This is a genomic window from Actinokineospora bangkokensis (assembly GCF_001940455.1).
GTDB lineage: Bacteria > Actinomycetota > Actinomycetes > Mycobacteriales > Pseudonocardiaceae > Actinokineospora > Actinokineospora bangkokensis.
On sequence record NZ_MKQR01000020.1, the window covers coordinates 1 to 55,085 of the forward strand.

Genomic DNA, 55,085 nt, shown 5'->3' on the forward strand with positions numbered 1-55,085 from the left:
GCGGGGGGGGCGGCCCCGGGGTGGCCCGCCGCCACACATCGCGGATCAGGCGCCGACGAGGCTCTTGAGCGCGTCGGCGCGCTCGGTGCCCTCCCAGGGCAGCTCGACGTCGGTGCGGCCGAAGTGGCCGTAGGCCGCGGTCGGGGCGTAGATCGGGCGCAGCAGGTCCAGGTCGCGGATGATCGCGGCCGGGCGCAGGTCGAAGACCTCCTTGATGGCGGCCTCGATGCGGGCCGGGTCGACCTTCTCGGTGCCGAAGGTCTCCACGAACAGCCCGACCGGGGCGGCCTTGCCGATCGCGTAGGCGACCTGGACCTCGATGCGGTCGGCGAGCCCGGCGGCCACGGCGTTCTTGGCGACCCAGCGCATGGCGTAGGCGGCCGAGCGGTCGACCTTCGACGGGTCCTTGCCGGAGAAGGCGCCGCCGCCGTGGCGGGCCATGCCGCCGTAGGTGTCGACGATGATCTTGCGGCCGGTCAGGCCCGCGTCGCCCATCGGGCCGCCGATGACGAACCGGCCGGTGGGGTTGACCAGCAGCCGCACGCCCTCGGTGTCGAGGTCGAGGGAGGCCAGCTCGGGGAGCACGACCTGCTCGCGGATGTCCACGCCGAGCAGCTTGTCCAGGTCGACGCCGTCGGCGTGCTGGGTGGACAGCACCACGGTGTCGAGGGTGACCGGGCGGTCGCCGTCGTAGCCGATGGTGACCTGGGTCTTGCCGTCGGGGCGCAGGTAGGGCAGCACGCCGTCCTTGCGGACCTTGGTCAGCCGCCGGGACAGCCGGTGGGCCAGCGCGATCGGCAGCGGCATCAGCTCCGGGGTGTCGGAGCAGGCGTAGCCGAACATCAGGCCCTGGTCGCCCGCGCCCTGCTTGTCGATCTCGTCGGAGGCGTTCTCGACCCGGGTCTCGTGCGCGGTGTCGACGCCCTGGGCGATGTCGGGCGACTGCGCGCCGATGGCGACGTTGACCCCGCAGGAGTTGCCGTCGAAGCCCTTGGCCGAGGAGTCGTAGCCGATCTCGAGGATCTTCTCCCGCACGATGGCCGGGATGTCGGCGTAGGCGCTGGTGGTCACCTCGCCCGCGACGTGCACCTGCCCGGTCGTGACCAGGGTCTCGACCGCGACCCGGGAACGCGGGTCGTCCTTGAGCAGCGCGTCCAGCACCGAGTCGCTGATCGCGTCGCAGATCTTGTCCGGGTGACCCTCGGTCACCGACTCCGAGGTGAACAGCCGAAGGCCGTTGTTCTCACTCACGCCATAACCCCATTTAGGTCCGGTAGTTCCCGACAGAAGTTGTCCTCAGCGTGGCGCACCGGTCGACCCGGTGCGAAACCCGCTGACGGCATCCCAGACCTCGGACGCCAGCCGGGACTTCGACCCGTGCTGCAAGGGGGTCTCGCTGCCGTCGGCGCCCAGCAGCCACCCCCCGTTGTCCTCGGTCTCGAACGCCTTGCCCTCCCCGACCGCGTTGACCACGAGCAGGTCGCAGCCCTTGCGGGCGAGCTTCGCCCTGGCGAAGTCCAGCACGTCCGCGCCCCCGTCCCCGGTCTCCGCGGCGAAGCCCACGATGACCTGCCCGGTCCTGGGCAGCTCGCGGCGCGCGCGCACCAGCTCGGCGAGCACGTCGGGGTTGCGGGTCAGCTCGACCGGGTCGGGGTCGCGGTCCGATTTCTTGATCTTGTACTCGGCGCGCAGCGCGGGCCGGAAGTCGGCGACGGCCGCGGCCATCACCACCACGTCGGCGTCCGCGGCGGCCAGGTGCACCGCGTCGCGCAGCTGCTCGGTGGTGCCCACCTGGACCACGTCGACGCCTGCGGGTCGGGACAGCCCGGCGGTGTGCGCGGCGACCAGGGTCACCCGGGCACCGCGCTGGGCGGCGGTGCGCGCCAGGGCGAAGCCCTGCTTGCCCGAGGAGCGGTTGCCCAGCCAGCGCACGGGGTCCAGCGGCTCGCGGGTGCCGCCCGCGGAGACCACGACGTGCAGGCCCTCCAGGTCGCGCGGCAGCGCCTGCGGGCGATCCAGCAGCAACCGGGCCAGGTCGACGATCTCCGAGGGGTCCGGCAGGCGGCCCTTGCCGGTGTCCTTGCCGGTGAGCCTGCCGCTGGCGGGCTCGGCGACGACGACGCCGCGCCCGCGCAGGGTGGCCACGTTGGCCCGGGTGGCCGCGTGCTCCCACATCTCGGTGTGCATCGCGGGCACCATCAGCACCGGGCAGCGCGCGGTGAGCAGGGTGTTGGTCAGCAGGTCGTCGGCGAGGCCGTGGGCGGCCTTGGCCAGCAGGTCGGCGGTGGACGGCACGACCAGCACCAGGTCGGCCTGCTGCCCGAGGCGCACGTGCGGGACCTCGGGCACGTCGGCGAACACGCCGGTGTGCACCTTGTTGCCCGAGAGCGCCTCGAAGGTGGCCGCGCCGATGAAGTTCAGCGCCGCGGCCGTGGGCACGACCCGCACGTCGTGGCCGGTCTCGGTGAGACCGCGCAGGACCTCGCACGCCTTGTAGGCGGCGATCCCACCGCCCACGCCGAGGACGACGCGGGGCCGCTCGGTCACCCGGTCACTCGCCCTCGGTGTGCTCGAGCAGGCCCGAGTGGATCTCGCGCAGGGCGATGGACAGCGGCTTCTCCCGCGGTCCCGGCTCCACCAGCGGGCCGACGTACTCCAGCAGGCCCTCGCCCAGCTGGGCGTAGTAGTCGTTGATCTGGCGGGCGCGCTTGGCGGCGTAGATCACCAGCGCGTACTTCGAGCTGACCTTGTCGAGCAGGTCGTCGATGGGCGGGTTGGTGATGCCCTCAAGGGCCGTCGTCGACGGCTCGCCCAGGGCGCCCAGCTCGGTCGGGGTGATCACTCGCACAGCTCCAGTCACTGCTCGTTCGACTCGGTGAGCACCCAGGTTAGCAACTCGCGCGCGGCGGCCTGCACGTCGGAGTTCACGACCACCCGGTCGAACTCCGACTCGGCGGCCAGTTCCTCCTTGGCCACGGCCAGCCGCTTGGCGATCAGCTGCTCGTCCTCGGTGCCGCGGCCCACCAACCGGGTGACCAGGGTCTCCCAGGACGGGGGCACCAGCATGACCAGCTGCGCCTCGGGCATCGCCACGCGCACCTGGCGGGCCCCCTGCAGCTCGATCTCCAGCACCGCTGGCCGCCCGGCGGCCAGCGCGGCCTCCACCGGCCCGCGCGGGGTGCCGTAGTGGTTGCCCGCGTACTCGGCGTGCTCCAGCAGCTGCCCGGTCGCGGCCAGCCGGTCGAACTCGGCCTTGTCGACGAAGTGGTAGTGCTGCCCGTCGACCTCGCCGGGGCGGGGGCGGCGGGTGGTGACCGAGACGCTGAAGTACACCGCCGGGTGCAGCGCGCGCAGCGCGCCGACCACGCTGGACTTGCCCACCCCCGACGGCCCGGAGACAACAGTGAGCCGAGGCCGGGGGTTCCCCGGCCTCGGCTCATTGCCTGTTGAGAGGCTCACTCACTCGCCGCTGAACTCGGCCAGCAGGGCCTTGCGCTGGCGGTCGCCGAGGCCGCGCAGGCGGCGCGACGGCGCGATCTCCAGGCGCTCGATGATCTGCTGGGCACGCACCTTGCCGACGCCCGGCAGGGCCTCCAGCAGCGCGGTGACCTTCATCTTGCCCAGGACCTCGTCGTTGTCGGACTGAGCCAGCACTTCCTTGAGGGTGGTGCCGCCTCGCTTCAGGCGCTCCTTGAGTTCGGCTCGCGCACGACGGGCGGCAGCCGCCTTCTCCAGCGCTGCGGCCCGCTGCTCCTCGGTCAGCTGGGGAAGGGCCACGATTTCCTCCGTGGGGGTGGGATTTCTTCCGGATCGGTGCCGCGACGTTACCGACCCCTGGCCTGCGAGGACAACGCGGGTCCGGGATGTGCACACCGTGACCGGCGGCCAAAAGTTGATCAACGTGCAGTGACAGCCCGCCCGCTGACCTGCGGTGATCTCCCGCGGGCGCGGTGGGCCGACCCGGTCACCGAGTGCGACCAGTCGGTCTCCGCGGGACAAAGTGTCGCCGGTGACACTTTCCGCAGGTCAGCGAACACACCCGTTTGGCCCAACCCCCTCCGACCTGCGCAAACGCCGAGGGCGCCGGAAAAGTGGCCGGGGCGGTCCGACAATTGCGCAAACCCACCCATTCTCATAGGTGATATGCCTACCGCTCATGTCGAAAACTCGCCACCCCACCCGGGCGCGCGCCCGCCCCGCGCGCACCCGGGTCGACCCCGTCAGACCGCCGCCGACAGCTCCGCGTTGACCCGCTCCGCCGCCGCCGCCAGCGCGGCCACGTCCGGGCCGTGCCGCAGCACGTCGCGGGAGCTGGCGGGCAGCACGTGCGGGAGGTTCGCCCCGAACACCGCCCGCAGCTGAGCCGGGCCCGCCCCCTGCGCCCCGATCCCGGGGGCGAGGATCGGCCCGTTGAGCGCCGAGAGGTCCAGGCCGTGCTCGCCCACCGTCGCCCCGATCACCAGGCCCACCGAGCCCGGGCCCCCGGCGGTGGCGTTGCGCGCCGCGGCGGCGTCGACCACCGCCTGCGCCACGCTGCGCCCCCCGGCGGCGGCCCGCTGCACCGACGCGCCCTCCGGGTTGGACGTCAGCGCCAGCACGAACGCGCCGCGCCCGGTCCGCTCGGCCAGGTCCAGCGCCGGGTCCAGCGACCCGAAGCCCAGGTACGGCGACAGCGTCACCGCGTCGGCGGCCAGCGGCGCCCCGTCGGCCAGGTAGGCCTCGGCGTAGGCGGCCATGGTGGAGCCGATGTCGCCGCGCTTGACGTCGAGCAGCACCAGCGCCCCGGCCGCCCGCGACTCGGCCACCACCCGCTCCAGCACCGCCACGCCCCGCGAGCCGTGCGCCTCGAAGAACGCCGACTGCGGCTTGACCAGCGCCACCCGCCCCGCCAGCGCCTCGACGCAGGTGAGCGCGAAGCGCTCCAGCCCCGAGGCGTCGCGGGGCAGGCCCCAGGCGTCGAGCAGGCCGGGGTGCGGGTCGATCCCCGCGCACAGCGGGCCGCGCGCGGCGACCGCCGCGGCCAGCCGGGACCCGAAGCTCACGCCCCCGCCACCTCCGCGCGCAGCGCCGCCTGCAGGTCCTGCAGCGGTCGGACGCCCACGTCGTCGCGGATCAGCGCCTCGATCCCCTGCACCGCGGCCGCGGCGCCCTGGATCGTGGTCACGCACGGGATGTCGCGCGACACCGCGGCGGTGCGGATCTCGTAGCCGTCCACCCGGGGCCCGTGGTTGCCGTAGGGGGTGTTGACGACCATGTCCACCTCGCCCGCGCGGATGAGGTCGACGACGTTCTCCGCGCCCTCGGAGTGCTTGCGCACCTCGGTGCACGGGATCCCGTTGCGGCGCAGCACCTGCGCGGTGCCCGAGGTCGCCAGGATCTCGAAGCCCAGGTCGGCCAGTCGCTTGACCGGGAACACGATCGCCCGCTTGTCCCGGTTGGCCACCGAGACGAACACCCGCCCGGAGGTGGGCAGCGAGCCGTAGGAGGCGGTCTGGGACTTGGCGTAGGCCTTGCCGAACGAGGCGTCGATGCCCATGACCTCGCCGGTGGACTTCATCTCCGGGCTCAGCAGCGAGTCGACGCCGTGACCCTCCTTGGTGCGGAACCGGTGGAAGGGCAGCACCGCCTCCTTGACCGCCACCGGGGCGCCCTCGGGCAGCTCGGCGCCGTCGCCCACCGCGTTGAGCATGCCCTCGGCGCGCAGCTCGGCGATGGTGGCGCCGAGCATGATCCGGGCCGCGGCCTTGGCCAGCGGCGCGGCGGTCGCCTTGGACACGAACGGCACCGTGCGGCTGGCCCTGGGGTTGGCCTCCAGGACGTAGAGCACGTCGTCCTTGAGCGCGTACTGCACGTTGAGCAGCCCGCGCACCCCGACGCCGAAGGCGATCGCCTCCGTGTGGCGGCGCACCGCCTCCAGGTCGACCCGGCCCAGGGTGATCGGCGGCAGGGCGCAGGCGGAGTCGCCGGAGTGGATGCCCGCCTCCTCGATGTGCTCCATCACCCCGCCGAGGTAGACCTCGGTGCCGTCGCACAGCGCGTCGACGTCGATCTCGATGGCGTCGTCGAGGAACCGGTCGACCAGCACCGGGTGCTCCGGGGAGACCTCGGTGGCGCGGTCGATGTAGCCGGCCAGCGAGTCCTCGTCGTAGACGATCTCCATGCCGCGCCCGCCGAGCACATAGGACGGGCGCACCAGCACCGGGTAGCCGATCTCGTCGGCGATCCGCTTGGCCCCGGCGAAGGAGGTGGCGGTGCCGTACTTCGGCGCGGGCAGCCCCGCCCCGGTCAGCACGTCGCCGAAGGCGCCGCGGTCCTCGGCCAGGTGGATGGCCTCCGGGGGGGTGCCCACGATCGGCACGCCCGCGTCGGCCAGCCGCCGCGCCAGGCCCAGCGGGGTCTGCCCGCCCAGCTGCACGACCACGCCCACGACGGTGCCGGACTGGCGCTCGGCGTGCACCACCTCCAGCACGTCCTCGAAGGTGAGCGGCTCGAAGTAGAGCCGGTCGGAGGTGTCGTAGTCGGTGGAGACGGTCTCCGGGTTGCAGTTGACCATCACCGTCTCGTACCCGGCGGCGCGCAGCGCCATGGCCGCGTGCACGCAGGAGTAGTCGAACTCGATGCCCTGGCCGATGCGGTTGGGCCCGGAGCCCAGGATGAGCACCTTGGGCCGCTCGCGCTGCGGGGCCACCTCGGTCTCGGCCTCGGGGTCGAGCTCGTAGGCGGAGTAGTGGTAGGGCGTGGTGGCGGCGAACTCCGCCGCGCAGGTGTCGACGGTCTTGAACACCGGCCGCACGCCGAGCCGGTGGCGCAGGGTGCGCACCCCGTCCTCGCCCGCCAGCTCCGGGCGCAGCGCGGCGACCTGCCGGTCGGACAGGCCCGCCCGCTTGGCCCGGCGCAGCAGCGCGCCGTCGAGCACCGGGGCCGCGGTCAGCTCCTCGCGCAGCCGCACCAGCGCGAGCACCTGGTCGACGAACCACGGGTCGATCCCGGAGGCGTCGTGCACCTCCGCGACCGTGGCGCCCAGCCGCAGCGCCCGCTCCACGGTGTAGAGCCTGCCGTCGTGCGGGACGCGCAGCGCCTGCAGCTCGGAGTCCTTGGTGGCCACCTCGGGGTCGGCGGTGGTCCAGAAGCCGACCGCCTTGGTCTCCATCGACCGCAGCGCCTTGCCCAGCGCCTCGGGGAAGCTGCGGCCGATGGCCATCGCCTCGCCGACGCTCTTCATGGTGGTGGTCAGCTCGGGGTCGGCCCCGGGGAACTTCTCGAAGGCGAACCGGGGCACCTTGACCACGACGTAGTCCAGGGTCGGCTCGAACGAGGCCGGGGTCTCGCCGGTGATGTCGTTGGTGATCTCGTCGAGGGTGTAGCCGATGGCCAGCTTCGCGGCGATCTTGGCGATCGGGAAGCCGGTGGCCTTCGACGCCAGCGCCGAGGAGCGCGACACCCGCGGGTTCATCTCGATGACGACCATCCGGCCGGTGCCCGGGTGCACGGCGAACTGGATGTTGCAGCCGCCGGTGTCGACGCCGACCGCCCGCAGCACGTCGATGCCCACGTCGCGCATGTGCTGGTACTCGCGGTCGGTCAGGGTCATCGCGGGCGCGACGGTCACCGAGTCGCCGGTGTGCACGCCCATGGCGTCGATGTTCTCGATGGAGCAGATGACGACGACGTTGTCGTGCTTGTCGCGCATCAGCTCCAGCTCGTACTCCTTCCAGCCGAGCACCGACTCCTCGATGAGCACCTCGGTCACCGGGGACTCGGCCAGGCCGGTGGAGGCCAGCCGCTCCAGGTCGGCGGGGGTGTGCGCCATGCCCGAGCCCAGCCCGCCCATGGTGAACGAGGGCCGGATGACCACCGGCAGGCCCAGCTCGGCCACGGTCTCGCGGACCTCGTCCATCGAGTGGCAGACCCTGCTGCGCGGGGTCTGGCCGCCGACCTGGGCGACGATGTCCTTGAACTTCTGCCGGTCCTCGCCGCGCTGGATGGCGTCGATGTCGGCGCCGATGAGCTCCACGCCGTACTTCTCCAGCACCCCGCGCTCGTGCAGGGCCACCGCGGTGTTGAGCGCGGTCTGCCCGCCCAGGGTGGCCAGCACGGCGTCCGGGCGCTCGGCGGCGATGACCCGCTCGACGAACTCCGGGGTGATCGGCTCGATGTAGGTGGCGTCGGCGAACTCCGGGTCGGTCATGATCGTCGCCGGGTTGGAGTTGACCAGCGAGACCCGGATGCCCTCCTCGCGCAGCACCCGGCAGGCCTGGGTGCCGGAGTAGTCGAACTCGCAGGCCTGGCCGATGACGATCGGGCCGGACCCGATCACCAGAACGTGCTTGATGTCCTCGCGCTTGGCCATCAGCGGTTGCCCTCCATCAGCTCGGCGAAGCGGTCGAACAGGTCGGCGGCGTCGTGCGGGCCCGCCGCGGCCTCGGGGTGGTACTGCACGGAGAAGGCGGGCACGTCCAGCGCCCGCACGCCCTCGACGCAGCCGTCGTTGGGGCAGTAGTGGCTGACCTCGGCGGCGCCGAAGTCGGTGTCGAAGGGCTTGCCCGGCTCCCCGGCGATGGCGAAGCCGTGGTTCTGCGCGGTGATCGCGACCCGCCCGGTGCTGATGTCGATGACCGGGATGTTCACGCCGCGGTGGCCGTAGCGCAGCTTGTAGGTGCCCAGGCCCAGCGCGCGGCCGAGGATCTGGTTGCCGAAGCAGATGCCGAACAGCGGGATCCGCCGCTCCAGCACCGCCCTGGTCAGCGCGACGGGGTGGTCGGCGGTGGCGGGGTCGCCCGGCCCGTTGGACAGGAACACCCCGTCGGCCTCGACGGCCAGCAGCTCGTCCACCGAGGTGGTGGCGGGCAGCACGTGCGTCTCGATGCCCCGCTGGGCCAGCATCCGCGGGGTGTTGGACTTGATGCCCAGGTCCAGCGCGGCCACCCGGAACCGGCGCTCGCCCTCGGCGGGGACCACGTAGCCCTCGCCGGTGGTCACCTCGCCTGCCAGCTCGGCGCCCTCCATCCGCGGGCTCTGCCGCACCCGGTCGACCATCGCGTCCCGGTCGGCCAGCGCGGCACCGGAGAACACCCCGGCCCGCATGGCGCCGCGCTCGCGCAGGTGGCGGGTCAGCGAGCGGGTGTCGACCCCGCTGATGCCGACCACGCCACCACCCACCAGCGCCTCGTCGAGGGTCCTGGTGGAGCGCCAGTTGCTCGGCACGCGCGCGGGGTCGCGCACGACGTAGCCCGACACCCAGATCCGGCTCGACTCGTCGTCCTCGTCGTTCCAGCCGGTGTTGCCGATCTGCGGCGCGGTCTGCACCACGATCTGCCGGTGGTAGGAGGGGTCGGTCAGCGTCTCCTGGTAGCCGGTCATGGCGGTGCAGAACACCACCTCGCCGAAGGTCTCCCCGGTGGCGCCGAACGCCTCGCCGGGGAAGACCCTGCCGTCTTCGAGGACCAGCGCGGCCTGCGCGCGGGTGCTGGTCTCAGTCACCGTTGCTCACCTCCGGGTTGAGCGCGCCGAGCGCGGGAACCCACGTGTCGTAGTCGTCCTTGTCGTCGGCCCGGAAGCCGGTGTCGAACCCCTGGCCGTCGACGGCCCAGCGCACGACGAGCAGCCCGTCGCGGCCCATCACCTTCCCGGCGATGCCCGCCTCGGTGCGCGCGGCGAGCACCGACCCCGCGGGGATCCACACCGGTGCGGCGCCCTCGCGGTCGAACAGCACGCCCTCGGCGACCAGGTGCGCGGTCGCGTTGGCGCGGAACCCGACGTCGCCCACGGCGACCCGGTCCTGCCAGCCCGCGTCGGTGACCGTGCTGGCGTACACGCCGGTGCTCGGCGGCAGCAGCTCGGCCAGCTCGCCCGCGCGGGCCTTGGCCAGCAGCCCGTCGGGCACGGCGGGGAAGGCGGGCAGCACCGCGGCCTGCCGCCGGGCCCGGCCGCGGTAGCCCCACCACATCAGCGCGGCCAGCAGCGCGATCACCGCCAGGAACGCCAGGGTGAGCACGAGCCTGGTCATGACGCGGCCTTCCCGTCGCGGGCGGTGGGGGTGCCGCGCAGCAGCGTGGCGACCACGGTGCCGGGCAGCTCCATGCCCTCGTAGGGGGTGTTGGCCGCGATGCTGGCCAGGTCGGCGCCGCGCACGGTCCAGCGCCCGGCCGGGTCGACCAGGGCCAGGGTCGCGGGCTCGCCGACGGCGATCGGCCTGCCCTGGTCGGGCAGCCCGGCGATCTCGGCGGGCCGCTCGCTCATCACCCTGGCCACCCCGCGCCAGTCGAGCAGGCCGGGCTCGACCATCGTGCGCACCACGATCGGCAGCGCGGTCTGCAGGCCCAGCATGCCGGGCCGGGCCGCGGACCACTCGCAGTCCTTGTCCTGGGCGGCGTGCGGGGCGTGGTCGGTGGCCACGCAGTCGACGACGCCCTCGGCGAGCGCGGCGCGCAGCGCGGCGGCGTCCGACCCGGTCCGCAGCGGCGGGTTGACCTTGTTGACCGGGTCGTAGCCCGACAGCCGCGAGTCGTCGAGCAGCAGGTGGTGCGGGGTGACCTCGGCCGAGACCCTGGTGCCGCGGGCCTTGGCCCAGCGCAGCACGTCCGCGGTGCCCTCGGTGGAGACGTGGCAGACGTGCAGCCGCGCCCCGACGTGCCGGGCCAGCAGGCAGTCGCGGGCCACGATCGACTCCTCGGCCACCGCGGGCCAGCCCGCCAGGCCCAGCCGGGCCGCGGCCTCGCCCTCGTGCGCCTGCGCGCCCACGGTGAGCCTGGGCTCCTCGGCGTGCTGGGCGACCACCGCGTCGAGCGCCTTGGTGTACTCCAGCGCCCGGCGCATGACCAGCGGGTCGGCCACGCAGTGCCCGTCGTCGGAGAACACCCGCACGCCCGCCGCCGAGCGGGCCATGGTGCCCAGCTCGGCCAGCCGCTCGCCCCGGAGGCCGACGGTGACCGCGCCGACCGGGTGCACGTCGACCAGCCCGACCTCCCGGCCGCGGCGCCACACGTGCTCGACGACGACGGCGTTGTCGGCCACCGGGTCGGTGTTGGCCATGGCGAACACGGCGGTGTAGCCGCCCAGCGCCGCGGCCCGCGACCCGGTCTCGATGGTCTCGGTGTCCTCGCGGCCCGGCTCGCGCAGGTGGGTGTGCAGGTCGACGAACCCGGGCAGGGCCACCAGCCCGCCCGCGTCGAGCACCTCGGCGCCGTCGGCGTCGACCCGCCCGGCGACCTCGGCGATGACGCCGTCGCGCACCAGGATGTCCACCGGCCCGCCCTCGCCGTACGGGCGGGCGCCCCGGATGAGCAGGGTGCTCATGAACCGTCCTCTTCTCCGGCCAGCAGGTGGTAGAGCACCGCCATGCGCACGTGCACGCCGTTGGTGACCTGCTGGGTGATGGCCGCGCGCGGCGAGTCCGCGACCGCGGCCGAGATCTCCATGCCGCGCAGCATCGGCCCGGGGTGCAGCACCGGGGCGTGCGCGGGCAGCAGCGCGAGCCGGTTCTGGTTCATCCCGTAGGCGATCGCGTACTCGCGCGCCGAGGGGAAGAACCCGCCGTGCATGCGCTCGGCCTGCACCCGCAGCATCATCACCGCGTCCAGGGTGGGCAGCTCGGCGTCGAGCTCGTGGCTGACCTCCAGCGCCCCGCCCGAGCCCACCGACCACTCCGCCACCCGGGTGGGCAGCAGCGTCGGCGGCGCGATGAGCACGACCTGGGCGCCCAGGGTGGTGAGCAGGTGGGCGTTGGAGCGGGCCACCCGGCTGTGCAGGACGTCGCCGACCACCCCGATCCGCTTGCCCGCCAGGTCCCCGACGCGGTCGCGCAGGGTCGCCGCGTCCAGCAGCGCCTGGGTGGGGTGCTCGTGGGTGCCGTCCCCGGCGTTGACCACGCTGGTGCCCGCCTCCGCGAGCCAGCCCGCCAGCCGGTGCGCGGCCCCGGAGGCGGGGTGGCGCACGATCACGCAGTCGGCGCCCGCGGCGGCCAGGGTGAGCGCGGTGTCGCGCAGCGACTCGCCCTTGCCCACCGAGGACCCGCCCGCGGAGACGTTCACCACGTCGGCGCTCATCCACTTCCCGGCGATCTCGAACGAGACCCGGGTGCGGGTGGAGTTCTCGTAGAACATGGTGATCACGGTGCGGCCGCGCAGCGTGGGCAGCTTGCGCACCTCGCGGCCGAGCAGCGTCTGCTTGAGGCGGTCGGAGGTGTCGAGCACGGCCAGCGCGGTGTCGCGGTCGAGGCCGTCGGTGCCGAGCAGGTGCTTCACGCGCCCTCCCCGGCCGAGGGCCCCTCCTCGCCCGCGCCGGGGCGGGTGAGCAGCACGGCGTCGCGGCCGTCGGTCTCGGTGAGCAGCACGTGCACCTCCTCGGAGCGCGAGGTGGGCACGTTCTTGCCCACGTAGTCGGCGCGGATCGGCAGTTCGCGGTGGCCCCGGTCGACCAGGACGGCGAGCTGCACCGCGCGCGGGCGGCCCGCGTCGCGCAGCGCGTCGAGCGCGGCGCGGATGGTGCGCCCGGAGAACAGCACGTCGTCGACCAGCACGACCAGCGCGTCGTCGATGCCGCCGGGCGGCAGGGCGGTGTCGCCCAGCGGCCGGGTGGGCTTGCGGCGCAGGTCGTCGCGGTAGAGGGTCACGTCCAGGGTGCCGGTGGGCACGGCGGCGCCGGAGAACTCGGCCACCCGCTCGGCCAGCCTGGCCGCCAGCGGGGCACCCCGGGTCGGGATGCCGAGCAGGACGACCGGCGCGGCCCCGGACGCACCGAGCGATGTCTTCTCGATGACCTGATGGGCCATTCGAGCGATGGTGCGCGCCACGTCGCCGGCCGCCAGCAGCTCGCGCCGCCCGACCGGTTCCGGCGCGCCACGGTCCCGCGGCGGCACGGCGGACTCCTTCCCCGCCTCACCGGACGGGTCGTTAAAGGATGTCGGTCGATCCCCTGACCTGGGATCTCCCCGACCGTATCAGGCTCGGGCGCCGATTCCGGCACGTGGTCGGTGTGGGGTGGACGACGCCCGCACGCCGGATTGGCTTGACCTCCTGGCAACTCTGGGTAACCATTACTCTGCGTGTTGAGGTGAAGCTACCCGCGGCGAGCTCCAGCCGCCGACGGGGCGAAGGAAATGGAGAACCGCCGCATGGGCGACTACGCCAAGGCGCTGGGAGCCAAGCTCCGCGCCATCCGCCAGCAGCAGGGGCTGTCGCTGCACGGCGTCGAGCAGAAGTCCGGTGGCCGCTGGAAGGCGGTGGTCGTGGGCTCCTACGAGCGCGGCGACCGCGCGGTGACCGTGCAGAAGCTGGCCGAGCTGGCGGACTTCTACGGCGTGCCGGTGGTCGAGCTGCTGCCCGAGGGCCGGGTGCCCTCCGGCGCCGAGCCCGCCACCAAGATCGTGATCAACCTGGAGCGGTTGCAGCAGCTGCCCGCGGAGAAGGTCGGGCCGCTGGCCCGCTACGCGGCGACCATCCAGAGCCAGCGCGGGGACTACAACGGCAAGGTGCTCTCCATCCGCACCGAGGACCTGCGCTCGCTGGCGATCATCTACGACATGACCCCGGGCGAGCTGACCGAGCAGCTCATCGACTGGGGTGTGCTGCCGCCGGAGGCCCGGCCCTCCAAGGAGGACTGAGCCCCGCGGGCGACCGGCGCCCGCACGCGCGGACGGGGATGCCGCGCGGCGGGCGTTTCGTCGTCCCCGGGTGCGGTCCCGGTGCCGCGCCACCAGCACGCCGACGGGCGCTGGGCACCGGGCAGGGGCGCGCCGGACCGGCCGTCCCCGGGAGGCCCGCACGGGGCGGGTCCCGGGGTCGGGGAGCTGGAGCCCGCGGCGGCGCGCACCGCACGACCCCGGGCCAGGCGCCGAGCGCCCCGGGCAGGCCTGGACCGCAGGTGGCCACGCCACCGCGCTGTCGGTCGGCCTGCGGGGTCGCGTGGGCTACAGGGTGGCGCGGAGGCGGTCGGCGATGCCCGCGATGCGGCCGAGCACGCCGTTGACGAACCGCGGCGAGTCGTCGGTGGACAGCGATTTCGCCAGCTGCACCGCCTCGTCGATGGCCACCGCGTCCGGCACGTCCTCGGCCCACAGCAGCTCGTAGAGGCCCAGCCGCAGCACGGCGAGGTCGACCGCGGGCATCCTAGCCAGCGACCAGCCCTCGGCGTGCTCGGTGAGCAGTTCGTCGATCCGGGCCCGGTGCGCGGTGATGCCCTCCACCAGGGACACGGTGTAGTCGTTGACCGGGGGCACGTCGGGGTTGCCGACCCGGTCGGCCAGCAGGGTCACCGGGTCGGCACCGCGCACCGCCGCCTCGAACAGCAGGTCGACGGCGCGCTTGCGCGCTTTGCTGCGGGCGCCCACGTCAGCTGTTGACGCGACCGAGGTAGCGGCCGTCGCGGGTGTCGACCTTGACCTTCTCGCCGGTGGTGACGAACAGCGGGACCTGGATCTCGGCGCCGGTCTCCAGGCGGGCGGGCTTGGTGCCGCCGGTGGAGCGGTCGCCCTGCAGGCCGGGGTCGGTGTGCTCGATGACCAGCTCGACCGAGGTCGGCAGCTCGATGAACAGCGGCTCGCCCTCGTGCGAGGACACCGTGGCGGTGCCGTTCTCCAGCAGGAACTTCGCCGCGTCGCCCACGACGGCGCCGCTGATGCCGATCTGCTCGAACGTCCCCGGGTCCATGAAGAAGTACTCGGACCCGTCGTTGTACAGGTAGGTCATGTCGCGGCGGTCGACGGTGGCCGTGTCGACCTTGATGCCCGCGTTGAACGTCTTGTCGACGACCTTGCCGGTCATGACGTGCTTGAGCTTGGTCCGCACGAAGGCGGGACCCTTGCCCGGCTTGACGTGCTGGAACTCGGTGACGGTCCACAGCTGGCCCTCAAGGTTGAGCACCAGGCCGTTCTTCAGGTCGTTGGTCGAGGCCACTTGCTTCGATCTCCTGTTTCCGCGCGCGTCCTCCGGTCGCCGTCAGACGACCAGGAGCTGCTTGGTGGTCAGCGTGAGGGGCTCGGGACCGGTGTCCCGCACGACGAGCGTGTCCTCGATGCGGACCCCGCCCTTGCCTGCCAGGTACACACCCGGTTCGACGGTGACCGCAACACCGGCGGGAAGTGTACCGTCGGCGGTCGCCGCCAGGCTCGGGGCCTCGTGCACCTGCAGGCCGACCCCGTGCCCGAGGCCATGCACGAACTGCTCGCCGCGGCCCGCGGCCTCGATCACCGAGCGGGCGGCGCGGTCGACCTCGCGGCCCGCCACCCCCGGCGCCAGCGCCGCGCAGCCCGCCGCCTGCGCCTGGGCCACCAGGTCGTAGACCTCCCGCTGCCAGTCGGCCACCCGCCCCAGCGCCACCGTCCTGGTCATGTCCGAGTGGTAGCCGTCGACCTTGGCGCCGAAGTCCAGCTTGAGCAGGTCACCGGTGCGCAGCACGGCCTCGGTGGGCCGGTGGTGCGGGATGGAGGAGTTCGCGCCCGCGGCGACGATGGAGGCGAAGGCGGGCGCCTCGGCGCCCAGCGCCACCATCCGCCCCTCGAGGTCCCTGGCCACCTCCAGCTCGGTGCGCCCGACCAGGCCGCCCGCGGCCAGCAGGTCCGCGAACGCCTGGTCCCCGATCGCGCAGGCGGTGCGCAGCGCGGCCAGCTCCACCTCGTCCTTGACCGCCCGCAGCCGCTCCACCAGCCCGGCGGCCCGCACCAGCTCGGCCCTGGTCACCGAGCCGAGCGCGTCGAGGCCGTCGACGGTGACGTGCGCGCTGTCGAAGCCGACCCGGCCGATGGCCAGCTCGGCCAGCGCGGGCGCGGACTGCCGGGACGTCACCGCGCGCAAGTCCGGCACCTCGGTCGCGGCCTGCTCGGTGTAGCGCCCGTCGGTGCAGAACAGGGTGCTGTCCTCGGCGCCGGTGACCAGCAGCGCGGCGTTCGACCCGGTGAACCCGGTCAGGTAGCGGACGTTGAGCAGGTCTGTCACCAGCAGGGCGTCCAACTCGCGGTCGGCGAGCTCGGTGCGCAGCGCCGCGCGGCGCAGGGCGTGGGTGGCCATGCGCCCGAGCTTACGACCGCGGCGCGGGCCGGGGCGCGGGCCGGGGCGCGGTCGCGGGGTGGCAGCGGCGCCCCGGGCGGTCCTACGCTGCGGCAATGCATGTGTGGGTGGTGCGCGGCGCGGTCCTGGCGGTGGTGCACGCGGTGGTCTCGGTGGTGGTGGCCGCGCTGAAGGCGGCGAACCCGACCGGCCAGTCCGTGCTGGAGGCGATCTCGCTGGCCGTGCTGGTGGGCGTCGCCGCGGTGTGGGCGGCGGTCGACGGCTGGCGCGAGGTCCCCGACCGCGGCCGGGCGTGGGTGCTGGCCGCGCTGATCACCGGGGTCGGCTCGGCCGTGCTGTCGACGCTGGGCCGGGGCCTTTTCGTCGACCAGACCGGCGCGGGCCAGCTGGGCGAGGCGCTGACCGGTGGCGCCGCGTTCTCCGCCCTGCTGGTGCTGCTCCCGGCGGGCCTGGGCCTGCTCGTGGGGCCGCGCCTGGACCCCGATCGTCGTGCGGGGGACGACGAGGACGAGCCCGCGCCCCGGCGCAAGCCCTCACCCCGGCCCCGCTCCACCACGGGCGAGTAGCCGGGTCAGGTCGGGATGGGTTCCGTCAGCGACGGGCGACCAGGTCCGGGCCGCGCTGGTAACCGGCCCAGTCCCGGGGGGTGATGTCGGCCAGGGCGGAGGAGTTGGTGGCCGCCAAGGCCGGATCGGACAGCGCCCAGAGGCGCTTGTCGTCCAGCAGCAGCCCGGCCTGCTTGGGTCCGATGCGCACACCGGGGGCCGCGGACGTCAGGTGGGCCTCCACCGGCACCGAGTCGAGGGCGGGGACGCGGCGGTCGAGGACCTTGACCGCGAGGCGGTCGGCCACCGCGCGCCGCTCCACGCGCACGACCTTGCCGCCCAGGACGAGGTCGATGGTGCGCTCCGGGGAGGGCATGGCGAAGCCCTCCAGCGTCCGCAGGGCGCGGGTGGCGTCGAGGCAGGCGGCGGTGCCGGTGAGGTCGGCGCCGTACCAGCGCAGGTCGGTGGGGGCCGCGGCGTTGGTGGTGGCGCGCACCAGGTCGACCGGGACGCGCTGGCACGGGTCGTCCAGCGACGGCAGGGCGTGGCCCTCCGGGTCGCGGACCAGGCCCGGCCCCTCCTTCCAGGGGCCGCGCACCACCGCGGGCTGGTAGGGGTGGCGGCGGAACTCCCGGTCCCAGAACGTCAGGGTGGTGCCGTCGCTGGTCTCGTGGGCGATGGCGAAGGCGTCGAGCGCGTCCACCCACATCAGGTCGGCGCTGAAGGCGTCCACCACCGAGCGGTCGCGGTCGCCGGTGCCCATGGTGCGCTCGAACCCGTTCTCCCCGAGCAGCTCCACGTCGGTGCCGAAGGCGGGGTCCCGGGCGCGCAGGACGAACTGGCCCGCCCCGTTGCGCCCGGCGCCGCGGCCGGTCGTGTCGGTGAACATCAGGTAGAACCAGCCGTCGACGTGGGCGACGGCGGGCTGGCCCGCGCCGTACTCGTTGGCCCGGTGCACGTTGTGCGAGGCGGAGACGATGGGCGCGCCGCCGTTCGCCCGGCTCCACACCCGGCCGTCGCGGCTGGTGGCCAGCCCGATGGCGTTGCCGTTGGCGTGCGCGCCCGCCGCACCGGTGTAGTACAGGTAGTACGTGCCACCGACCTTGATCACCGACGGGTCGCAGGTGTGCACCGCGTCGAAGCCGGTGAAGCTGCCGGAGAAGACCGGCGTGCCGGGGGTGCCGTCGGGGCCGGTGTAGGGACCGCCGGGGCCCTTGGCCTCGGCCAGCAGGATGTCGTCCCCGGGCGGGTTGGCGATGCCGAGCTGGCTGCACCACCACATGCGGTACCGGCCGCCGTCGACCATCAGCGTCGGGCCGTAGTTGTAGACCGAGTCCCGGCCGCCTGCGGCGACCACGCCCCCGCCACCGCGCACCCGGTCAGTGCCCAGCGACAACGGGGCGGTGTCGGTCTCGGTCTGGGCGATCGGCGCCACCTCGGGCCCCTGCACCCCCGCGGGCGGGTCGACCGAGCACGCCGCGGCCGGGACCAGCGCGACGAGCGTCGCGAGGACCGCGGCGGCGCGGCGGACGCGCCAGAGCCGGGTGGGCATGCGGGTGGGGACCTCCGTGCCGGGGCGCCGTCGGGGTCGACGCGGGACCAGTGTAGGCATCGCCGCGGACGGCCCCGGCGCTTCACCCCGGAGGCGCCGGATCACCCAGGGGGAACGGGCACCGACTCTGCCCTGCCCGGTCTCGCGCCGTCAACGCCCTGATCACAGGCCATTTCAGCGTGGATCGGACGAACAGGGGCGCCCACCGTGTCAATGCCCCACGCGCCCGTCCGAGGTCCCGTCGGACCGAGCGCACCACTGAGTCAGGCGTCCCGCGCGGCGTTGTCCGCGATCCACCGCAGGGCCAGCGCGTAGCCCTGGACACCGAGGCCGACGATGACGCCGGTCGCGATGTCGGACAGGTAGCTGGTGTGCCGGAACGGCTCGCGCTTGTGCACGTTGGAGATGTGCACCTCCACCAGTGGCGCGGTCAGCTGAGCCGCCGCGTCCCGCACGGCGATGGAGTAGTGCGTCCACGCGGCGGCGTTGAGCACCACCGGGGCGCCGAGCCCGGCCGCCTCGTGCAGCCAGCCCAGCATCTCCCCCTCGTGGTCGGTCTGGCGGACGGTGACCTCCAGCCCCAACTCCCGGCCGGTGGCCTCGCACAGCTCCACCAGGTCGGCGTGGGTGGCGTAGCCGTAGACCTCCGGCTCGCGGGTGCCCAACCTGCCCAGGTTCGGCCCGTTGAGGACGAGGACCCTCACAGCAGCACCGTCCCGGGCGTGGGCTCGTCGGCGGCCACCGCCGAGTAGGCCGCGGCCAGCAGGGCCGGGTCCGGGCCCTCCAGCCGGGCGGGCTTGGCCAGCGCGTCGAGCACGACGAAGCGCAGCACCCCGGACTTGGTCTTCTTGTCCCCGAGCATGCCCTCCACCAGCTGCGGCAGGGCGTCGGCGGCGTAGGTGACCGGCAGCCCCAGCGCCGTGAGCACCGACCGGTGCCGGTCGGCGGTGGCGTCGTCGAGCCTGCCCGCCAGGCGGGCCAGCTCGGCGGCGAAGACCAAGCCCACGCTGACCGCGGCCCCGTGCCGCCAGCGGTAGCGCTCACGCCGCTCGATGGCGTGGCCCAGGGTGTGCCCGTAGTTGAGCACCTCCCGCAGGTCCGACTCGCGCAGGTCGGCCGAGACGACGTCGGCCTTGACCTGGATCTTGCGGCGGACCAGCTCCCCGAGCACGTCGCCGGTGGGGTCGAGGGCGGCGGCCGGGTCGGCCTCGATGAGGTCGAGGATCACCGGGTCGGCGATGAACCCGCCCTTGACCACCTCGGCCATGCCCGCCACCAGCTCGTTGCGCGGCAGCGTGGTGAGCGTGGCGAGGTCGACCACGACGGCGGAGGGCTCGTGGAACACCCCGACGAGGTTCTTGCCCGCGTCGGTGTTGATGCCGGTCTTGCCGCCGACCGCGGCGTCCACCATGCCCAGCAGGGTGGTGGGCACGTTGACGAGCTTGACCCCGCGCATCCAGGTGCCCGCGACGAAGCCCGCGAGGTCGGTGACGGCGCCGCCGCCGAGCGCGAGCACCGCGCCCTGGCGGTCCAGGCCCATCCGGCCGAAGACGTCCCAGCAGAAGGCGGCGACGGTGAGCGCCTTGCCGTCCTCGGCGTCGGGCACCTCGACCCGCTGCGCGTCGAGGCCCGCGGCCACCAGCTCGCCGCGCATCGCCTCGGCGGTCTCGGTCAGCGTCGGGGTGTGGATGATCGCCACCTTCGACGCCCCGGCCACCGCCTGCACGACCTCGTCCAGCAGGCCGGTGCCGACCACCACGTCGTAGGGCCGGTCGGTGGCGACCCGGATGCGCACGGGCTCGGCGCTCATCGCCGGTCCTCCTCGTTCGTCGTGCCCGCCCGGTCGAGGTCGGCCAGCACGCGGGCCACGACCTCCTCGGGGGCGAGGTCGTCGGTGGTCACCTCGACGGTGGCGACCTCCCGGTAGAGCGGCAGCCGCTGCTCCAGCAGCTCCCGGAAGCGCGCGCGGGGGTTGATGCCGACCAGCAGGGGCCGCGCCGCCGACAGCCCGGTGCGGCGCACCCCCTCGGCCAGGCCCACGTTGAGGAACACCACGGTGTGCCCGGCGAGCAGCGCCCGCGTGGCCGCGGAGAGCACCGAGCCGCCGCCCAGGGCCAGCACCCCGGCGTGCTCGGCAAGCCCGGCGGCCACCGCCCGCTCCTCCAGCGCGCGGAAGGCCTCCTCGCCGTCCTCGGTGAAGATGTCGGTGATCGGCTTGCCCGCCGCGGTGACGACGTCGGCGTCGACGTCGCGGAAGGGCACGCCCAGCGCCGCGGCCAGCGCGCGGCCGATGGTGGTCTTGCCCGCCCCCGGCGGGCCGACGACCACCGCGACCGGGCTCACCAGCGCTTCCGCAGGGCGTCGAGGTAGCCCTCGGCGTTGCGGCGGGTCTCGTCCAGCGAGTCACCGCCGAACTTCTCCAGGGCGGCCTCGGCCAGCACCAGGGCCACCACCGACTCCAGCACCACGCCCGCGCGGGGCACCGCGCAGACGTCGGAGCGCTGGTGGATGGCCACGGCGGGCTCGCCGGTGACGACGTCCACGGTCGACAGCGCGCGCGGCACGGTGGAGATCGGCTTCATCGCCACCCGCACCCGCAGCGGCTCGCCGTTGGTGATGCCGCCTTCGAGGCCGCCCGCGCGGTTGGAGCGCCTGCTGACCCCGGTGACCGAGCCGGGATCGCGGTCGATCTCGTCGTGGGCCTGGCTGCCCCAGCGGGTCGCGGTGGTGAAGCCGTCGCCCACCTCCACGCCCTTCATCGCCTGCACGCCCATCAGCGCGCCCGCGAGCCGGGAGTCCAGGCGCCGGTCCCAGTGCACGTGCGAGCCCAGGCCCGGCGGCAGGCCGTAGGCGATGACCTCGATCACGCCGCCGACGGTGTCGCCCGCCTTCTTGACCGCGTCGACCTCGGCGATCATCGCGTCGGTGCCCGCCTGCCCGAAGGCGCGGACGGGGCTCTCGTCGATGGCGTCGAGGTCCTGCGGGCCGGGCAGCGGGCCCTCGGGGGCGACCGCGCCGCCGATGGACACCACGTGGCTGATGACCTCGATGCCCAGCAGCTGCCGCAGGAACGCGCGGGCCACGGTGCCCAGGGCGGTGCGGCTGGCGGTCTCGCGGGCGCTGGCGCGCTCGAGCACCGGGCGGGCCTCGGGGAAGTCGTACTTCTGCATGCCGGGCAGGTCGGCGTGCCCGGGGCGCGGGCGGGTCAGCGGCTCGTTGCGGCCGAGTTCGGCCAGCTCGGCCGGGTCCACCGGGTCGGCGGACATGACCTTCTCCCACTTGGGCCACTCGGAGTTGTCGATCCGCACCGCGATCGGGCCGCCCTGGGTGCGGCCGTGCCGCACGCCGCCGAGCACCTCGACCGCGTCGGTCTCGAAGCCCATGCGCGGGCTGCGGCCGAAGCCCAGCCGCCTGCGGGCGAGCTGGCGCCCCAGGTCCGCGGTGGTGACCTCGACGCCTGCCACCATGCCTTCCAGCACGGCGACGAGCGCGGGTCCGTGCGACTCTCCAGCGGTCATCCAACGAAGCACGGCCCAATCCTGTCACGTCGGCGGCGGGCAGCCGAAGGCCCGTCTCGATCGGCGGGGCGGCGCGGGCCCCGGCCGGGGCGGGGGGATTCGCTGTGGAGTTGTCACGGTGCGGGCGGTTCCCCGTGGGGACCGCTGCCGTTCCGCCGCTCGGCCTCAGGCGAGCGGGGCGTGCAGGAGGGTCACGAGCGTGGTGGCGGCGAGCACCCCCGGGGCGTGCGGGATGCCGGAGCGCCAGTGCCCGGGTCTTCGCCGGGCGAGGTGGAGCAGGACGGTGATCACCGAGGCCAGCAGCGTGCCGAGCAGCAGCGCGTGCGGCCCGGACGCCGCCTGGACCGCGCCGGTGGGGGCGGCCAGCAGCACGTCCCCCCGGCCCAGCGACGCCGGTGACAGCCGGTGCGCCGCCGCGTGCAACGCCCAGGTGAACGCCCCGCCCAGGACGGCGTTCGCCAACAGGGGCCACCCCTCGACGAGCGCGGGGACGGACAGCAGCGGCAGCGCGAGGACCCCCAGGGCGACGGTCAACACCCTGGGGAGGCGGCGGTGGTGGAGGTCGGTCACCACCAACGGCACGGCCACCCACGTCAGCGGGAGCAACACGGCGAGCCACGGTGTCGCGACCACGCCCCACTGCCACAGCGAGGCGATCACCGTCCACAGCAGACCCGTCGGGAGTTCGCAGTGCAGCGGGCTCGCCCGCGGCCCGTGCCGGGTCCTGGTCAGGACGTGGCGTGCGACGGCTCCGGCGAGCGTTCCGGCCGCCGCTGCCAGGACTTGCACCGGCGACAGGCAGAACGCGAGGGGCACGGTCGCGCAAGCGGCGGTGAGCAGCAGCGGAAAGCCTGCCCTGGCAGGCGATGCGGTGGTCTCCATGCCTCCACGGTACGAACCCCGCGAGCCCCTGTCATTGACACGATCGCATGGGGACAGCCATTTGACAGATCCGCAAATCCATGCAGGGCAACGGTTTCCGCGACTCAGAGCGGCAGCGGTACCGGGTCCGGCACGGCGGCGGCCAGCGCGTCGCGCATCGCCACCCGCGGGGCGGACTGGCCGGTGAACTGCTCGACCTGCCCGAACGCCTGGTGCAGGAGCATGTCGAGCCCGGTGGCCAGCCGCGCGCCGGAGCGCCGGGTGGCCTCGGCCAGCGGCGTCGGCCACGGGTGGTAGACCACGTCGAGGACGTGGCGGGCCGTCGCCAGCTGCGCGGCGATGGGCTCGGCGGCCTGCGTGGGGGCGGTGTTGACCAGCACGGCGGTGGACCCGGCGAGGCCGGTGAAGTCGGCGTCGGCCCACTCGACCACCTCGACCGGCAGGCTGAGGCGGTCGGCGCAGTCCTCGGCCTCCTCGGCCCGGGTGCGGTCCCGCACGACCAGCACCGCCGAGGACACCCCCAGCGCGGCGAAGGCGGCCAGGGCGGCGCACGCGGTGCCGCCCGCGCCCAGCACGAGGGCCTGGTCGCCCGGCACCGGGTGGTACCCGGCCGCCACCAGCAGCGCGCCGGTGACGCCGTCGACGTCGGTGCAGTCGGCGTGCCACGTGCCGTCCGCGCGGTGGACCAGGGTGTTCGCCGCGCCCACGGCGACCGCGCGCTCGGTGGCGGTGTGCGCGGTGCGCAGCGCGGCGCGCTTGCCCGGCATGGTCACCGACAGGCCCGCCCACTCCGGGCCGAGCGAGTCGACCAGGGCGGGCAGCGCGGCGGCGTCGCACTCGACCCGGTCGTAGCTCCAGCCCAGGCCCAGCTCGCGGTAGGCGGCACCGTGCAGGACCGGGGACAGCGAGTGCGCGACCGGGGAGCCCAGGACGGCCGCGCGGCGGGTCGCGGGCACGTCAGTAGGCACCGTTGCGGTCGGCCAGCTCGATGTTCGCCTGGTGCTCCTGGAGGGTGTTCGCGAAGCAGGACGTGCCGTCCTTCTCGCAGCGCACGAAGTACAGCCAGGTGCCGTCGGCGGGCTTGGCGGCGGCTTGCAGGGCCTCGGGGCTGACCGCGGCGATCGGGGTCGGCGGCAGGCCGGGGTTGGCGTAGGTGTTGTACGGCCCGGTCTTGGCGCGGTCCTCGGGCTTGGTGAGGATGGCGGGCCGGTCGAGCACGTAGTTCACCGTGGAGTCGTACTGGAGCATCATGCTGATGGCGAGCCGGTTGTAGGTGACCCTGGCGACCCTGCCGAAGTCCTTGGCGATTGCCTCGCGCTGCACCAGGGAGGCCATCACCATCACCTGGTAGGGGGTGAACCCGGTGCCGTCGGCGAGGCCGGGCATGCCCGCGCCCTGCAGGCGGGCGCTGGAGTCGGCCAGCAGCTTCTTCCAGACCTCCAGCGCCGAGCTGCCCGGCTTGACCTCGTAGACGTCGGGCATGACCAGGCCTTCGAGCCTGCGCTTGGGCTCGGCGCGGGAGGCGTCCGGGATCGCCCAGTCGGGCACGCCCAGCTCGGCCAGGTCGGCGGTGCTCGCGACCTCGGCCAACTCCGCCACCGGCACGCAGGTGCTCTTGCCGTTGAGGGTGGCGCAGGTGGCCTTGGAGATCAGCGTGAGGACACCGGGGGTGGTGTTGTCGCCGGAGGTGATGTCGTCGAACTGGGTGCCCGCCTTGATCTGCAGGTTGCCCACGCGCGACTTGGGGTCGACGATCCTGGCCACCGCGTCCTGGCCGGAGATCTTGGTGCGCATGACGTAGTAGCCCGGCTGCACCGAGCGGATGCGCGCGTCGGACTCGGCGGCGGTCACGAACGCCTTCGTGCTCGCCACCACGCCCGCCTCCTTGAGCGTGCCCGCGATGGTGGAGGTCGAGTCGCCGCTGGCCACCTCGACGACCAGGTCGGTCTCGCCCGCCCCGGAGTAGTCGTCGTAGCCGCCCAGGCCGCTGATGAACCGGTAGCCGTACCAGGCGCCGCCGCCCAGGATGAGCAGGATGACCAGGCCGACGACGGTCAGCTTGAGCCGCCGGTTGTCCCTCTTGGGCTTGCTCCCGCGGGCCGCCTTGCGCGGGCGGTCCGGCTCGTCGGCGAACAGCCCGAGGTCGTCAGTCATGAGTCCGCCTCCGCAGATCGGGCCAGCGCGGCCGACCTGGCGTCCAGCCAGGCCTGCAGGATCTCCACGGCCGCGGCCTGGTCGACCACGGCGCGCTGCTTGGCACCGCGCACCCCACGCTGGCTGAGCATGCGCGAGGCGGTCACGGTGGTCAACCGCTCGTCGGCCAGGCGCACCGGGACCGGGGAGACCCGGGCAGCCAGCGCGCCCGCGTAGGCCGCGGCGGTCTCGGCGGCGGAGCCGTGCCGGGCCGCCAACGTCCTGGGCAGCCCCACCACGACCTCGACCACCTCGTGCTCGACGACCAACCGGGCCAGCTCGGCCAGGTCGGCGCCGCCCGCGGCGTCGCGGGCCAGGGTCACCAGCGGCGAGGCCAGGAACGGGCTGGGGTCGCTCAGGGCGACCCCGACCCGCACCGAGCCGACGTCGACGGCGAGCCTGCGGCCGCGGCCGGGGTCGTCGGTGCCCGGCCGGTCCGGTGCGCCGCTCACGCGCCGACCAGGGCCCGCCTCAGCAGGGTGACCGCCTCGCCGACCCCCTCGGCGTTGGCCCCGCCGCCCTGGGCGAGGTCGGGCTTGCCACCGCCGCGGGCGGCGATGGCCGGGGCGAAGGCGGGCACCAGCTTGCCCGCGGCCAGCCCGGCGTCGCGGGCGGCGGCGGTGGTGGCGACCACGAAGGCGACCTTGCCGCCGTCCCCGGGGGAGAACAGCGCGACCACGCCGGGCCGCGAGCCCAGCCGGTTGCGCACCTCCACGGCGAGGTTGCGCAGGTCGCCGCCGCCGATGCCGTCGGGCACCTTGAGCGCGACCAGCGCGGTGCCGCCGAGGTCCTCGGCCTGCTCGACCAGCGTCCCGGCCGAGGACAGCAGCTGGCCCGCGCGCAGCTTCTCCAGCTCCTTCTCCGCCGCGCGCAGCCGCTCGACCAGGGCCTCGACCCGGCCGGGCACCTCGGCGTCGGGGACCTTGAGCATGGCGGCGAGGCCCTGCACCAGCGCGCGCTCCTTGGCCAGGTAGCGCATCGCCTCCATGCCGACGTAGGCCTCGATGCGGCGGTTGCCCGAGCCGACCGAGGACTCACCGACCAGGGTCAGCGGGCCGATCTGCGACGAGTGCTCGACGTGGGTGCCACCGCAGAGCTCGCGCGACCACGGGCCGCCGATCTCGACCACGCGCACGGTGTCGTCGTAGGTCTCGCCGAACAGGGCCACCGCGCCCATCTCCTGCGCGCCGCCCATGTCGGTGTAGACCACGCGGACCGGCAGGTCCTCGCGGACGGCGAGGTTGGAGACCTCCTCGATCTCGCTGCGCGTCTCCGGGGAGAGCGCGCCGGACCAGGCGAAGTCCAGGCGCAGGTAGCCGGGCTTGTTGTACGAGCCGGACTGCAGGGCGGTGGGGCCGAGCACCTGGCGCAGGGCGGCGTGCACGACGTGGGTGCCGGAGTGGCCCTGCCGGGCGCCGATGCGCCACTCGGGGTCGACCCTGGCCTCGACCCTGGCGCCCTCGGTGATCTCGCCGGAGCGCACGCGCGCCTGGTGCACCCACAGCTTGCGGGCCACCTTCTGCACGTCGAGGACCTCCAGCTCCACGCCGTCGGCGGTGGTGATGGTGCCCGCGTCGGACTCCTGGCCGCCGGACTCGGCGTAGAGCGGGGTGCGGTCGAGCACGACCTCGACGATCTCGCCCTCGGCGGCGCCGGCCACCCGCGCGCCGTCGCGGACCAGGCCGATGACCCTGGCCTCGGAGGCCAGCTCGTCGTAGCCGGTGAAGACGGTGTTGCCCCTGGCGAGCAGGTCGCGGTAGACCGACTGGTCGCCGTGGCCGGTCTTGCGGGCGGCGGCGTCGGCCTTGGCGCGGGCGCGCTGCTCGGCCATCAGCTCGCGGAACCCGGTCTCGTCCACGGTCAGGCCGCGCTCGGCGGCCATCTCCAGGGTGAGGTCGATCGGGAAGCCGTAGGTGTCGTGCAGCTGGAATGCCTTGTCGCCGGGCAGCGTGCGCCCGCCGTCCTCGACCAGCTTGTCCGCGGCGAGGTCGAAGATGCGCGAGCCGCTGGACAGCGTGGCCAGGAAGGTCTCCTCCTCCTTGCGCATGATCGACTCGATGCGCGGGAAGTCCGCGGCCAGCTCCGGGTAGGACGGGGCCATCGCGTCGCGGACGACGGCGGCGAACTCGGCCAGCACCGGCTCCTGCACGCCGAGCAGGCGCACCGAGCGCACGATGCGGCGCAGCAGGCGGCGCAGCACGTAGCCGCGAGCCTCGTTGCCGGGGGTGACGCCGTCACCGATGATCATCATGCCGGACCGGGCGTGGTCGGCGATGACCCGGAAGCGCACGTCGTCGACCGGGTTGCCCGCGCCGTAGCGGCGGCCGGACATCTCCTCGGCCTTGGCGATCACCGGGCGGATCAGGTCGGTCTCGTAGACGTTGTCGACGCCCTGGAGCAGCGCGGCGACGCGCTCGATGCCCATGCCGGTGTCGATGTTCTTGCGCGGCAGCGTCCCGATCGGCTTGTGGCCGTACTTCGGGGAGTCCTCGCCGCGGATGTCCTGCATGAAGACGAGGTTCCAGACCTCGAGGTAGCGGTCCTCGTCGGCGACCGGCCCACCGTCGCGGCCGTGCTCGGGGCCGCGGTCGTAGTAGATCTCCGAGCAGGGTCCGCCGGGGCCGGGCACGCCCATGTCCCAGTAGTTGTCCCGGCCGTCGCGGCGCTGGATGCGCTCGTCCGGCAGGCCGGTGATCTTGCGCCAGAGGCCGATGGCCTCGTCGTCGTCGTCGTAGACCGTGGCCCACAGCCGGTCGGGCGCGAAGCCGTAGCCGCCGCTGTCCTGGGAGTCGGTGAGCAGGGTCCAGGCGTGCTCGATGGCCTGGGCCTTGAAGTAGTCGCCGAAGGAGAAGTTCCCGGCCATCTGGAAGAAGGTGTTGTGCCGGGTGGTCTTGCCGACCTCGTCGATGTCGCCGGTGCGCACGCACTTCTGCACGCTGGTGGCGCGCGGCCAGGGGGCCGGGGCGTCGCCGAGGAAGTAGGGCTTGAACTGGACCATGCCCGCGTTGACGAACAGCAGCGTCGGGTCCTCCAGGATCAGCGACGCGCTGGGGACCTGGGTGTGGCCGTGCCCGGTGAAGTAGCTGAGGAAGCGGCGGGAGATCTCGTGTGTCTGCACTGGTCTGTCCTCGGGGGTGGTGCGGGGTCGACGGGCGCGGGGCTCGGCGGGCGGGGGCGGCGCTGGGCGCGGCTCAGCCGTCCGCCCGGCGCGCTCGCGCGTCGGTGCGCCGGGGCCTGCGCTGCGGGGCGCCGCCGCCGAGCGCGTGCCGGGCGCCGGGGGTGACGCCGGAGCGGCGCTCCACCTCACCGGTCAACTGCTCCTCGCGCTCGACCATGCCCGCGCGCACGTCCGCGCCGAAGGCGCCGAGCGCCCCGGCCAGCTCGCGCACGGCGTCGCCGAGGTTGCCCGCGATGCCCGCGGGGGTGACCGCGTGCGCGGTCTCCTTGGCCTTGCGGCTCAGCGCGACGCCCGCGGCGACGCCGACGCCGAGCCAGAACATGCGCTTCACCGCGACCCCCGCTTGCGGCCGAGCACCGGGCGGGAGTGCTTGCCCGTGTCGACCGCCTTGGCCTTGCGCCGGGCGCGGACGGCCTTGCTCACCCCGTAGGACAGCGCGGCGGCCTTGACCAGCGGGCCGCCGAGGGTGGCGGTGAACACCGAGGCGAGGGCGGAGACGTTGCCGGTGACGGCCTGGGCGTTGGCGGTGATGCCGTCGACCCGCTCCAGCTGGGTGTTGACGTGGGTCAGCGTCGTGTTCGCCCCGGTGAACAGCGGGTCGCTGCCCGTGTGCGCCTTGCGGATGGCGACCGTGGCCTCGTCCAGGGTGCGGCCGAGCTTGAACAAGACGATGCCCAGCAGGACCACCAGCAGGACGAACGCGCCTGCGGCGATCAGCGCGGCGATCTGCCCTGCTGTCACGAGCCCTCCTTCGACGACGGCGCTCCCGGGTACCCGGGGCGTGATCGCGGTCAGGCTACCGCGCCGGGTTCGGCGGCACCGCCCGGACCTGCGGGTGGGTGCGGGCGGGCCGCCGGGTCGTCGCCCGCGGTCACGAGCCCCGGATGACCTTGCGCAGGCGGGGCACGCGCTCGGCCAGGGCGCGCTCGGCGCCGCGGTTGGTGGGCTCGTAGTAGTCCCGGCCGACCAGCTCGTCCGGCGGGTACTGCTGGCGGAGGACCCCCTCGGGGGTGTCGTGCGGGTAGCGGTAGCCGGTGGCGTTGCCCAGCTTCTTGGCCCCCGCGTAGTGCCCGTCGCGCAGGTGCGGGGGCACCTGGCCGGTGCCGCCCGCGCGCACGTCGGCCAGCGCGGAGTCCACGGCGGTGATCACCGAGTTGGACTTGGGCGCGGTGGCCAGGTGCACGGTGGCCTGGGCCAGCGCCAGCCTGCCCTCGGGCATGCCGATGAGCTGGACGGCCTGGGCGGCGGCGACGGCGGTCTGCAGGGCGGTCGGGTCGGCCATGCCGATGTCCTCGGTGGCGTGCACGACCAGCCGCCGGGCGATGAACCGGGGGTCCTCGCCCGCCTCGATCATGCGCGCGAGGTAGTGCAGGGCGGCGTCGACGTCGGAGCCGCGGATGGACTTGATGAACGCGCTGGTGACGTCGTAGTGCTGGTCGCCCTGCCGGTCGTAGCGCACGGCCGCCTTGTCCACGGTGGCCTCGACGGTGGCCAGGTCGACCAGCCCGTCGCGGGTGGCCAGCGCCGAGTCGGCGGCGGCCTCCAGGGCGGTGAGCGCGCGGCGGGCGTCGCCACCGGCCAGCCGCACGAGGTGGTCCTCGGCGTCGGGCTCCAGCCGCACGCCGCCCGCCAGCCCGCGCTCGTCGGCGACGGCCCGGCGCACCAGTGCGCGGACGTCCTCGTCGCCGAGCGGGTGCAGTTGCAGCACGAGCGAGCGCGACAGCAGCGGGGAGACCACGGAGAAGAACGGGTTCTCGGTGGTGGCGGCCACCAGCAGCACGGTGCGGTCCTCCACCGCGCCGAGCAGGGCGTCCTGCTGGGTGCGCGAGAAGCGGTGCACCTCGTCGATGAACAGCACCGTCGACTCGCCGGAGTGCAGCAGGCGCCTGCGCGCGTCGTCGATGACCGCGCGCACCTCCTTCACCCCCGCCGAGAGCGCCGACAGGGCGACGAAGCGGCGGCCGATGGCCGAGGACACCAGGGTGGCGAGGGTGGTCTTGCCGGTGCCGGGCGGGCCGTAGAGCAGGATGGAGGCGGGGGCCGCGCCCTCGACCAGCCTGCGCAGCGGGGCACCCTTGCCGAGCAGGTGGTCCTGGCCGAGCACCTCGTCCAGGGTGGCGGGGCGCATGCGCACCGCCAGGGGCGTGCTGGCGCGCGGGCGGCCCGCACCGGAGGATGGGGACGGTGCCCGCCCGGCGTCCGCCGGGGCGGTGGCGCCGAAGAGGTCGAGGTCGAACTCCTGTTCCACGCTGCCCGACGCTACCCGGGCGGCGGGGTGGGTGGTGCGGCAGCAGCGGAGGCGGAGCGCGAGTGAGCTGGTTCGACAGGTTCTACCGGGTCCCGCACGACCTGCGGCCCCTGGAGGCGGAGATCGGCAGGCTGGCCGAGCTGATGGACGCCGAGCTGGTCGGGGCGACCCCGGTGGACGCGGTGCCGCTGGACGCGGTGGCCGAGGCGGTGCGGCCGGGGCTGGTGCGCCCGGCCCGCGACGAGGTCACCCGGCAGTCGATCCAGGTGCGGGCGCGGCTGGCCAGGCAGGACCGGTTGGGCGAGCTGGACCGGTTCCGGCGCCGGGTGCTGCGCACGGCGGCGGCGAGCATGGACGAGGGGGTCTACCGCAAGGTGTTCGTGCCCTACGTGGAGACGATCCTGCCGAAGCGCCCCGGCTAGAGCCTGTCCTCGGGCCTGCCCCCCCAAGCCGCGCCGGGTCGAACGCCCACGGCACCGGCCGAGCAACCAGCGGGTGACGCCGGGGTGGCCCGCTGTGGGATGATGACGCCCCGTGACCTCGTCCGTCATCCTGCTCGCGGGACCCTCCGGCTCGGGCAAGTCCACCCTCGGCGCCCGGCTCGGCCTCCCGGTGCTGAACCTGGACCACTTCTACCGCGAGGGCGGCGACCCGCTGCTGCCGCGCGACGCCGCGGGCCGGGTCGACTGGGACCACCCCGACTCCTGGCACGCACCGGACGCGCTGGCCGCGGTCGTGGCTCTGGCGACCTCGGGCACGACCGAGGTGCCGGTGTACGAGTACGGGGCCGACCGCCGGGTGGGGTCGAGCACGCTGGCGCTGGGCGGAGCGCCCGCGTTCGTGGCCGAGGGGCTGTTCGCCGACCGGATCGCCGCGGGCTGCGCGGAGGCGGGGGTGCTCGGGGACGCGCTGGTGCTGGCGCCGAGCGCGGCGCGCACGTTCGCCCGCCGGTTCGCCAGGGACGTGGCCGAGTCGCGCAAGGCGGTGCCCTACCTGCTGCGCCGGGGGCTGCGGCTGTGGCGCGAGCACGGCGCGGTGGTGCGCCGGTGCGAGCGGGCCGGGATGACCCGCTGCACGGTGGAGCAGGCGGCGCGGCGGTGCGCCGACCGGGTGCGACCGCTGCCGGAAGCTGCCCGTTAAGTCCGGTTCAACCGTTGAGTCGTGTATGACTCGACAGGTGGACAACACCTACGAGAACCTCGCCGAGTTCGCCGACGTCGACCGCTCCGCGGACCCGGGTGCCTTCGTCGACCTGCTGCGCCGCCTCGACGCGCTGCCGCAGACCCGGGTGCTGCGCGACCTGGCCTACGCCCGGCTCGGCGCCGGGCGCGGGGTCGACGTGGGCGCGGGCCGCGGCACCGTGGTGGCGGAACTGGCCGAGCGCGGGTTCGCGCCGGTGGGGGTCGACCTGAGCGAGGCGATGGTCGCCGAGGCCGCCCGCGAGCACCCGGGGCACGACTTCCGGGTGGGCGACGCCTACGCGCTGCCGATGGCCGACGGGGAGCTGGACTGGTACCACGCCGAGCGGGTGTACATCCACCTCGACGACCCCGACCGCGCCGCCGCCGAGGCGCTGCGGGTGCTGCGGCCCGGCGGCCGGGTGGTCGTGGTCGACATGGACATGGACGCGATGTCGGTGGCCACCGACCTGCCGCTGCTTGCCCGCGCGGTGCTCGGCGCCACGTGCGACGACCTGGCCAACGGGCGCGCCGGGGTGCGCGCGGCCGACACCCTGCGCGGCGCCGGGTTCACCGACGTCGAGGTGCTGCCCTACTCCCCCGCGCACACCGACCCCGACATGGTGTGGCCGCTCTACCCCGGCCCCGGGCTGGCGATCGCCCAGCGGACCGGCGCGATCACCGCCGCCGAGGCCGAGCAGGTGGTGGCGGAGGTGCGCAGGCGCGGCGCGGCCGGGACGTTCCTGGCCGTGCCCGCCCTGTTCGTCGTGTCCGGCACCCGCCCGGCCTGAGCACCTTCCACCGCCGACCGCCCGAGGGCAAGCGGCGCAACAGGAAGGCCAACGAACCGCCACACTGCTCCCACCGCGTGAGCCGTCGTTGCCCGGCGGCGCGCGCGGTGGGTTCATGGGTGCATGCCAGCAACGCCTCCCCCCGAGCCGCTGAAGTTCGCCTACTGGGTGCCCAACGTCAGCGGCGGCCTCGTCGTCAGCACCATCGAGCAGCGGACCGACTGGTCCTATGAGTACAACCGCGACCTGGCGGTGCTGGCCGAGGCCAACGGCTTCGAGTACGCGCTGAGCCAGGTGCGGTACATGGCCAGCTACGGCGCGGCCTACCAGCAGGAGTCGACGAGCTTCAGCCTCGCGCTGCTGCTGGCCACCCAGCGGTTGAAGGTGATCGCCGCGGTGCACCCGGGGCTGTGGCACCCCGGCGTGCTGGCGAAGCTGCTCGCCACCGCCGACCACCTCTCCGGGGGGCGCGCGGCGGTGAACGTCGTGTCCGGCTGGTTCAAGGGCGAGTTCACCGCCCTGGGCGAGCCGTGGCTGGAGCACGACGAGCGGTACCGGCGCTCGGAGGAGTTCATCCGCGTGCTGCGCGCGAGCTGGACCGAGGACGACGCGCAGTTCGCGGGCGACTTCTACCGGTTGCGCGGCTACGACCTCAAGCCCAAGCCGCTGTCCGCGCCGGGGCGCCCGCACCCGGAGGTGTTCCAGGGCGGCAACTCCACCGCCGCGCGGGCGATGGCCGGCCGGGTGTCGGACTGGTACTTCAGCAACGGCAAGGACTTCGACGGCGTCACCGAGCAGGTGGCCGAGGTGGGGCGCGCCGCGGCCGAGCACGGGCGGCGGGTGCGCTTCGGGCTCAACGGGTTCCTCATCGCCCGCGACACCGAGGCCGAGGCGCGCGAGGTGCTGCGCGAGATCGTCGCCAAGGCCGACCCCGAGGCGGTGCGCGGCTTCGGGGACGCGGTGAAGCAGGCGGGCGGGTCGACCGGCGACCGCAAGGGCATGTGGGCCGACTCCTCCTTCGACGACCTGGTCCAGTACAACGACGGCTTCCGCAGCAAGCTCATCGGCACCCCCGAGCAGGTCGCCGAGCGGTTGGTGGCCTACCGCGCGCTGGGCGTCGACCTCGCGCTGCTCGGCTTCCTGCACTACCACGAGGAAGTCGCCTACTTCGGTGAGCGCGTCCTGCCGATCGTGCGCGCCCTGGAGGCCGACGCCGACCGCGGCGCCGCCACCCCCGAACCGATCTTCCGCTGATCGTCCACTGAGGAGGAAGCAGAACCATGACCACGACTGGGATCGACTGGTCGTCCACCGAGACCCCGACGACGGCCGAGGGGTGGGTTGCCCGCGCGGCGGAGGTGTCGGCGCTGCTGGCCGTCGACGCTGCGGCGCGCGACCGCGCGGGCAAGACCCCCTACGAGGAGGTGAAGCTGCTCAAGGAGTCCGGGCTGGTGACGCTGCTCGGCCCGGCCGAGCACGGCGGCGGGGGGCAGGAGTGGCCGACGGCGTACCGGGTCGTGCGCGAGGTCGCCAAGGCGGACGGGTCGATCGGGCAGCTGCTGGGCTACCACTACCTGTGGTTCTGGGCGGCGCGCCTGGTGGGTACGCCGGAGCAGGTCGCGGCGGTGGAGGAGCAGGCGACGCGCGACCGGGCGTTCTTCGGCGGGGCGGTGAACCCGCGCGACGACGACGTGGTCATCACCGACGAGGGCGACACCCTGGTCTACCGCGGGCGCAAGTCGTTCTCCACCGGCAGCAAGGTCTCCGACCTCACCGTGCTCGAGGGCGTGCTGGAGGGCACGGACAAGCACATCTTCGCGATCGTGCCCTCGGACACCCCCGGCCTGGTCTTCCACGACGACTGGGACAACATCGGGCAGCGGTTGACCGAGTCCGGCGGCGTCACCATCGACGGCGTGCGGGTGGACTGGGCGGGCGCGGCGGGCTACCGGGACAAGCAGTTCACCCCGCGCGTCTACAACACCCTGAACGTGCCGACGATCCAGCTCGTGTTCGTCAACTTCTACCTGGGCATCGCGCTGGGGGCGCTGGAGATCGCGCGCACCTACACCCGGGAGCGGTCCCGGTCGTGGCTGCACGGCGGGTACGAGCGCGCCGTCGACGAGCCCTACGTGATCGACATCTACGGCGACCTCACCGCGAAGCTCTGGGCGGTGGAGGCGCTGGCGGACAAGGTGGCCGAGGAGGCGCTGGTCATCCACCGCGACCCGGACGCGGTCACCGAGCGCCTGCGCGGTGAGCACGAGGTGCGCGTGGCGGCGGTCAAGGCGCGCGCCACCGAGGTCGCGCTGGAGGTGACGGCGAAGGTCTTCGAGGTCACCGGCGCGCGGGCGACCGCCAGCTCGGTGGGCCTGGACCGCTTCTGGCGCAACGTCCGCACGCACACCCTGCACGACCCGGTGGCCTACAAGCGCAGGGAGGTCGGGGTGTTCGTGCTGCGCGACGAACTGCCCGAACCCACCTGGTACTCCTGATCCCGAACCCGGGACCCGCCCGCCCGGCGCGGGCGGGTCCCGGTGCCGTCACGGCCGCAGCAGCGGCTTGATGACCTTGCGGTCGGACATGTCGCGGTAGGCGTCGGCGACCTGCTCCAGGCCGTACTCGGCGTCGAAGACCGGCCCGGGGTCGAGCTTGCCGTCCAGCACGTCGGCCAGCAGCGCGTCGAGGTAGTGGCGGACCGGGGCGACCCCGCCCGCGACGGAGATGTTGTTGGAGAACATCTGCTGCACCGGCAGTTCCGGGCCGCCCGCGGGCACGCCGACGTAGCCCACGCGCCCGCCGGGGCGGGTGGAGTCCAGCGCCTGCTGCATGGACTCCTTGGTGCCCACGCACTCCAGCACCGCGTCGGCGCCGGTGCCGCTCAGCAGCTCCTTGATCTCCGCCACGCCCTCGTCGCCGCGGGTGGTGACGATGTCGGTGGCGCCGAACCGGGTGGCGACCTTCTGCCGGTCCTCGTGCCGGGACATGGCGATCACGCGCCCGGCGCCGAGGCGGGACGCGGCCAGCACCGCCGACAGGCCCACGGCACCGTCCCCGACCACCACGACGGTGTCGCCCGCGGACACCTGGGCGGCGACCGCGGCGTGGTGGCCGGTGCCCATCACGTCCGAGAGCGTCAGCAGGGCGGGAACCAGCGCGTCGTCGGGGGCGCCGGGCGTGGCCACGAGGGTGCCGTCCGCGAAGGGCACCCGCACGTACTGCGCCTGCGCGCCGTCGAGGTCCTCCCCGGAACGGCTGGTGGACCCCCACGCGCCGCCGTTGACGCACGAGGTCTGCACACCGTTGCGGCAGTGCGCGCAGGTGCCGTCGCTCACCACGAACGGCGCGATGACGAAGTCGCCGGTCCGCAGCGAGCGCACGTCGGCGCCGACGGCCTCCACGACGCCGACGAACTCGTGGCCGATGGGCCGCGGCTCGCCGGGACCGCGGACCCCCCGGTAGCCCCACAGGTCGGAGCCGCAGACGCAGGCCGCGGTGACCCGCACGACCGCGTCGGTGGGGTGCTGGACGGTGGGCTCTGGGCGGTCGGCGAGGCGGATGTCTCCCTCGCCGTGCAGGTAGGTGGCTCGCACCCCCAGAACGCTACGCCCGGCTCAGCGCCCCAGCACGGCGCGCAGCGCGCCCAGGACGAGGGCCACCCGGTCGGGGCGGGCGTTGTGCCCCATGAGCCCGATCCGCCACACCGAGCTGGCGAAGGCGCCCACGCCCGCGCCGATCTCGATGCCGTACTCGGTCAGCAGCACCTGCCGCACCTTCGCCGAGTCCACGCCCTCCGGGACGCGCACGGTGGTCAGCTCGGGCAACCGGTGGCCCTCCGCGGCGAACAGCTCCAGGCCCAGGTCCACCAGGCCCTCGTGCAGCAGCCGACCGGCGGCGTGGTGGCGCTCGTGCACGGCCTCCAGGCCCTCGTCGAGGATGCGGCCCAGCGCGGCGTCGAGCGAGGCGATCATCGCGACCGGGGCGGTGTGGTGGTAGGTGCGCCCACCGCTGGACCCGTCCACGTACGCGCCGATCAGGTTCAGGTCGAGGTACCACGTCGGCGGGCGCTGCACCCGCCGGTCCCAGGCCCGCTCCGACACCGTGAACGGCGCCAACCCCGGCGCCACGCCCAGGCACTTCTGGGTGCCGGAGTAGGCGATGTCCACGCCCCAGGAGTCGATGTCCACCTCGATGCCGCCCAGCGAGGTCACGCAGTCGGCCAGCACCAGCGCGCGCTGGTCGCGGGCGTGCACCGCCCGCGCCAGCTCCTTGATGTCGCTGCGCACACCGGTCGAGGTCTCCGCGTGCACCGCCGCCACCATCGACGGCTCGGGGTGCGCGTCGAGCAACCGCTGGGTGTCGACCGGCCGGCCCCAGTCGTGGTCCACCCGCACCACCTCGGCGCCGTAGCGGCCCGCCACGTCCACCATGCGCTCGCCGAACAAGCCGTTGACGCCGACCACGACCACGTCGCCGGGGCGGGCGAAGTTGGCGAAGGCGGCCTCCATGCCGATCGAGCCGGTGCCCGAGAGCGGGAGGGTGCGGGCGTTCTCCGTGCCCCAGACCCGGCGCAGCCGGGCGCACGTGCTGTCCAGGGTGCGGAGGAACTCGGGGTCGAGGTGGCCCAGGAGGGGGGCGGCGAGGGCGAGGGTGGCCTCGGGGTAGGGGTTGGAGGGGCCGGGGCCCAGGAGAGCGCGGTCCAGCAGTGGCATGGGGTGGACTCTACGGTCCTGGTGACGCGCTTGCGGGGGGCTGCTTGCGTGGGTGCGTCCTGGGGCGCAATGGGGCCTGTCCTCGGGGGCCGCGAGTGTGTAACTCGGGATGTGGCGAGTCAAGGGCGCCTTCGGCGTCGCTTCGCGATGGGCTACGCCCACCCTTGACACGCCACCTCCCGAGCTACGAGCGGCCAGGACTGGGGCAGGCCCAGGTGTGAGCACAGCCCATGACCATTCGCTCAGCTGAGCGTCGTTGGGTTTGCCGAGCTGGTGGTGGGGCTGGGCACCATGGTTTGCGGGGTGGGGGTGGGGTTGGCCAAACGACGGCTTTTGGAGATGCCTTCGGAAGGGGCTCGCCTGCGGCTTCGGTTGCCGGGGGGAGAGCCCTGCCGCTGACCGGCACCGGCGTCGTCGACCGCGTCGAGGGGATGGGGCGCGGGGGGTTTTGGGACGGGAAGGGCTAGTGGTGCTGGAAGGCGGGGTAGAGGGGGAGGTCGCGGCGGCCCAGGTGGTTGGTGAGGGCGGCTACCACCTCCACCGCGTGGTGGGCGGTGGCGTCCGCGCCCGCGGTGTTGGCTGCCCGGGCCAGGTCGGCCCAGCGGGACAGGAGGATGTCGGCGGGGTCGGGGCGGGGGAGGTGGCCGCCGGAGGTGAGGTCGCGGGCGTCGGGGACGGTGAGGAACTGGTGGGTGGTGAGCCAGACCCAGAAGAGCTGGGCGTCGAGGAGCTTGGGGAGCAGGACGGCGTCGTCGTCGAGGTCGGGCCACATGACGCGGACCTCGGCGCGCCAGGCGGCGAGCATGGCCTCGGTCATGCCGCGGGGCAGGGTGTAGGCGCACCAGCAGGAGGGGAACGGGACCGTGAGGTAGGCGGCGTCGAACATCATGTTGCGGACGCAGCCGCCCTCGAAGTCCAGGAAGCGGACGCCGCGGTTGGTGATGAGGTTGTTGTCCGGGCAGGAGTCCGAGGGGCTGAAGGCGCGGTGGCGGCCGGTGTCGAGCAGGGCCAGGGCGGCGTGCGCGGCCTCCTCGGCGGCCGGGGAGGTGCGCACGCCCAGCTCGGCGGCCAGCAGGGCGGGCAGGGCGCGCACGGCCGCCGGGCCGGAGACGGCCAGCGGGTCCTTGTCCTTGGGCGGGCGCAGCCTGCGCAGCAGGGCGTCGAAGTCGGCCTCGCGGCCCGCGGTGGAGGCGTGCAGCTTGCCCAGCGAGCGGGCCCAGGACAGCAGCGCCGCCTCGGCCGCCCGGGAGTCCTCGCCGTGCAGCTTCTCCGCCAGCGTCGGCGCCCGGCCCAGGTCCTCCATGACCAGCAGCGTCGACCCGCTGTCGTGGGCGAACAGCTCCGGGCACATCCGCTCCTCGGCGGCCAGGGCGGTGAACAGCTGGTAGCTGACGGCCTCGCGCACCCAGCTGTCGCGCGGGGCGGCGCCCTCGGGTTGCAGGTAGCGCTTGACCACCAGGGTGCGGGGCAGCGCGAACGGGGTCTCCGCGACCTTCACCCGCAGCACCGCCGAGCGGCCGCTGCCCCCCAGGTCCTCGGCGTCGGCCAGCCGGATGCGGGCGCCGAAGCGCTTGGCCATGACCGCCTCCGCGGCCGCGACCGCCGCATCGATCTCGGGAGCACCCGCCTGCCCCGGGCTGCCGGTGCCCGACGCCCGCGGCACCGCGCGCACGCGCGCGCCGCCCGCGGGTCGCGGGGACGGCGGATCGGCGGCGATCTCCACTCTCATCTCCTCCGACCCTACTCGCGCACCCCGGCCACCCCCGCACGGAGACGGCCCGCACGTCGGCGAACCGCGCACCGGGCACCCGCCCGTCCCGGTGGCGACACCTCGACCGTAGCCGGGTCGAACGATCCAGAACGAGGCGCGGGTCAACAACTCACGGCGTCGATCGTGTTTCGGGTCGAGAACGACGACGCTACCCCCGGGTGGGCTCACCCGCGCGGCAACGGCCGCCGCACGTGCCTGCCCGGGCCGTGCCGCAGCAGCAGCACGGCGGCCGCGGCGACGACGATGCCCACCAGGTTCACCGCCAGCTGCCCCGCCGAGCCCAGCACCCGCCCCCAGTCGCCCAGCACCGCGGCGACGCCGATGTACCCGGCGGCGGGCACGGTGGTCACCGAGATGAACACGCCCACCAGCGCCGCCGACTTCGCCGAGGTCATCGACAGCATCCCGGCCGCGCCCGCGAGCACGGCCACGACCAGCGACCACGGGCCCACCTCGTAGACGAAATCGACCTGGTGGCCGTCCCCGGCGATCACCGAGGCGTCGAACAACCCGGTCAGCCCGCCCACCCAGGTGCCCGCCGCGGTCACCAGGACGGCCACCGGGAACCCCACGGCCAGCGCGAGCGCCGCCCGGCGCACCAGGTCCCAGCGGCGGCGCACCAGGCCGACCGCCAGCGCCGCCAGCGGGCCGAACTCCGGGCCGACGACCATCGCGCCGACGATCGTCACCGGCGAGTCGGTGACCACGCCGACCGCGGCCAGCAGGCAGGCGATGGTGAGGAAGGCCAGGAAGGTCGCGTTGAGCCGGGACTCCTCCCCGGTGCGGGCGACCAGCTCCTCCCACACCACCGCGTCCGCGCCCTCGCCGGGCGCGCGCTCCTCGGCCAGGTCGGCCGCGTCGGACAGCGCGGTGTCGATCTGCTCCAGGGTGACGCCGCCGTCGCGGTCCACGCCGAGCTCGCACAGCCGGGAGAGGACCTCGTCGGCGGCCTCCCTGGCCACGTCGGCCTCCACGACGTCGCCCGCGGGGTCGAGGGCGGCGCCGCGGAACAGCACGAGGTGCGTGGCGCCCCGGTGCTCGCGCAGCAGGGCCACCACGTCCTCGGTCCGGTCGGCGGGGCTGACCACCCGCAGGTGCAGCACCGGTTACTCGGCGGGCTTGTCCTGCTTGGGGGCGGGCTTGAAGTCCACCCCCGCCTCCTTGCGCTGCTCGGCGGTGATCGGCGCGGGGGCGCTGGTCAGCGGGTCGAAGCCGCCACCGGTCTTGGGGAAGGCGATGACCTCGCGGATGGAGTCCGCGCCCGCCAGCAGCATCACGACGCGGTCCCAGCCGAAGGCGATGCCGCCGTGCGGGGGCGGGCCGTAGGAGAACGCGTCGAGCAGGAACCCGAACTTCTCCTGCGCCTGCTCGTGGTCGATCCCCATCAGCGCGAAGACGCGCTCCTGCACGTCCTTGCGGTGGATGCGGATCGAGCCGCCGCCGATCTCGTTGCCGTTGCACACCAGGTCGTAGGCGTAGGCCAGCGCGTTCGCCGGGTCCTGCTCGAACCGGTCCACCCAGTCCGGGTGCGGCGAGGTGAACGCGTGGTGCACCGCGGTCCAGCGGCCCGAGCCGACGGCGACGTCGCCCGCGGACTGGGCGGCGGAGGCCTCCTCGAACAGCGGGGCGTCGACGACCCAGACGAACGACCAGGCGCTCTCGTCGATGAGCCCGCAGCGCTTGCCGATCTCCAGGCGCGCGGCGGCCAGCAGCGAGCGGGCCTCGGCGGGGTTGCCCGCGGCGAAGAACACGCAGTCGCCGGGGTTGGCGCCCGCGGCCTTGGCCAGGCCCTCGCGCTCGGCCTCGGTGATGTTCTTGGCGACCGGGCCGCCGAGCGTGCCGTCCTCGCCGACGAGCACGTAGGCCAGGCCCTTGTGCCCGCGCTGCTTGGCGAACTCCTGCCACGCGTCGAGCTGGCGGCGCGGCTGCGCGGCGCCCCCGGGCATCACCACCGCGCCGACGTAGGGGGCCTGGAAGACCCGGAAGGTGGTGTCCTTGAAGTACTCGGTGAGCTCGGTCAGCTCCAGGTCGAAGCGCAGGTCCGGCTTGTCCGAGCCGTACTTGGCCATGGCGTCGGCGTAGGAGATGCGCGGGATGTCGCCCGCGATCTCGTGCCCGGCCAGCTCCCGCCACAGCGCCTTGGCGATCTTCTCCCCGAGGGCGATGACGTCGTCCTGGTCGACGAAGCTCATCTCGATGTCGAGCTGGGTGAACTCCGGCTGGCGGTCGGCGCGGAAGTCCTCGTCCCGGTAGCAGCGGGCGATCTGGTAGTACCGCTCCATCCCGCCGACCATGAGCAGCTGCTTGAACAGCTGCGGCGACTGCGGCAGGGCGTACCAGGACCCGGGGCGCAGCCGGGCGGGGACGAGGAAGTCGCGCGCGCCCTCGGGGGTCGAGCGGGTCAGGGTGGGCGTCTCGACCTCGACGAAGCGCTCCTCGTGCAGGATCGTCCTGGCGATCCGGTTGGCCTCGCTGCGCATCCGGATGGCGCTCGCCGGGCCGCTGCGGCGCAGGTCGAGGTAGCGGTGGCGCAGGCGCACCTCGTCGCCGACGGAGAGGTGGTCGTCGAGCGGGAAGGGCAGCGGGGCGGACTCGCTGAGCACCTCCAGCTCGGTGGCCAGCACCTCGATGGCGCCGGTGGGCAGCTCGGGGTTCTCGTTGCCCGCCGGGCGCACGGACACCTCACCGACGACCCGGACGCAGAACTCCGCGCGCAGCCGGTGCGCCCGCTCGGCCATGTCGCCCTCGCGGAACACCACCTGGGCGACCCCGGAGGCGTCGCGCAGGTCGATGAAGATGACGCCGCCGTGATCGCGCCTGCGGGCGACCCAACCGCTGAGGGTGATGGTCTGCCCGGCGTGCTCGGCGCGGAGGGTTCCGGCCTCGTGCGTGCGGATCACGGGTCGTGTGCTCCTGTCCAGATGTTGGGACGCGGCGCGCCGTCGCGGGTGACTCTCGCGCACCGCCTGTGCTGGTCAGGCTAGCCAACGGACCCCGGGAGGCGTCGAGCAGGTTTAACCGCACCCGCCGACCGACACCCGCCGCAGCAGGTGAACCACAGAACTGGCCCATTCGGGTGTACGTATTAATCCCAACGGGTCCGAGGGTGTTGGACCTTAGGGCTGATGTTGTCACCGGAGGCAGTGACGCCGTCACCCAGGAATTAACACTGGCGCTACCCATGGGGCCTACCACGACGTACTGTGCTCATCAGGGCGTAAGGGGTAACCCAGGGAGTGAACATGGGTAGCGGTATCACCCGCGAGCCAGTTCGTGAACTTCACCAGAACGAGAGGGTCCGGCACGCGATGACCGCTGCACAGCCGGAGTCGCCCGCGGTCGACGCGTTCCCCGCGGCACTGCGGTCGGCCATCCAGGCCAGCGGCCTGAGCCTCGACCGCATCCAGTACCGGCTGCGCGCCCGCGGCGTGTCCATCAGCGTCACGGCGCTGAGCTACTGGCAGTCCGGCAGGCGCAGGCCCGAGCGCGCCGAGTCGCTGGCCGCCCTCGGCCACCTGGAGGACGTGCTCAGCGTGCCCACCGGGTCGCTGATCGCCCTGCTCGGCCCGCCCCGGCCGCGCGGGCGGGTCAACCGCGAGTCCTCCCGGCTGACCGTCGAGGCGCTGTGGGGCAGCAACAGCGAGCCGGTGTCGCACCTGCTGCGGCGCATCGACTTCACCACCGACTCCGCGCTGGTGAAGCTCTCCCAGCACGACCGGATGGAGATCGCCGCCAACCGGGGTGAGAAGTCCATCGCGGTGCGCCAGGTGCTGCGCGCCGAGCGCGACGGCGCCGACCGGGCGCTGATGGTCTACGACCTGGAGCTGCCCGGGCGCCCCTTCCCCGAGGTGACCCCCGGCGACAACTGCCGCATCGGGCGGGTCGCGCACGACCCGGCCGCGGGCATGATGGCCGCGGAGATCATGCTCGACCAGCCGCTCAACCGGGGCGAGACCGCGGTCGTCGACTACGCGCTGCACCACCCCGGGCCGCCCTACTCCCGCGGCGACGACTCCTACTGCCGCAAGTTCAACACCCCGGTGCGCGAGTTCGTGGTGGAGCTGCGGTTCGACCCGCGGATGCTCCCCGCGTACCTGGAGCAGTGCGTCATGGACGCCGACGACCAGATCACCAACCGCAAGAAGATCGAGGTCACCCCGGACGGCAAGGCGCACGCGGTGGCCCTGGACTTCGGCCCCGGCATCCTCTGCGTGCGCTGGGAGTGGCCGGACTAGGCCGCGTCCCGCCCGTCGGCTGTCCAATCCCCTCGTCCCCACCGGCACGTCGCGCCGTCTGCGCTCGGCACCACGACCGCCCGCCACGGGTGGGCCCGTTCGGCACCGCGAACGGGCTGCCGCAACCCCCCTCGCTCAGCCCACCAGCTCGGGCAGCTCCGCCGCCAGCCCCGCCACCGGTCCGACGACCGTGATGGCGGGCGGGCGGATGCCCTGGGCCAGCACGTCCGACGCCGCCGCCTCCAGGGTCGTGCGCAGCACCCGCTGGTTGCGCGTGGTGCCGTCCTGGATGACGGTCACCGGTGTCGTCTTGGGCCGCCCGCCCGCGATCAGCACGGCGGCGAACTGGTCGAGCTTGTCCACGCCCATGAGGATCACGATGGTGCCGCCGAGCCGGGCCAAGGCGTCCCAGTCGGTCAACGACTCCGCGGGCGCGATGTGCCCGGACACCACCACCACCTCGTGCGCGACACCCCGGTGGGTCACCGGGACCTGCGCGGCGGCGGGAACGGAGAACGCCGAGGTGATGCCCGGGACGACGGTCACCGGGACCCCGGCCTCGGCGCAGGCGATCAGCTCCTCGAAGCCGCGGCCGAACAGGTAGGGGTCACCGCCCTTGAGCCGCACCACGAACTTGCCCGCCTTGGCGTGGCTGACCAGCGCGTCGTTGATGGCGTCCTGGCTGGCGGCGCGGCCGTAGGGGATCTTGGCGGCGTCGATGACCTCGACGTCGGGGGCGAGCTCGTCGAGCAGGTCGCGCGGGCCGAGCCGGTCGGCCACCACGACGTCGGCGCGGGCCAGCAGCCTGCGGCCGCGCACGGTGATCAGCTCCGGGTCGCCGGGGCCGCCGCCGACCAGCGCCACGCCGGGCAGCGCGGGCGCGGTGGCCCGGTCGGGCACCCGGCCCTCGCGCAGGGCGTCGAGCAGGGCGTCGCGCACGGCCGCCGAGCGCTGGTGCGCTCCGCCCGCCAGCACGCCCACCAGCAGGCCCTCGTACTCGCCGCTGGCCGGGGTCACCGCGCTGCCCTCGGACCCGGCGTCGGCGCGCACGCAGAACACCCGCACCCGCTCGGCCTCCTCCGCCACCGCGGCGTTGACCTCGGAGTCCGAGGTGCAGCACAGCACGTACCAGGCCTCGGCCAGGTCGCCTGCCCGGTAGGGGCGGCGGTGCCAGACCAGCTCGCCCGCGGCGACCATCCCCTCCACCGACGGGGTGGCCTCCGGGGAGACCAGCTCGACGGCGGCGCCGGCGGCCACCAGCCGGGGCAGCCGCCGCTGGGCGACGGTGCCGCCGCCGACCACGACGACGCGGCGGCCCGCGAGGTCGAGCCCGACCAGGTAGTGCTGCTCGCTCATGCCGACAGCATGCCGGGTCGTCGCCCGCCGTTCACCCACCGAGCCCGGTCAGTGTGACCCAGCAGGCACCCGCAGCCGGTAGCCGACGCCGCGCACCGACTCCACCGCCAGCTCGTCCGGCAGCGCTCGCAGCTGCCTGCGCAAGCGCTTGACCGCCGAGACCACCGCCTGCGCGTCGCCCACGTACGGCCTGCCCCACACGTGCGTGGTCAGCTCGGCGAAGGTCCACACCCGACCGACCTCCCCCGCCAGCGCGACCAGCAGGTCGAACTCCCTGGCCGACAGCGCCAGCGCCACCCCGAGCCAGCTGGCCGCGCGCGTGCCGGTGTCCAGGCGCAGCCCGGCGCACTCGACGACCCGGTGCGCCGCGGGCAGCGGCGGCGGGGCCAGCGCGGCGTCCAGGGCGTCGCGCAGCGCCCGCTGGTCGGGCAGGTAGAGCACCGCGGCGCGCCCCCCGGTCGCGGCCGCCACCGCCGCCAACTGCTCCGCGCTGGTGCCCACGCACAGCACCAGCGGGGTGTCGACCCGCTCCATCACCTCACCGGTCTCCACCGGTCACCACCCCCGCAGCGCGTTCGACATTCACTGACGAGTTCATCACCGAAGGGGGTCATCCCATTACTCGTCCGGTCGGGTGTTGTGGGCAGAATCCGGTCACCGACCGTCAAACGACCCCAGAACGCCCGGGAGCGCGCCTTCTCTTGTCACGGGCCATCAGGCAGCGTCAGGGGGAACCGGTGCGTCAGCACACGACCACCGGTGGTCACCACGCGCCCCTGCCGCGCGAGTTGGGAGTCCCACCTTGTCAGAAAGCCACTTCCGGCGCAGGAGCAAGCGCCGGACAGCCGCGACCCTGGCCACCGCCGTCCTCGGTCTGCTCGCCACCGTCACCGCGCCCGCCTCGGCCCAGCAGGCCCCGAGCGCCACCGACAAGATCGACAAGAGCGTCAGCGCCGCGCTGGACGCCAAGGACGGCGTCGACTTCTGGGTGGCGCTGTCGGACCGGGCCGACCTGTCCGGGCCGTCCGCCGTGGCCGGGTGGGCCGAGCGCGGCCGCGCGGTCTACGACGCGCTCAAGACCACGGCCGACCGCAGCCAGCAGTCCATCCGCAAGGAGCTGGACGCCGCCGGTGTGGACTACGACACCTTCTTCATCAGCAACGCCGTGCGGGTGCGCGGCGGCAGCGAGGCGCTGGCCACGTCGCTGGCCGCGCACGGCGAGGTGCGCGCGATCCTGCCCGCGCGCACCTACGAGCTGCCCAAGCCGCTGCCCGCCGAGTCCGTGGCCCGGGTCGACTCCGTCGAGTGGGGCCTGGCGGCCATCAACGCCGACGACGTGTGGTCGCAGTTCGGCGACCGCGGCGAGGGCATCGTGGTCGGCAACGTCGACTCCGGCGTCCAGTACGACCACCCGGCCCTGGTCGGCCAGTACCGCGGCAACACCGGTGGCGGCACCTTCGACCACAACTACAGCTGGTACGACCCGGCCGGGGTGTGCCCCACCGACGCGCCGTGCGACAACAACGGTCACGGCACGCACACCATGGGCACGATGGTCGGCGACGACGGCGGGGGCAACCAGATCGGCGTCGCCCCCGGCGCCAGGTGGATCGCGGCCAAGGGCTGCGAGACCAACGGCTGCTCGGACGCCTCGCTGCTGGCCTCCGGCGAGTGGATGCTCGCCCCGACCGACCTGTCCGGCGCGAACCCGCGCCCGGACCTGCGGCCCAACGTGGTCAACAACTCCTGGGGCTCGTCCAACGGCGCCGCGATCGACCCCTGGTACACCGACACGGTGACCGCGTGGCGCGCGGCGGGCATCTTCCCGTCGTTCTCCAACGGCAACTCCGGGCCCAGCTGCAACACCGCGGGCTCCCCCGGCGACACCACCGCGACCTACGCCTCCGGCGCGTTCAACGCCGCGGGCCAGATCGCGTCCTTCTCCAGCCGGGGCCCCGGCGAGAACGGCGACGTGAAGCCGAACATCGCCGCCCCCGGTGAGGACGTGCGCTCCTCGGTGCCCGGCAACGACTACGACGTCTACAGCGGCACGTCGATGGCGGCGCCGCACACCTCCGGCACCGTGGCGCTGATGTGGTCGGCCGCGCCGTCGCTGGTCGGTGACGTCGAGCGCACCGAGGAACTGCTCGACGAGACCGCCGTGGACGTCAACGCGACCTCCTGCGGCGGCACCGCGGCGGACAACAACATCTGGGGCGAGGGCAAGCTCGACGCCTACGCCGCGGTCGACCGCTCGCCGCGCGGCCCGGTCGGCACCCTGTCCGGCACCGCGACCGACTCGGCCACAGGCGCACCGGTGGCGGGCGCCTCGGTGGCCATCACCGGCCCGAGCAACCGCACCCTGCGCACCGACGCCGAGGGCGCGTTCACCTCGACCCTGCCGGTCGGGGACTACCAGCTGGCGCTGTCGGCGTTCGGCTACGGCAGCACCACCGCCACGGCCACCATCACCCAGGACCAGACGACCACCGTGTCCCCGGCGCTCGCGCCGGTGGCCCGGCACACCGTCTCCGGTGTGGTCAGCAACTCGCAGGGCCCGGTGGCCAACGCCACGATCAAGGTCGACGGCACCCCGATCGCGGCGGTGACCAGCGCCGGGGACGGCTCCTACAGCATCCCCAACGTGCCCGAGGGCACCTACCGGCTGTCCGCCTCCGCGGGCGGCTGCACCGACCCGAAGGTGCAGGACCTGGTCGTCGACGGCGACGAGACCGTCGCGATCACCCTGCCCAACCGGTCGGACTCCTTCGGCACCTACTGCGTCCTCGACACCTCCCCGTACGTGGAGGCGGACACGGCGCTGCCGCTGACCGGCGACGACGCGGACGTGCCCGTGCAGCTGCCGTTCGGGTTCTTCTTCTACGGCAACACCTACACGCAGGCCTACGTGGCGACCAACGGCTACCTGAACTTCTTGGCCTCCAACCGCGCCTATTCCAACGTGGCCATCCCGGCGGCAGCGGTGCCCAACGCGGCGGTCTACCCGTTCTGGGACGACCTGACGATCGACTCCGCGAGCCGGGTCGCCACCAAGACCCTGGGCACGGCGCCCAACCGCGAGTTCGTCATCGAGTGGCGCAACGCGACGTTCTACCAGTCGACCGCCACGCGCCTGGACTTCGAGACGGTGCTGTCCGAGAGCGGGGAGATCTCCTTCCGCTACCGGGGCATCGACCCGAACAGCACCCGCGAGCGCGGTGAGTCCGCGACCGTGGGCATCGAGAACGCGACCGGCACGGTGGCGTTGCAGTACTCGTTCAACAGCGCCGCCCTCGCCAACGGCACCGCGATCCGGTTCAAGCTCCCGCCGTCGGCCACCGCGACCGGCCGCGTCACCGACGCCAACGACAAGGCGGCGCTGGCGGGCGCGACCGTGCGGGTCCTCAAGGGCACCGCGGAGACCGCGAAGCTCACCACCGACGCCGACGGCCGCTACTCCGCGCGCCTGCTGGCGGGCGCGTACACGGTGGAGGTGTCCAAGCCCAACTACGCCACGCAGACCCGCGCCATCACCGTGGGCGACGCGGTGACGGCGGACTTCGCGCTCAAGACACCGCGCGCGGAGATCGCCACCACGCCGGTGGTGTTCCTGGGCCAGTCCGGCCAGCTGCGCACCGCGGTGCTGCCGCTGAAGAGCACCAGCGACCAAGCGCTGACGTTCTCGGTGGCCACCGGGGTGCCGTGGGCGTGGGCGGTGCCGGGCTCCGGCACGGTCGCGCCGGGCGCGCAGCAGGACATCACGGTGCGCGTCGACCCGGTGGGCCTGCCGCCGGGCGTGCACACCGCGTCGCTCACCCTGACCACCAACGCGGGCCGCACGCCGACCATCACCGTCCCGGTGAGCCTGGTCGTCCCGGCCTACCGCACCGGTGTCGACGTCGGTGGCACCACCGGGTACACCGACCAGGGCGCGGACGCGTGGGTGGCGGACAAGGCCTGGGCGCCGGGCGGCTACGGCTACCTCAGCGGCGGCCCGGTCGTGACGTCCAAGAAGGACATCGCGGGCACCACCGACGACGCGCTGTTCCAGTCGCAGCGCGAGAGCGCCGGCGGCTACCGCTTCGACGGCCTGCCCGCGGGCACCTACCAGGTGGAGCTGTCGTTCGCGGAGCTCAAGGCGGGCCTGGCGCCCGGCAAGCGCGTGTTCGACGTGTCGGTGAACGGGACGAAGGTGCTCGCCAACTACGACATCGCGGCCGCGGTGGGCGCGTTGGCGGCGGACACCAGGCAGTTCTGGGTGAGCGTGCCGCAGGGCGGTTCCATCTCGGTGGAACTGGCCGCGCAGCGCGGCAAGCTGCCGCCGGTGATCAACGCCCTGCGCGTGACGCACCGACCGGACCGCGCCCAGCCGTAGCGGTTCCGCGTGAACAGGAAGGGCCCTCCCGGTGCGACACCGGGAGGGCCCTTCCGCGTCATCGGCCCGATCCGCCAGGGCTCGTCCCACAAGGGCTGCCAGGCGGGTGGCGGGAACGACTAGCGGGGCCTGCGCGAGCGCCCCGAGCGCGCGGAGAACGCCGCCGCGCCACCGCCCGAGGGCTGCTGGGCCCCGCTGCGCGGCTGCTCGGCCGCCCGGGGCTGCTGCGCCTGACCGCGGGTGCGCTGCCCGCGCGGGGTGCGCTCCTTGGGCTGCTGGTCGCGGTTGCGGGGCGGCTTGGGCTGCTCGGCCTGCTTGGGCGCGCGCGGGTTCTCCTTGCCCTGCCTGCCCTGCTTGGGCTGCGCCGCCTCACCCGCCTCCTTCGCGGCGGGCTTGCGCTTGCGCTGCGGGCGCTTCGGCGGGGCCGGGCGGTCGTCGGGGGCCACCAGGACGCGCTCGCCGGGGGCGAGCTGGGCCAGCAGCGGGTGCCCGGGGCCCGCCTTGGTGGTGGTCGGGGTGATGCCCGCCTTCTTCGTCAGCGCGCGGACGTCCTCGACCTGCTCGTCGGTCATCAGGGTCACCACGGTGCCCGAGGCCCCCGCGCGCGCGGTGCGGCCGGAGCGGTGCAGGTACGCCTTGTGCTCCACCGGCGGGTCGGCGTGGATGACCAGGGTCACGTCGTCGACGTGGATGCCCCGCGCGGCGATGTCGGTGGCGACCAGGGTGGGGGCGGTGCCCTCGGCGAACGCGGTGAGGTTGCGGGTGCGCGCGTTCTGCCCGAGGTCGCCGTGCAGCTCCACCGCCCGCACGCCCGCCGCGACGAGCTGGCGGGTGAGCCGGGTGGCGCCGCGGCGGGTGCGGGTGAACACCAGCGACCGGCCGGGCGCCGAGGCCAGGTCCACCAGCACCGGCAGCCGGTTGGTGCCGTCGACGTGCAGGACGTGGTGGGTCATGGCCGCGACCGGGGACTTGGCCGAGTCCACGCTGTGCGTCACCGGGTCGGTGAGGTAGCGGTCGACCAGCACGTCGATGCCGTTGTCGAGGGTGGCCGAGAACAGCAGCCGCTGGCCGTCGCGCGGGGTGCGGTCGAGCAGCCTGCGCACCGCGGGCAGGAAGCCGAGGTCGGCCATGTGGTCGGCCTCGTCGAGCACGGTGACGGCGACGTCGTCGAGCGCGGCGTGGCCCTCGGCGAGGTGGTCGGCCAGCCTGCCGGGGCAGGCCACCAGCAGGTCGACGCCCGCCTTGAGGGCGGTGATCTGCGGGCCGGGGCGCACTCCGCCGAAGACGGTGGTGGCGCGCAGGCCCAGCGCCCTGGCCAGCGGCTCGGCGGACTCCAGGATCTGCGTCGCCAGCTCCCGGGTGGGGGCGAGCACCAGCGCGCGCGGCTTGCCGGGCCGGGCCGGGCGGCCGCCCGCGAGCCGGGCCAGCACGGGGATGAGGAAGGCGTAGGTCTTGCCGGAGCCGGTGCGGCCCCGGCCCAGCACGTCCCGGCCCGCCAGCGAGTCCGGCAGGGTCGCGGCCTGGATCGGGAAGGGCTCGTGCACGCCGATCCCGGCCAGCGCGGACACCAGCGGGGCGGGCACGCCGAGATCGGCGAAACCGGGGGTGGGGCGGCGGACCGCCATGGGGCTGCTCCGTGGGTCGGGTCGGTGCCGGACCACGGGTGCCGCGCCGGGCAGGCCGCCGGGCGTGGTCCGACCGCGCCCGCGGAACCCGGCCGCGGCGTCGGGGGACCGGCGGGCGTCGCCGGTGGCGCCACCCGGCGCACATCGTACCGGTGCCCGCCCGCCCCGGGGGCCGATGCCGGGTGGGGTAGGGTTTTTCCCGGCCGGGACCCCGGCGCGCCGCGGCTGGTCAGCCCGGCCTGCGCGCGGTCCCTGGGCCCGAGCGCAGACCCTCCGTGAAAGACCCCACGCACCCTGGCGCGCACGGTCGTCCCGTGCCCCGCGCGGGTGCCCCCCATCCCCTTTGGAGCACCACATGACTGTCAGCGACACCGGTTACACGCGCGGAGCCGCCGACGAGTTCACCCAGGCCCGCGCTGACGCCCGGGAGGACATGAGCGCCAAGCGCGTGCGCGCGGCGCGCACCGTCGCCAGCTACGCCGTCGACGCCCAGGACTGCCTGACGCTGCTGCGGATGCTCGGCCTGGACACCGACGACGCCGACGACGCCGACAACACCGCCGACCTCTAGGACGCGCGGGGGGCGGGCGCTCAGCCCGCCTTCTGCCACAGGCCCTCGATGCCCTCGGTCCTGGCGCGGTGGTCGAAGTAGAGCAGGCAGGACACCGCACCGCCGTAGGCCAGCTGCGCCGCGCTGACGACCGCCGCGGCCAGGATCTCGGTGACCATGCTGCCGCCGCTGACCACGCTGAACACCGCCTGCACCACCGACACCAGCAGCAGGCTCACCAGACCGACGAGCATGCTGATGCCGAACACCCGCCACCAGCCGACCGCGTGCACCAGCTGCCGCGACCGGCCCAGCGACGCCAGCGCGGGCGAGTCCTCCATGACCACGGCGAAGAGGCTGAAGCTGAACGCGGTGGTGAGGTAGAGCACGGCCACGATCGCGCCGAGCAGCACCAGCACCGCCAGCGGCCCCAGCACCGCCACCAGCAGCAGGGCGGCGGCGAGGATCGCCCCCACGAGCAGCGCCTGGACCAGCCACGCCACGAACATCCTGGGCAGCGCCGGGGCGGACTCGGCGAACGCCTGCCGCAGGCCCGGGGAGTGGCCGAAGACCGAGCGGATCACCACGACGGTCAGCACGCCGGTGAACACCAGCCCCAGCAGGCCGGAGAGCGTGGACTGGATGAGGGTGTCCACCGCGACGTCGCTGAGCAGCGAGCGGTTGAGCACCCCGGTCGCGGACACCACGCCCGCGCTGTCGGGCAGGCCGCCGAGCACGAGGGTGCTGACCACCCAGCGCAGCAGCTCCACGCACAGCATCAGCAGCAGCGCGAACCCCAGCAGCGGCCCGGCGTTGCGGTGCACGGCCTGCACGGCGCCGGAGAGCAGGTCGCCCAGGCCCAGCGGGCGCAGCGGGACGACGCCCAGCCGCAGCGGCTCCCCACCCCCGGTCGAACGCCCCTGCTGCTCGAAGCGCGGCTCGTCCGACATCGCTGCTGGCCCCCACTCACCCGCGCGGGCCGGGTCGCCCGCAGCGGACGAGGTTACAGGTAGCCCGCGACGAACTTGAGCGCGTCGGGCAGCACCCGGCGGTAGTAGGCGTCGTCGTGCCCGCCCGGGCCGGTGGTGAGCTTGCCGCGGGCCTTCTCCGCGAACTCGCGGCTGGTGGCGAGGAAGTCGCGGTCGTCGGTGCCGCACCAGACCCCGACCGGGAGGTTGGCGTACTGCGGGGTGTGCCGCAGCGGTTCGCCCTGCTCCCAGCTCTGCCGGGTCTGGTAGATGCCGGACTTGGCGGCGTCGGCGTAGGTGTCGAACAGCGTGGGGCTGATGGCCGCCACCGCGGACAGGCCGGGGGTGCGGGCCAGGGTCAGCGCGCCCGTGCCGCCCTCGCCGACGCCCAGCGCGGCGAACGGGGTGGTGGCCAGGTCCAGCCGGTCCAACCAGCCGGGCAGGTCGTCCATGAGCATCCGCTGCGGGTCGTCGTCCTTGTCCCCGACCCAGTTGCCGCCGTCCACCGCGGCCAGCGCGAACGGCACCCCGGTCTGCTTGACCAGCCCGGTCAGCGCCTGCTGGAGCCCCAGGGAGACCATCGACTTGGCGTTGCCGTACTTGCCGCCGTGCAGGGTCACGCACACCGGCATCGGCTGGGCGGGCACGCCGCTGGGCCGCATCACCACCACGTCGACCTCGCGGGCCCGACCGGTGGACAGGTCGCGCCGGGTGATGACCGGGTCGGTGTCCGGCACTGTCGGGTTGCCCGCCAGCAGCTGGGCCCCGGTGCCGGTGGGGGCGGGCTCGCGCTGGCACCCGGCCAGCAGGCCCGCGCCCAGGCCTGCCCCGAGTGTCAGCACAGCCCGGCGGGACAGCCGGGTTCTTCGCGCAGCGCTCACGACTTCTCCGCTCGTCACGGACCCCTGGGGTGGATCTTAGGGGCGGCTGACGACCCTAGGGCCAGAGCGCGCAAAAGCCCACACCCCTGCTGGGATCGCGTGACAGCGACTAACGGATGGACAATACTGCCCCGTTTTTTTCGCACCGCCCACAGGCGGCGGTGGGGGCCGGTGCACCGGTCCCCACCGCGCACCGGGGTCAGCCCAGCTGGGCCTCGATGTCGCTGGAGAACGACGCCAGGCGGGTGTAGACGCCCGGCTTGCCCGGCCGGGCGCAGCCCTCGCCCCAGGACACCGCGCCGATCAGCTTGCCGCCCGCGACCAGCGGGCCGCCGGAGTCGCCCTGGCAGGAGTCCAGGCCACCGTCGGGCACGCCCGCGCAGACCATGGAGTCGGCGATGTAGTCCGAGCTGTAGGCGGTGGTGCAGTCGGAGTCGGAGACGACCGGCACGTCGACCTTGAGCAGGGTGTCGGAGGTGGAGCCGCCCTCGGAGGTCGCGCCCCAGCCCAGCACCGTCGTGGTGGTGCCCTCGGCGTAGAGGCCCTCGTCCCCGGCGCCCGCCACGTCGATCGGCGTGGCCGACAGGCTGGTGTCGAGGGTCAGGACCGCGACGTCGGCGCTGATCGAGGGGTCGGAGTAGTCCGGGTGGACCCAGATGCCGGTGACGCCCGCGGTCTCACCGCCCGCGGCGGTCAGGTCGGTCCGGCCCGAGACCACCTGGACCTCGGCGGGGGAGCTGCCGTCGACGCAGTGCGCCGCGGTGACGACCTTGTTCGCCCTGGCCAGCGAGCCGCCGCAGAACTGGAAGCCGTCCGGCGTGGTCAGCGCCACGGTGAACGGGTAGTCGGCGATGTCGGCGCCCTCGCCGCCGACGATGTAGGGGGTGACGGTGTCGGCCTGCGCGGTCGACACGGTCGCGGCGGCACCCGCCGCGAACACCGCTGCGGCAACCCCGATCAAGCGGACGAGCCGCTTTGCCTCAGCCACGATGATCTCCTTCGAGCCGTCGCCGGGCTTGGGTCCCGGCCTTGACTCATGGCTACCGGCAGGTCACGGCGGGCAACACCCCCGTACGGATGGGGCCGAACAGGTGAAAGGTGGTCGATCACCGCTCTGACCTGGGGATGGTTATTACCGGACACACCCGACTTTCGGATGGTCTTGGCCCCGGGGGGCGCGCCGGTCAGGCCGCCGACCCCGAGCGCTCCCCCCACAGCAGGAACGTCAACGAGGCGGGCGCCAACCCGGTGCCACCGCCCTCGACCCCCACGACGTTCGCCACCGACAGCTGGCACCCGCCCACCGCGTACCCGGCGTCAGCGAGCACCTGGCGGGTCGCGCCGACCCGGTCGAGCTCCGGCACGACGACCACCACCCGCTCCGCGCCCGCCCCGGCGCACGCGCGCACCACGTCCGGCTCAGCGGCGGCGAGGAAGATCGAGTCCGGCCGGGGCAGGTCGGGCAGCACCCGCAGCGGGTCGCCGTCGGCCAGCCGCACGTCCACCCCGTGCGCGCCCGCGTTGGCCACGATCCGCACGCACAACCCCGAGTCGCGCTCCACCGCGACCACCGCCGCGCCCAACCGGGCCGCCTCGATCCCCACCGCCCCGGACCCGGCGCACACGTCCCACACCAGCACCCCCGGCCGCGGCGCCAACCGGGCCAGGGCCAGCGCCCGCACCTCCGGCGCGGTGCCCACGCCCGCCCGGGTCGCGAACGCGCCCTCGTCCAGCGCCCACCCGCCGACCGGCGGCACCACCTCGCCGCCCGCGATCCACGACTCCCGGCCCACCGCGTCCAGCGACGCCAGGCACAGCACCAGCGACGGCTGCCGCCACGCCCGCCGCTCCACCTCGGAGACGTCCACGATGGACAGCCGCTCCCCCGGGCTGCCCACGTCCTCCAGCACCGCGATGTTGCGCCGCCACCCGTGCAGCTCCCTGGCCAGCTCCGCCGGGCCCGCGCCCGGGGCGGTCAGCACCGCGACGGCCTTGCGCGCCCGGCACACGTTCACCGCGTGCCGGAAGTCGCGGCCCCGGGCGCTCACCACCGTGATGTCGTCCCACGGCCTGCGCACCAGCGCCGCCATCCGCTGCACGTCGGTCACCGACGGCCAGACCACCACGTCGACCTTGCGCTCCCGCAGCGCGCGCAGGTCCCCGAAGTAGCCCGCGTCCCCGGGCACCAGCACGACGACGGGACCCTCGGCGCGGGCGACCTCGTCGAGGGGGACGCCCGCCGCGGTGTCGAGCACGGGGCGGTCCGGGGGGACGTGGCGCTCCAGGAGGGGCCTGGGGCCCACGACCAGGCGGGCCTGCGCCAGCACGGACCCGGCCCCCGGGGGCAAGCCCATCCGGTCGAGGCCGATCACCGTCACGGTCATGCGCGGTATTCGACCACGCGTGGGGGTGGGGGGTGAAGTCGAGGATCTGCTTGCGCGGAGCGAAGAGCGCGGGACTTGCCCGGCGCGCCGGGTGGGGGCTCTGCTGCGCAGAGCTTGAAAAGATCCGGGATTTGTCTGGCGT

The 55,085-nt window shown here is 74.1% G+C and carries 50 protein-coding genes; 10 read left to right on the plus strand and 40 right to left on the minus strand.

The features are described 5' to 3' along the window. Nucleotides 1–45: 45 nt before the first annotated feature. The 12 genes from metK to pyrR all read right to left on the minus strand — a co-directional run bounded on the left by metK (nucleotide 46) and on the right by pyrR (nucleotide 12,856). On the minus strand, nucleotides 46–1,251 hold the full coding sequence (metK, locus tag BJP25_RS20000; RefSeq protein ID WP_075976527.1) for a methionine adenosyltransferase: 1,206 nt from the start codon (nucleotides 1,249–1,251) through the stop codon (nucleotides 46–48). Between the two features lie 45 nt (nucleotides 1,252–1,296). Beyond that, a complete protein-coding gene (gene coaBC / locus BJP25_RS20005) occupies nucleotides 1,297–2,547 on the minus strand; it encodes a bifunctional phosphopantothenoylcysteine decarboxylase/phosphopantothenate--cysteine ligase CoaBC (protein WP_075976528.1) in 1,251 nt (416 codons plus the stop codon). A gap of 4 nt (nucleotides 2,548–2,551) precedes the next feature. Continuing rightward, nucleotides 2,552–2,842, minus strand: a complete 291-nt coding sequence (gene rpoZ / locus BJP25_RS20010) for a DNA-directed RNA polymerase subunit omega (protein WP_075976529.1) — start codon at nucleotides 2,840–2,842, stop codon at nucleotides 2,552–2,554. 14 nt (nucleotides 2,843–2,856) lie between these two features. Further along, a complete protein-coding gene (gene gmk / locus BJP25_RS20015) occupies nucleotides 2,857–3,459 on the minus strand; it encodes a guanylate kinase (RefSeq protein ID WP_075976530.1) in 603 nt (200 codons plus the stop codon). Then, entirely contained in the window at nucleotides 3,460–3,777 is a 318-nt protein-coding gene (gene mihF, locus BJP25_RS20020; protein ID WP_075976531.1) for an integration host factor, actinobacterial type, read from the minus strand. 443 nt (nucleotides 3,778–4,220) lie between these two features. Continuing rightward, the gene (pyrF, locus tag BJP25_RS20025; protein ID WP_075976532.1) at nucleotides 4,221–5,042 is read right to left on the minus strand and encodes an orotidine-5'-phosphate decarboxylase; all 822 of its coding nucleotides are present in this window, start codon (nucleotides 5,040–5,042) and stop codon (nucleotides 4,221–4,223) included. Then, nucleotides 5,039–8,350 carry a carbamoyl-phosphate synthase large subunit gene (gene carB, locus BJP25_RS20030; protein WP_075976533.1) on the minus strand — a complete coding sequence of 1,104 codons (3,312 nt, stop codon included), beginning with the start codon at nucleotides 8,348–8,350 and terminating at the stop codon, nucleotides 5,039–5,041. Before carB ends, pyrF begins: the two co-directional genes overlap by 4 nt. Then, nucleotides 8,350–9,480, minus strand: a complete 1,131-nt coding sequence (carA, locus tag BJP25_RS20035; protein ID WP_075976534.1) for a glutamine-hydrolyzing carbamoyl-phosphate synthase small subunit — start codon at nucleotides 9,478–9,480, stop codon at nucleotides 8,350–8,352. Before carA ends, carB begins: the two co-directional genes overlap by 1 nt. Next, nucleotides 9,473–10,006, minus strand: a complete 534-nt coding sequence (locus BJP25_RS20040) for a PH-like domain-containing protein (protein WP_075976535.1) — start codon at nucleotides 10,004–10,006, stop codon at nucleotides 9,473–9,475. Before BJP25_RS20040 ends, carA begins: the two co-directional genes overlap by 8 nt. After that, nucleotides 10,003–11,295 (minus strand): dihydroorotase, encoded by a 1,293-nt coding sequence (locus BJP25_RS20045; RefSeq protein WP_075976536.1) that lies wholly within the window; start codon nucleotides 11,293–11,295, stop codon nucleotides 10,003–10,005. The genes BJP25_RS20040 and BJP25_RS20045 overlap by 4 nt, the downstream gene beginning before the upstream one ends. Further along, nucleotides 11,292–12,242 (minus strand): aspartate carbamoyltransferase catalytic subunit, encoded by a 951-nt coding sequence (locus BJP25_RS20050; protein WP_075976537.1) that lies wholly within the window; start codon nucleotides 12,240–12,242, stop codon nucleotides 11,292–11,294. Before BJP25_RS20050 ends, BJP25_RS20045 begins: the two co-directional genes overlap by 4 nt. After that, nucleotides 12,239–12,856, minus strand: coding sequence for a bifunctional pyr operon transcriptional regulator/uracil phosphoribosyltransferase PyrR (gene pyrR, locus BJP25_RS20055; RefSeq protein WP_075976538.1), 618 nt, complete (start codon nucleotides 12,854–12,856; stop codon nucleotides 12,239–12,241). The genes BJP25_RS20050 and pyrR overlap by 4 nt, the downstream gene beginning before the upstream one ends. A gap of 255 nt (nucleotides 12,857–13,111) precedes the next feature. Here pyrR and bldD point away from each other — a divergent pair, with 255 nt between their 5' ends. Next, nucleotides 13,112–13,600, plus strand: a complete 489-nt coding sequence (bldD, locus tag BJP25_RS20060) for a transcriptional regulator BldD (RefSeq protein WP_018686187.1) — start codon at nucleotides 13,112–13,114, stop codon at nucleotides 13,598–13,600. A 306-nt stretch (nucleotides 13,601–13,906) separates the two neighbouring features. Here the strand turns inward: bldD and nusB are convergent, their stop codons facing one another. From nusB to BJP25_RS20075, 3 genes are read right to left on the minus strand one after another with little or no spacing between them, the layout of a single operon-like run. Then, nucleotides 13,907–14,326, minus strand: coding sequence for a transcription antitermination factor NusB (gene nusB / locus BJP25_RS20065; RefSeq protein WP_075976539.1), 420 nt, complete (start codon nucleotides 14,324–14,326; stop codon nucleotides 13,907–13,909). 1 nt (nucleotide 14,327) lies between these two features. Then, nucleotides 14,328–14,891 (minus strand): elongation factor P, encoded by a 564-nt coding sequence (gene efp / locus BJP25_RS20070; protein ID WP_075976540.1) that lies wholly within the window; start codon nucleotides 14,889–14,891, stop codon nucleotides 14,328–14,330. Nucleotides 14,892–14,933: 42 nt separating this feature from the next. Further along, the gene (locus BJP25_RS20075) at nucleotides 14,934–16,001 is read right to left on the minus strand and encodes a M24 family metallopeptidase (protein ID WP_075976541.1); all 1,068 of its coding nucleotides are present in this window, start codon (nucleotides 15,999–16,001) and stop codon (nucleotides 14,934–14,936) included. 95 nt (nucleotides 16,002–16,096) lie between these two features. Between BJP25_RS20075 and BJP25_RS20080 the strand changes: the two genes are divergently transcribed. Further along, nucleotides 16,097–16,567 (plus strand): B-4DMT family transporter, encoded by a 471-nt coding sequence (locus BJP25_RS20080; protein ID WP_143219217.1) that lies wholly within the window; start codon nucleotides 16,097–16,099, stop codon nucleotides 16,565–16,567. A gap of 25 nt (nucleotides 16,568–16,592) precedes the next feature. Here the strand turns inward: BJP25_RS20080 and BJP25_RS20085 are convergent, their stop codons facing one another. From BJP25_RS20085 to BJP25_RS20145, 13 genes are all read right to left on the minus strand, one after another. Further along, entirely contained in the window at nucleotides 16,593–18,098 is a 1,506-nt protein-coding gene (locus tag BJP25_RS20085) for a glycoside hydrolase family protein (RefSeq protein ID WP_075976542.1), read from the minus strand. A 263-nt stretch (nucleotides 18,099–18,361) separates the two neighbouring features. After that, on the minus strand, nucleotides 18,362–18,802 hold the full coding sequence (gene aroQ / locus BJP25_RS20090) for a type II 3-dehydroquinate dehydratase (protein WP_075976543.1): 441 nt from the start codon (nucleotides 18,800–18,802) through the stop codon (nucleotides 18,362–18,364). Continuing rightward, nucleotides 18,799–19,908: a 3-dehydroquinate synthase gene (aroB, locus tag BJP25_RS20095; protein WP_075976544.1), complete on the minus strand. Its 1,110-nt coding sequence runs from the start codon at nucleotides 19,906–19,908 to the stop codon at nucleotides 18,799–18,801. Before aroB ends, aroQ begins: the two co-directional genes overlap by 4 nt. Further along, on the minus strand, nucleotides 19,905–20,441 hold the full coding sequence (locus BJP25_RS20100; RefSeq protein WP_075976545.1) for a shikimate kinase: 537 nt from the start codon (nucleotides 20,439–20,441) through the stop codon (nucleotides 19,905–19,907). The genes aroB and BJP25_RS20100 overlap by 4 nt, the downstream gene beginning before the upstream one ends. After that, on the minus strand, nucleotides 20,438–21,628 hold the full coding sequence (aroC, locus tag BJP25_RS20105) for a chorismate synthase (protein WP_075976546.1): 1,191 nt from the start codon (nucleotides 21,626–21,628) through the stop codon (nucleotides 20,438–20,440). Before aroC ends, BJP25_RS20100 begins: the two co-directional genes overlap by 4 nt. 153 nt (nucleotides 21,629–21,781) lie before the next feature. Further along, nucleotides 21,782–22,498, minus strand: a complete 717-nt coding sequence (locus BJP25_RS20110; RefSeq protein WP_084794250.1) for a prepilin peptidase — start codon at nucleotides 22,496–22,498, stop codon at nucleotides 21,782–21,784. A 104-nt stretch (nucleotides 22,499–22,602) separates the two neighbouring features. After that, the gene (locus BJP25_RS20115; protein ID WP_075976547.1) at nucleotides 22,603–23,454 is read right to left on the minus strand and encodes a shikimate dehydrogenase; all 852 of its coding nucleotides are present in this window, start codon (nucleotides 23,452–23,454) and stop codon (nucleotides 22,603–22,605) included. 1 nt (nucleotide 23,455) lies between these two features. After that, nucleotides 23,456–24,652: an endolytic transglycosylase MltG gene (gene mltG, locus BJP25_RS20120; protein ID WP_075976548.1), complete on the minus strand. Its 1,197-nt coding sequence runs from the start codon at nucleotides 24,650–24,652 to the stop codon at nucleotides 23,456–23,458. Further along, a complete protein-coding gene (gene ruvX / locus BJP25_RS20125; protein WP_075976549.1) occupies nucleotides 24,649–25,143 on the minus strand; it encodes a Holliday junction resolvase RuvX in 495 nt (164 codons plus the stop codon). Before ruvX ends, mltG begins: the two co-directional genes overlap by 4 nt. Then, nucleotides 25,140–27,809, minus strand: coding sequence for an alanine--tRNA ligase (alaS, locus tag BJP25_RS20130; RefSeq protein WP_075976550.1), 2,670 nt, complete (start codon nucleotides 27,807–27,809; stop codon nucleotides 25,140–25,142). The genes ruvX and alaS overlap by 4 nt, the downstream gene beginning before the upstream one ends. A gap of 73 nt (nucleotides 27,810–27,882) precedes the next feature. After that, nucleotides 27,883–28,200 carry a hypothetical protein gene (locus BJP25_RS20135; protein WP_075976551.1) on the minus strand — a complete coding sequence of 106 codons (318 nt, stop codon included), beginning with the start codon at nucleotides 28,198–28,200 and terminating at the stop codon, nucleotides 27,883–27,885. Then, the gene (locus tag BJP25_RS20140) at nucleotides 28,197–28,610 is read right to left on the minus strand and encodes a DUF948 domain-containing protein (protein WP_075976552.1); all 414 of its coding nucleotides are present in this window, start codon (nucleotides 28,608–28,610) and stop codon (nucleotides 28,197–28,199) included. Before BJP25_RS20140 ends, BJP25_RS20135 begins: the two co-directional genes overlap by 4 nt. 130 nt (nucleotides 28,611–28,740) lie before the next feature. After that, complete coding sequence (locus BJP25_RS20145; RefSeq protein ID WP_075976553.1) at nucleotides 28,741–30,117, minus strand: replication-associated recombination protein A; 1,377 nt, start codon at nucleotides 30,115–30,117, stop codon at nucleotides 28,741–28,743. Nucleotides 30,118–30,179: 62 nt separating this feature from the next. Between BJP25_RS20145 and BJP25_RS20150 the strand changes: the two genes are divergently transcribed. The 5 genes from BJP25_RS20150 (at nucleotide 30,180) to BJP25_RS20170 (ending at nucleotide 34,581) form a co-directional block, all read left to right on the plus strand. Further along, nucleotides 30,180–30,539 carry a hypothetical protein gene (locus BJP25_RS20150; protein WP_075976554.1) on the plus strand — a complete coding sequence of 120 codons (360 nt, stop codon included), beginning with the start codon at nucleotides 30,180–30,182 and terminating at the stop codon, nucleotides 30,537–30,539. Between the two features lie 112 nt (nucleotides 30,540–30,651). Further along, nucleotides 30,652–31,257, plus strand: a complete 606-nt coding sequence (locus BJP25_RS20155; RefSeq protein WP_075976555.1) for a nucleoside/nucleotide kinase family protein — start codon at nucleotides 30,652–30,654, stop codon at nucleotides 31,255–31,257. A 25-nt stretch (nucleotides 31,258–31,282) separates the two neighbouring features. Beyond that, nucleotides 31,283–32,086: a methyltransferase domain-containing protein gene (locus BJP25_RS20160; RefSeq protein WP_084794252.1), complete on the plus strand. Its 804-nt coding sequence runs from the start codon at nucleotides 31,283–31,285 to the stop codon at nucleotides 32,084–32,086. A 123-nt stretch (nucleotides 32,087–32,209) separates the two neighbouring features. Continuing rightward, complete coding sequence (gene sfnG / locus BJP25_RS20165; RefSeq protein ID WP_075976556.1) at nucleotides 32,210–33,340, plus strand: dimethylsulfone monooxygenase SfnG; 1,131 nt, start codon at nucleotides 32,210–32,212, stop codon at nucleotides 33,338–33,340. Nucleotides 33,341–33,366: 26 nt separating this feature from the next. Continuing rightward, nucleotides 33,367–34,581: an acyl-CoA dehydrogenase family protein gene (locus BJP25_RS20170; protein WP_075976557.1), complete on the plus strand. Its 1,215-nt coding sequence runs from the start codon at nucleotides 33,367–33,369 to the stop codon at nucleotides 34,579–34,581. A gap of 48 nt (nucleotides 34,582–34,629) precedes the next feature. On the opposite strand, the gene BJP25_RS20175 is transcribed toward BJP25_RS20170, so the two are convergent. The 5 genes from BJP25_RS20175 to aspS form a co-directional block, all read right to left on the minus strand. Further along, nucleotides 34,630–35,679 carry a zinc-dependent alcohol dehydrogenase family protein gene (locus tag BJP25_RS20175; RefSeq protein ID WP_075976558.1) on the minus strand — a complete coding sequence of 350 codons (1,050 nt, stop codon included), beginning with the start codon at nucleotides 35,677–35,679 and terminating at the stop codon, nucleotides 34,630–34,632. 21 nt (nucleotides 35,680–35,700) lie between these two features. Continuing rightward, nucleotides 35,701–36,798, minus strand: a complete 1,098-nt coding sequence (locus tag BJP25_RS20180; protein ID WP_075976559.1) for a pyridoxal-phosphate-dependent aminotransferase family protein — start codon at nucleotides 36,796–36,798, stop codon at nucleotides 35,701–35,703. A 463-nt stretch (nucleotides 36,799–37,261) separates the two neighbouring features. After that, nucleotides 37,262–38,521 carry a hypothetical protein gene (locus BJP25_RS20185; RefSeq protein WP_408607169.1) on the minus strand — a complete coding sequence of 420 codons (1,260 nt, stop codon included), beginning with the start codon at nucleotides 38,519–38,521 and terminating at the stop codon, nucleotides 37,262–37,264. A gap of 212 nt (nucleotides 38,522–38,733) precedes the next feature. Then, nucleotides 38,734–39,672 (minus strand): DUF389 domain-containing protein, encoded by a 939-nt coding sequence (locus BJP25_RS20190; protein ID WP_075976560.1) that lies wholly within the window; start codon nucleotides 39,670–39,672, stop codon nucleotides 38,734–38,736. A gap of 3 nt (nucleotides 39,673–39,675) precedes the next feature. Continuing rightward, nucleotides 39,676–41,469 carry an aspartate--tRNA ligase gene (gene aspS / locus BJP25_RS20195; protein WP_075976561.1) on the minus strand — a complete coding sequence of 598 codons (1,794 nt, stop codon included), beginning with the start codon at nucleotides 41,467–41,469 and terminating at the stop codon, nucleotides 39,676–39,678. Between the two features lie 408 nt (nucleotides 41,470–41,877). On the opposite strand from aspS, the gene BJP25_RS20200 reads away from it, so the two are divergent. Next, a complete protein-coding gene (locus BJP25_RS20200) occupies nucleotides 41,878–42,804 on the plus strand; it encodes a helix-turn-helix domain-containing protein (protein ID WP_075976562.1) in 927 nt (308 codons plus the stop codon). 135 nt (nucleotides 42,805–42,939) lie between these two features. Here the strand turns inward: BJP25_RS20200 and cobA are convergent, their stop codons facing one another. Continuing rightward, on the minus strand, nucleotides 42,940–44,160 hold the full coding sequence (gene cobA, locus BJP25_RS20205; RefSeq protein WP_075976563.1) for a uroporphyrinogen-III C-methyltransferase: 1,221 nt from the start codon (nucleotides 44,158–44,160) through the stop codon (nucleotides 42,940–42,942). 48 nt (nucleotides 44,161–44,208) lie between these two features. After that, on the minus strand, nucleotides 44,209–44,712 hold the full coding sequence (locus BJP25_RS20210; RefSeq protein ID WP_075976564.1) for a winged helix-turn-helix domain-containing protein: 504 nt from the start codon (nucleotides 44,710–44,712) through the stop codon (nucleotides 44,209–44,211). Between the two features lie 250 nt (nucleotides 44,713–44,962). On the opposite strand from BJP25_RS20210, the gene BJP25_RS20215 reads away from it, so the two are divergent. Next, nucleotides 44,963–48,535, plus strand: coding sequence for a carboxypeptidase regulatory-like domain-containing protein (locus BJP25_RS20215; protein ID WP_158075691.1), 3,573 nt, complete (start codon nucleotides 44,963–44,965; stop codon nucleotides 48,533–48,535). Nucleotides 48,536–48,654: 119 nt separating this feature from the next. Here BJP25_RS20215 and BJP25_RS20220 read toward each other — a convergent pair whose 3' ends face one another. Then, nucleotides 48,655–50,160 carry a DEAD/DEAH box helicase gene (locus BJP25_RS20220; protein ID WP_075976565.1) on the minus strand — a complete coding sequence of 502 codons (1,506 nt, stop codon included), beginning with the start codon at nucleotides 50,158–50,160 and terminating at the stop codon, nucleotides 48,655–48,657. Between the two features lie 355 nt (nucleotides 50,161–50,515). Here BJP25_RS20220 and BJP25_RS20225 point away from each other — a divergent pair, with 355 nt between their 5' ends. Beyond that, nucleotides 50,516–50,731, plus strand: coding sequence for a hypothetical protein (locus BJP25_RS20225; RefSeq protein ID WP_075976566.1), 216 nt, complete (start codon nucleotides 50,516–50,518; stop codon nucleotides 50,729–50,731). A 20-nt stretch (nucleotides 50,732–50,751) separates the two neighbouring features. On the opposite strand, the gene BJP25_RS20230 is transcribed toward BJP25_RS20225, so the two are convergent. The 4 genes from BJP25_RS20230 to BJP25_RS20245 all read right to left on the minus strand — a co-directional run bounded on the left by BJP25_RS20230 (nucleotide 50,752) and on the right by BJP25_RS20245 (nucleotide 54,943). After that, the gene (locus BJP25_RS20230; RefSeq protein ID WP_075976567.1) at nucleotides 50,752–51,660 is read right to left on the minus strand and encodes a hypothetical protein; all 909 of its coding nucleotides are present in this window, start codon (nucleotides 51,658–51,660) and stop codon (nucleotides 50,752–50,754) included. A 53-nt stretch (nucleotides 51,661–51,713) separates the two neighbouring features. Next, complete coding sequence (locus BJP25_RS20235; RefSeq protein ID WP_143219218.1) at nucleotides 51,714–52,559, minus strand: alpha/beta hydrolase; 846 nt, start codon at nucleotides 52,557–52,559, stop codon at nucleotides 51,714–51,716. Nucleotides 52,560–52,758: 199 nt separating this feature from the next. Further along, entirely contained in the window at nucleotides 52,759–53,547 is a 789-nt protein-coding gene (locus BJP25_RS20240; protein ID WP_332888641.1) for a S1 family peptidase, read from the minus strand. Between the two features lie 196 nt (nucleotides 53,548–53,743). Beyond that, a complete protein-coding gene (locus BJP25_RS20245) occupies nucleotides 53,744–54,943 on the minus strand; it encodes a bifunctional cobalt-precorrin-7 (C(5))-methyltransferase/cobalt-precorrin-6B (C(15))-methyltransferase (protein WP_075976569.1) in 1,200 nt (399 codons plus the stop codon). Nucleotides 54,944–55,085 lie beyond the last annotated feature (142 nt).

Coding starts and splice junctions, on each gene's coding strand:
- carB (WP_075976533.1), bottom strand. CDS start 8,350: ATGGCCAAGCGCGAGGACATCAAGCACGTTCTGGTGATCGGGTCCGGC.
- BJP25_RS20040 (WP_075976535.1), bottom strand. CDS start 10,006: ATGACCAGGCTCGTGCTCACCCTGGCGTTCCTGGCGGTGATCGCGCTG.
- BJP25_RS20045 (WP_075976536.1), bottom strand. CDS start 11,295: ATGAGCACCCTGCTCATCCGGGGCGCCCGCCCGTACGGCGAGGGCGGG.
- bldD (WP_018686187.1), top strand. CDS start 13,112: ATGGGCGACTACGCCAAGGCGCTGGGAGCCAAGCTCCGCGCCATCCGC.
- BJP25_RS20075 (WP_075976541.1), bottom strand. CDS start 16,001: ATGGCCACCCACGCCCTGCGCCGCGCGGCGCTGCGCACCGAGCTCGCC.
- BJP25_RS20080 (WP_143219217.1), top strand. CDS start 16,097: ATGCATGTGTGGGTGGTGCGCGGCGCGGTCCTGGCGGTGGTGCACGCG.
- BJP25_RS20085 (WP_075976542.1), bottom strand. CDS start 18,098: ATGCCCACCCGGCTCTGGCGCGTCCGCCGCGCCGCCGCGGTCCTCGCG.
- aroB (WP_075976544.1), bottom strand. CDS start 19,908: ATGAGCGCCGAGCCCGTGCGCATCCGGGTCGCCACCGACCGGCCCTAC.
- BJP25_RS20110 (WP_084794250.1), bottom strand. CDS start 22,498: ATGGAGACCACCGCATCGCCTGCCAGGGCAGGCTTTCCGCTGCTGCTC.
- mltG (WP_075976548.1), bottom strand. CDS start 24,652: ATGACTGACGACCTCGGGCTGTTCGCCGACGAGCCGGACCGCCCGCGC.
- BJP25_RS20160 (WP_084794252.1), top strand. CDS start 31,283: ATGACTCGACAGGTGGACAACACCTACGAGAACCTCGCCGAGTTCGCC.
- sfnG (WP_075976556.1), top strand. CDS start 32,210: ATGCCAGCAACGCCTCCCCCCGAGCCGCTGAAGTTCGCCTACTGGGTG.
- BJP25_RS20170 (WP_075976557.1), top strand. CDS start 33,367: ATGACCACGACTGGGATCGACTGGTCGTCCACCGAGACCCCGACGACG.
- BJP25_RS20180 (WP_075976559.1), bottom strand. CDS start 36,798: ATGCCACTGCTGGACCGCGCTCTCCTGGGCCCCGGCCCCTCCAACCCC.
- BJP25_RS20200 (WP_075976562.1), top strand. CDS start 41,878: ATGACCGCTGCACAGCCGGAGTCGCCCGCGGTCGACGCGTTCCCCGCG.
- cobA (WP_075976563.1), bottom strand. CDS start 44,160: ATGAGCGAGCAGCACTACCTGGTCGGGCTCGACCTCGCGGGCCGCCGC.
- BJP25_RS20220 (WP_075976565.1), bottom strand. CDS start 50,160: ATGGCGGTCCGCCGCCCCACCCCCGGTTTCGCCGATCTCGGCGTGCCC.
- BJP25_RS20225 (WP_075976566.1), top strand. CDS start 50,516: ATGACTGTCAGCGACACCGGTTACACGCGCGGAGCCGCCGACGAGTTC.
- BJP25_RS20230 (WP_075976567.1), bottom strand. CDS start 51,660: ATGTCGGACGAGCCGCGCTTCGAGCAGCAGGGGCGTTCGACCGGGGGT.
- BJP25_RS20245 (WP_075976569.1), bottom strand. CDS start 54,943: ATGACCGTGACGGTGATCGGCCTCGACCGGATGGGCTTGCCCCCGGGG.